This is a genomic window from Anaeromassilibacillus sp. SJQ-5, from assembly GCF_054108045.1.
In genome coordinates this window covers 2,248,237-2,305,907 of sequence record NZ_JBPJWQ010000001.1, presented here as the reverse complement: position 1 = coordinate 2,305,907, position 57,671 = coordinate 2,248,237, and the positions used below count along the sequence as shown (strand labels likewise).

Annotated in this window: 46 protein-coding genes and 1 tRNA gene (2 of these 47 only partly in view); 34 read left to right on the top strand and 13 right to left on the bottom strand. The window is 61.0% G+C overall.

Going from position 1 to position 57,671, the window contains the following annotated elements:
* The 14 genes from ACSAMM_RS09845 to mltG form a co-directional block, all read left to right on the top strand.
* On the top strand, positions 1-902 hold the 3' portion of the coding sequence (locus ACSAMM_RS09845) for a 1-deoxy-D-xylulose-5-phosphate reductoisomerase (protein WP_457791218.1). Its footprint begins 250 nt before the window's first position; the window shows 902 of its 1,152 coding nt (coding positions 251-1,152); its start codon lies off the left edge, out of view; its stop codon occupies positions 900-902.
* 54 nt (positions 903-956) lie between these two features.
* A complete protein-coding gene (locus ACSAMM_RS09840) occupies positions 957-2,144 on the top strand; it encodes a M50 family metallopeptidase (RefSeq protein ID WP_457791217.1) in 1,188 nt (395 codons plus the stop codon).
* A gap of 47 nt (positions 2,145-2,191) precedes the next feature.
* Entirely contained in the window at positions 2,192-2,764 is a 573-nt protein-coding gene (locus ACSAMM_RS09835) for a hypothetical protein (protein ID WP_178722692.1), read from the top strand.
* Positions 2,765-2,801: 37 nt separating this feature from the next.
* Positions 2,802-3,851 (top strand): flavodoxin-dependent (E)-4-hydroxy-3-methylbut-2-enyl-diphosphate synthase, encoded by a 1,050-nt coding sequence (gene ispG, locus ACSAMM_RS09830; protein WP_457791216.1) that lies wholly within the window; start codon positions 2,802-2,804, stop codon positions 3,849-3,851.
* Between the two features lie 22 nt (positions 3,852-3,873).
* Positions 3,874-4,290, top strand: a complete 417-nt coding sequence (locus tag ACSAMM_RS09825) for a J domain-containing protein (RefSeq protein ID WP_457791215.1) — start codon at positions 3,874-3,876, stop codon at positions 4,288-4,290.
* A gap of 40 nt (positions 4,291-4,330) precedes the next feature.
* Entirely contained in the window at positions 4,331-8,710 is a 4,380-nt protein-coding gene (locus ACSAMM_RS09820; protein ID WP_457791214.1) for a PolC-type DNA polymerase III, read from the top strand.
* Between the two features lie 152 nt (positions 8,711-8,862).
* Positions 8,863-10,059, top strand: coding sequence for an ATP phosphoribosyltransferase regulatory subunit (hisZ, locus tag ACSAMM_RS09815; protein ID WP_457791213.1), 1,197 nt, complete (start codon positions 8,863-8,865; stop codon positions 10,057-10,059).
* 30 nt (positions 10,060-10,089) lie between these two features.
* Positions 10,090-10,716, top strand: coding sequence for an ATP phosphoribosyltransferase (gene hisG / locus ACSAMM_RS09810; RefSeq protein ID WP_178722682.1), 627 nt, complete (start codon positions 10,090-10,092; stop codon positions 10,714-10,716).
* Between the two features lie 39 nt (positions 10,717-10,755).
* Positions 10,756-12,039, top strand: coding sequence for a histidinol dehydrogenase (gene hisD, locus ACSAMM_RS09805; protein WP_457792174.1), 1,284 nt, complete (start codon positions 10,756-10,758; stop codon positions 12,037-12,039).
* Between the two features lie 13 nt (positions 12,040-12,052).
* Positions 12,053-13,129 (top strand): pyridoxal phosphate-dependent aminotransferase, encoded by a 1,077-nt coding sequence (locus ACSAMM_RS09800; RefSeq protein ID WP_457791212.1) that lies wholly within the window; start codon positions 12,053-12,055, stop codon positions 13,127-13,129.
* Between the two features lie 125 nt (positions 13,130-13,254).
* Positions 13,255-13,830: an imidazoleglycerol-phosphate dehydratase HisB gene (hisB, locus tag ACSAMM_RS09795; protein ID WP_178725508.1), complete on the top strand. Its 576-nt coding sequence runs from the start codon at positions 13,255-13,257 to the stop codon at positions 13,828-13,830.
* Positions 13,831-13,872: 42 nt separating this feature from the next.
* Positions 13,873-14,913, top strand: a complete 1,041-nt coding sequence (gene hisA, locus ACSAMM_RS09790; protein WP_178725506.1) for a 1-(5-phosphoribosyl)-5-[(5-phosphoribosylamino)methylideneamino]imidazole-4-carboxamide isomerase — start codon at positions 13,873-13,875, stop codon at positions 14,911-14,913.
* A gap of 15 nt (positions 14,914-14,928) precedes the next feature.
* Complete coding sequence (gene hisE / locus ACSAMM_RS09785) at positions 14,929-15,255, top strand: phosphoribosyl-ATP diphosphatase (RefSeq protein ID WP_457791211.1); 327 nt, start codon at positions 14,929-14,931, stop codon at positions 15,253-15,255.
* A 183-nt stretch (positions 15,256-15,438) separates the two neighbouring features.
* Positions 15,439-16,419: an endolytic transglycosylase MltG gene (gene mltG, locus ACSAMM_RS09780; protein WP_178725502.1), complete on the top strand. Its 981-nt coding sequence runs from the start codon at positions 15,439-15,441 to the stop codon at positions 16,417-16,419.
* Positions 16,420-16,466: 47 nt separating this feature from the next.
* Here the strand turns inward: mltG and ACSAMM_RS09775 are convergent, their stop codons facing one another.
* On the bottom strand, positions 16,467-16,895 hold the full coding sequence (locus ACSAMM_RS09775; RefSeq protein WP_457791210.1) for an RbsD/FucU family protein: 429 nt from the start codon (positions 16,893-16,895) through the stop codon (positions 16,467-16,469).
* Between the two features lie 21 nt (positions 16,896-16,916).
* The gene (locus tag ACSAMM_RS09770; protein WP_457791209.1) at positions 16,917-18,686 is read right to left on the bottom strand and encodes an L-fucose isomerase; all 1,770 of its coding nucleotides are present in this window, start codon (positions 18,684-18,686) and stop codon (positions 16,917-16,919) included.
* Between the two features lie 145 nt (positions 18,687-18,831).
* Between ACSAMM_RS09770 and ACSAMM_RS09765 the strand changes: the two genes are divergently transcribed.
* Positions 18,832-19,710 (top strand): PocR ligand-binding domain-containing protein, encoded by an 879-nt coding sequence (locus tag ACSAMM_RS09765; protein ID WP_457791208.1) that lies wholly within the window; start codon positions 18,832-18,834, stop codon positions 19,708-19,710.
* 88 nt (positions 19,711-19,798) lie between these two features.
* The gene (locus ACSAMM_RS09760; protein ID WP_178725495.1) at positions 19,799-20,056 is read left to right on the top strand and encodes a sporulation transcriptional regulator SpoIIID; all 258 of its coding nucleotides are present in this window, start codon (positions 19,799-19,801) and stop codon (positions 20,054-20,056) included.
* Positions 20,057-20,266: 210 nt separating this feature from the next.
* Here the strand turns inward: ACSAMM_RS09760 and ACSAMM_RS09755 are convergent, their stop codons facing one another.
* The 3 genes from ACSAMM_RS09755 to ACSAMM_RS09745 are packed head-to-tail and all read right to left on the bottom strand — an operon-like array spanning position 20,267 to position 24,393.
* Positions 20,267-21,406, bottom strand: coding sequence for a patatin-like phospholipase family protein (locus ACSAMM_RS09755; protein ID WP_457791207.1), 1,140 nt, complete (start codon positions 21,404-21,406; stop codon positions 20,267-20,269).
* 57 nt (positions 21,407-21,463) lie between these two features.
* Entirely contained in the window at positions 21,464-23,098 is a 1,635-nt protein-coding gene (locus tag ACSAMM_RS09750) for an FAD-dependent protein (RefSeq protein ID WP_457791206.1), read from the bottom strand.
* Positions 23,095-24,393, bottom strand: a complete 1,299-nt coding sequence (locus ACSAMM_RS09745) for an aminoacetone oxidase family FAD-binding enzyme (protein ID WP_457791205.1) — start codon at positions 24,391-24,393, stop codon at positions 23,095-23,097. Before ACSAMM_RS09745 ends, ACSAMM_RS09750 begins: the two co-directional genes overlap by 4 nt.
* A 130-nt stretch (positions 24,394-24,523) precedes the next feature.
* Between ACSAMM_RS09745 and ACSAMM_RS09740 the strand changes: the two genes are divergently transcribed.
* On the top strand, positions 24,524-25,546 hold the full coding sequence (locus ACSAMM_RS09740) for a WCX domain-containing protein (RefSeq protein ID WP_178725539.1): 1,023 nt from the start codon (positions 24,524-24,526) through the stop codon (positions 25,544-25,546).
* A gap of 147 nt (positions 25,547-25,693) precedes the next feature.
* Here ACSAMM_RS09740 and ACSAMM_RS09735 read toward each other — a convergent pair whose 3' ends face one another.
* The 3 genes from ACSAMM_RS09735 to vanR form a co-directional block, all read right to left on the bottom strand.
* Entirely contained in the window at positions 25,694-26,998 is a 1,305-nt protein-coding gene (locus ACSAMM_RS09735) for a 5-bromo-4-chloroindolyl phosphate hydrolysis family protein (protein ID WP_457791204.1), read from the bottom strand.
* A 107-nt stretch (positions 26,999-27,105) separates the two neighbouring features.
* Entirely contained in the window at positions 27,106-28,245 is a 1,140-nt protein-coding gene (locus tag ACSAMM_RS09730; RefSeq protein ID WP_457791203.1) for a sensor histidine kinase, read from the bottom strand.
* Positions 28,235-28,918, bottom strand: coding sequence for a VanR-ABDEGLN family response regulator transcription factor (vanR, locus tag ACSAMM_RS09725; RefSeq protein WP_457791202.1), 684 nt, complete (start codon positions 28,916-28,918; stop codon positions 28,235-28,237). The genes ACSAMM_RS09730 and vanR overlap by 11 nt, the downstream gene beginning before the upstream one ends.
* Before the next feature lie 292 nt (positions 28,919-29,210).
* On the opposite strand from vanR, the gene ilvB reads away from it, so the two are divergent.
* The 3 genes from ilvB to ilvC are packed head-to-tail and all read left to right on the top strand — an operon-like array spanning position 29,211 to position 32,461.
* Positions 29,211-30,833: a biosynthetic-type acetolactate synthase large subunit gene (gene ilvB / locus ACSAMM_RS09720; RefSeq protein WP_178724790.1), complete on the top strand. Its 1,623-nt coding sequence runs from the start codon at positions 29,211-29,213 to the stop codon at positions 30,831-30,833.
* Between the two features lie 46 nt (positions 30,834-30,879).
* Positions 30,880-31,380, top strand: coding sequence for an acetolactate synthase small subunit (gene ilvN / locus ACSAMM_RS09715; protein ID WP_178724788.1), 501 nt, complete (start codon positions 30,880-30,882; stop codon positions 31,378-31,380).
* 13 nt (positions 31,381-31,393) lie between these two features.
* The gene (ilvC, locus tag ACSAMM_RS09710; protein WP_457791201.1) at positions 31,394-32,461 is read left to right on the top strand and encodes a ketol-acid reductoisomerase; all 1,068 of its coding nucleotides are present in this window, start codon (positions 31,394-31,396) and stop codon (positions 32,459-32,461) included.
* 59 nt (positions 32,462-32,520) lie between these two features.
* On the opposite strand, the gene ACSAMM_RS09705 is transcribed toward ilvC, so the two are convergent.
* Positions 32,521-33,846 carry a replication-associated recombination protein A gene (locus tag ACSAMM_RS09705; protein ID WP_457791200.1) on the bottom strand — a complete coding sequence of 442 codons (1,326 nt, stop codon included), beginning with the start codon at positions 33,844-33,846 and terminating at the stop codon, positions 32,521-32,523.
* A gap of 12 nt (positions 33,847-33,858) precedes the next feature.
* Positions 33,859-34,959 carry a radical SAM protein gene (locus ACSAMM_RS09700; protein ID WP_457791199.1) on the bottom strand — a complete coding sequence of 367 codons (1,101 nt, stop codon included), beginning with the start codon at positions 34,957-34,959 and terminating at the stop codon, positions 33,859-33,861.
* A 266-nt stretch (positions 34,960-35,225) separates the two neighbouring features.
* On the opposite strand from ACSAMM_RS09700, the gene ACSAMM_RS09695 reads away from it, so the two are divergent.
* From ACSAMM_RS09695 to ACSAMM_RS09685, 3 genes are all read left to right on the top strand, one after another.
* Positions 35,226-36,476: an MFS transporter gene (locus ACSAMM_RS09695; protein WP_457791198.1), complete on the top strand. Its 1,251-nt coding sequence runs from the start codon at positions 35,226-35,228 to the stop codon at positions 36,474-36,476.
* 75 nt (positions 36,477-36,551) lie between these two features.
* Entirely contained in the window at positions 36,552-36,962 is a 411-nt protein-coding gene (locus ACSAMM_RS09690) for an ACT domain-containing protein (protein WP_457792173.1), read from the top strand.
* Positions 36,947-38,002: an alcohol dehydrogenase gene (locus ACSAMM_RS09685; protein ID WP_457791197.1), complete on the top strand. Its 1,056-nt coding sequence runs from the start codon at positions 36,947-36,949 to the stop codon at positions 38,000-38,002. Before ACSAMM_RS09690 ends, ACSAMM_RS09685 begins: the two co-directional genes overlap by 16 nt.
* Positions 38,003-38,095: 93 nt before the next feature.
* Here the strand turns inward: ACSAMM_RS09685 and ACSAMM_RS09680 are convergent, their stop codons facing one another.
* Both ACSAMM_RS09680 and ACSAMM_RS09675 read right to left on the bottom strand, forming a co-directional pair.
* Positions 38,096-39,721, bottom strand: coding sequence for a hypothetical protein (locus ACSAMM_RS09680; protein WP_457791196.1), 1,626 nt, complete (start codon positions 39,719-39,721; stop codon positions 38,096-38,098).
* Positions 39,718-40,251, bottom strand: a complete 534-nt coding sequence (locus ACSAMM_RS09675; protein ID WP_178725868.1) for a sigma-70 family RNA polymerase sigma factor — start codon at positions 40,249-40,251, stop codon at positions 39,718-39,720. Before ACSAMM_RS09675 ends, ACSAMM_RS09680 begins: the two co-directional genes overlap by 4 nt.
* A gap of 230 nt (positions 40,252-40,481) precedes the next feature.
* Here ACSAMM_RS09675 and ACSAMM_RS09670 point away from each other — a divergent pair, with 230 nt between their 5' ends.
* From ACSAMM_RS09670 to ACSAMM_RS09660, 3 genes are read left to right on the top strand one after another with little or no spacing between them, the layout of a single operon-like run.
* Complete coding sequence (locus ACSAMM_RS09670) at positions 40,482-42,014, top strand: N-6 DNA methylase (protein ID WP_457791195.1); 1,533 nt, start codon at positions 40,482-40,484, stop codon at positions 42,012-42,014.
* A complete protein-coding gene (locus tag ACSAMM_RS09665) occupies positions 42,011-43,123 on the top strand; it encodes a restriction endonuclease subunit S (protein ID WP_457791194.1) in 1,113 nt (370 codons plus the stop codon). Before ACSAMM_RS09670 ends, ACSAMM_RS09665 begins: the two co-directional genes overlap by 4 nt.
* A 36-nt stretch (positions 43,124-43,159) precedes the next feature.
* Positions 43,160-46,537 carry a DEAD/DEAH box helicase family protein gene (locus tag ACSAMM_RS09660; protein WP_457791193.1) on the top strand — a complete coding sequence of 1,126 codons (3,378 nt, stop codon included), beginning with the start codon at positions 43,160-43,162 and terminating at the stop codon, positions 46,535-46,537.
* A gap of 520 nt (positions 46,538-47,057) precedes the next feature.
* Here ACSAMM_RS09660 and ACSAMM_RS09655 read toward each other — a convergent pair.
* Positions 47,058-47,133 (bottom strand) — tRNA-Val (locus ACSAMM_RS09655).
* A 265-nt stretch (positions 47,134-47,398) separates the two neighbouring features.
* Here ACSAMM_RS09655 and ACSAMM_RS09650 point away from each other — a divergent pair.
* From ACSAMM_RS09650 to mnmA, 8 genes are all read left to right on the top strand, one after another.
* Positions 47,399-48,676 (top strand): aminotransferase class I/II-fold pyridoxal phosphate-dependent enzyme, encoded by a 1,278-nt coding sequence (locus ACSAMM_RS09650; RefSeq protein ID WP_457791192.1) that lies wholly within the window; start codon positions 47,399-47,401, stop codon positions 48,674-48,676.
* 232 nt (positions 48,677-48,908) lie between these two features.
* A complete protein-coding gene (locus tag ACSAMM_RS09645) occupies positions 48,909-50,324 on the top strand; it encodes a preprotein translocase subunit SecD (protein WP_457791191.1) in 1,416 nt (471 codons plus the stop codon).
* Positions 50,321-51,274 (top strand): protein translocase subunit SecF, encoded by a 954-nt coding sequence (gene secF, locus ACSAMM_RS09640; protein WP_178725856.1) that lies wholly within the window; start codon positions 50,321-50,323, stop codon positions 51,272-51,274. Before ACSAMM_RS09645 ends, secF begins: the two co-directional genes overlap by 4 nt.
* A 341-nt stretch (positions 51,275-51,615) precedes the next feature.
* A complete protein-coding gene (locus ACSAMM_RS09635; RefSeq protein WP_457791190.1) occupies positions 51,616-53,133 on the top strand; it encodes an ATP-binding cassette domain-containing protein in 1,518 nt (505 codons plus the stop codon).
* Between the two features lie 253 nt (positions 53,134-53,386).
* Entirely contained in the window at positions 53,387-54,547 is a 1,161-nt protein-coding gene (locus ACSAMM_RS09630) for a Gfo/Idh/MocA family protein (RefSeq protein WP_457791189.1), read from the top strand.
* A 109-nt stretch (positions 54,548-54,656) separates the two neighbouring features.
* Positions 54,657-56,030: a TIGR00341 family protein gene (locus tag ACSAMM_RS09625; RefSeq protein ID WP_457791188.1), complete on the top strand. Its 1,374-nt coding sequence runs from the start codon at positions 54,657-54,659 to the stop codon at positions 56,028-56,030.
* A 124-nt stretch (positions 56,031-56,154) separates the two neighbouring features.
* Positions 56,155-56,427 carry a hypothetical protein gene (locus ACSAMM_RS09620; RefSeq protein WP_178725848.1) on the top strand — a complete coding sequence of 91 codons (273 nt, stop codon included), beginning with the start codon at positions 56,155-56,157 and terminating at the stop codon, positions 56,425-56,427.
* A 1,117-nt stretch (positions 56,428-57,544) separates the two neighbouring features.
* On the top strand, positions 57,545-57,671 hold the start of the coding sequence (gene mnmA, locus ACSAMM_RS09615) for a tRNA 2-thiouridine(34) synthase MnmA (protein WP_457791187.1). It continues 947 nt past the right edge of the window; the window shows 127 of its 1,074 coding nt (coding positions 1-127); the start codon lies at positions 57,545-57,547; its stop codon lies off the right edge, out of view.

The window sequence follows — 57,671 nt, the reverse complement described above, 5'->3', positions numbered from 1 at the left end:
TGTGCGAGCTGGCGGCCTTGCCGGAGGCTGACATGGTGCTCAACGCGGTGGTGGGCATGGTGGGGCTGCTGCCCACCCTGGCCGCCGTACGGGCGGGGCACGACGTCGCCCTGGCCAATAAGGAAACCTTGGTGGCCGGCGGCGCGCTGGTCATGGACGCCGTCGCCCGCCGAGGAGTGAAGCTTCTGCCGGTGGACAGCGAACATTCCGCCATATTCCAATGCCTGCAGGGCCGGCCGCCCCGGGAACGGGCCCTGAAGCGCCTGATCCTTACCGCCTCCGGCGGCCCCTTTTTCGGCAAAAGCGCCGCCGAACTGGAACGGGTGACGGTGCAGGACGCTCTGCGGCATCCCAACTGGAGTATGGGGGCGAAAATCACCATCGATTCCGCCACCATGATGAACAAGGGGCTGGAGCTCATCGAGGCCCGGTGGCTGTTCGACGTGGACCCTAAGGACATCGACATCGTGGTGCACCGGGAGAGCGTGGTGCATTCCCTGATTGAATACACCGATCATTCGGTCATCGCCCAGTTGGGGGTGCCGGATATGCGCATCCCCATCCAGTACGCGCTGACCTGGCCGGAACGGCTTCCCTCGCCGGTGCCCCGGCTGGATTTGGCCGCGTACCAGAAGCTGACCTTCTTTGCGCCGGACTACGAGACCTTCCCTTGCATGACCTACTGCCGGGAAGCTATCACCCGGGGCGGGCTGTATCCGGCGGCGGTCAACGCCGCCAACGAGGAGGCGGTGGCCCTGTTCCTGACCGGGCGGATAGGCTTTACCGCCATTCCCCGGCTGGTGGCCTCCGCCCTCGATCTCACGCTGCCGGCGGGGGACACGGCCGAGGCTGTGCTGGAGGCCGATCGCCATGTGCGGGAGATTGTCCGGGCCGCGGTATAAACCGGGAAACAGGCGGCGGACAGTTCCCTCATCGAACGAAATGGAGCGGATATTTTGGGCGTATTGATGATGATTTTCAAGATACTGGCCGCGATTTTCGTGTTCGGTATCATCATTCTGGTGCACGAGCTGGGGCATTTTCTCATGTGCAAGCTGATGGGCGTGCGGGTCAACGAATTCGCCATCGGCATGGGTCCCAAGCTGCTGTCCTTCGGCAAGAAGGAGACGGCGTATACCCTGCGGCTGTTCCCCATCGGCGGCTTCTGCGCCATGGAAGGGGAGGACGAGGGCGCGCCCACCCCCAGCGCTATCGGCGGCAACGCCGACCGGGCGGAGGACGACGGCGGCGAACCAGCCCTTCCGGACGAGGAGGAAGTCCCCGCCGAGCCGGATCCCCGCGCCTTTCCCAACAAAAAGGTGTGGCGGCGCATCCTCATCGTGGTGGCGGGCGCGGCCATGAACCTGGTGCTGGGCTATGTGCTGCTGGTGGCGTATTACGGCATCTTCACGGTGCCGGACGCATCGGGGAAGGCACGTTTTTCCAGCACCATCATCGCCTCCCTGCCCGAGACGGCGGTCAGCTATCAGACCGGCCTGCGTCCGGGGGATGAGATCGTCAAAATCGACGGCAAACGCACCGTCACCGATTCCGACATCGTCATGATCATGCAGAGCGACGAGGACGGCATCATGGACATGACCGTCCGGCGTGCGGTGGACGGGAAGAAGAAAACCGTGCTGCTCAAGGGCGTCCAGTTCCAGCTGGAGGTGGGGGAGAACGGAAAAAACCGGCTGATATACGACTTTAAGGTGCTGGGCATCGAGAAGACGGTATGGTCTACCCTCGTCCAGGCTGGAAAAATGGAGTATTCGGTGGCCACCATGATATGGCGCAGCCTGGGGGATCTCATCACCGGCAAGTACGGCATCAACGACCTATCCGGCCCGGTGGGAACCATGGACATCATCGGGGACGCGGTGGCCGGGGCCAACACCAGCGAGGGGATGATGACCCTCATCATGCTGGTGGTGATGATCACGGTCAACGTCGGCATATTCAACCTGCTGCCCCTGCCCGCTCTGGACGGCGGCCGCCTGATTTTCCTGCTGTTTGAAGGGATATTCCGCCGGCCGGTGCCCGCGAAGTATGAGGGCATGGTGCATTTTATCGGCCTGATGCTGCTGTTGCTGCTGATGGTGGTGGTCACCTTCAGCGACATCTGGAAAATCGTCGCCGGGTAATGCCGCGCCGGGCGCGGCGCACTCGTGAAAAGAAATGGGGCAGGATTATGAACGCGATCTCGCCAAAAGCCCTGGAGGAATTGGAACACAACCTGGCCCTGCTGGCCCAGGCCGGCGTCCGGCCGGCGCAGGAGGATTTCCCCACCCGGTATCTGGGCAAGTGGGGGGAGGACGCGGCTGGCAACCTGCACGCGCTGCTCATGGAGCTGGGGGACAGCGATGAAACGCCGGATGGTCCGCGGCCTGTCGGCCGGGGGATCTACTGGCTGGACGCGGAGTGCGTGGACAACGAGATGGCCTATGTCGACATTGTGTCGCGGCTGGGCGCGCTGGTGGCCGACAGGGCGCAGGTGACGGACATCGCGGCCCGGTACGAGGACGGCTATGTCACCCTGTCCTTCCAGTTCAACGGCAAGCCCTACCGCCTGCGCATGGAGCAGCAGAACGACTGGATTAACCCGGCGCTGCTGCTGTTCTTCGCCTCCTGCCTGAAGGAAAATTTTATTTTCGGCCATCTGTTCATCGCTGTGCCCGACCAATGCTTTTTCCTCTTTTTCGGCGCGGATAAACAGGCGGAGCGGCTCGGCGAGCTGACCGGGCTGGTGTTTGAAAAACTGTAAACCGCCGCGGGGCTGCGGCGGAGAAATGAGGCTGCCGATGAAACGGCGCGTGTGTAAAACCGTATATGTGGGACAGGTGCCGGTAGGCGGCGGCGCGCCGGTTACCGTCCAGTCCATGCTGAACACCCCGGCCCACGACATTCCGGCCAGTGTGGAGCAGGCCCGGCGGCTGCAGGCCGCGGGCTGCGATATCATCCGTGCCGCTGTGCCGGATAGGGAGGCGGTGCCTCTCATCGCCGCCCTCAAGGAGGCGGTGAGCATCCCGGTGGTAGCGGATATCCACTTCGACTATCGCCTGGCGCTGGAAGCGGCGGCGGCGGGGGTGGACAAGATCCGCATCAACCCGGGCAACATCGGGGACGAGAGCCGGGTCAAGGCGGTGGCCGATGCCTGCCGGCAGCGGCGGATTCCCATCCGTATCGGGGTGAACGCCGGCTCTCTGGAGAAGGAGATACTGGCAAAGTACGGCCATCCCACGGCCGAGGCCATGCGGGACAGCGCGCTGTATCACGCGTCCCTGCTGGAAAAATTCGATTTCGACGATATTATCCTGTCCATCAAATCCTCCGACGTGCCCACCATGGTGCGTGCCTACCAGCTGACGGCGGAGGCCTGCCCCTATCCCCTGCATGTGGGGGTCACGGAGGCGGGCACCGAACGGATGGGACTGATAAAATCGGCGGCCGGTATCGGCGCACTGCTGCTCCAGGGAATTGGAGACACCATCCGGGTTTCCCTGACCGCCGACCCGGCGCGGGAGGTGGAGGCGGGCGTCGACCTGCTGCGGGGGATCGGGCTGCGGAAAAACGAGCCCATGCTGGTGTCCTGCCCCACCTGCGGGCGCACGAGCATCGACCTTATCGGCATCGCCGGACAGGTGGAGGAGCGGCTGCGCGCCGTCCACAAGCCGATTACCGTGGCGGTGATGGGCTGCGTGGTCAACGGGCCGGGAGAGGCCCGGGAGGCCGACGTGGGCCTGGCGGGCGGAAAGGGCAAGGCCGTCCTGTTCAAAAAGGGCGAAATCATCCGCACCGTGTCCGAGGAGGACGCGGTGGAGGAGCTGATGAAGGAAATCGAGCGGCTGTAAGCGGGCCGGGGAGGGAAGCCGGATGGACTTTACGGATTATTACGAAATACTGGAGGTCAGCCGGAACTCCTCCGATGAAATCATCAAGGCGGCTTACCGCACCATGTGCAAGAAATACCACCCGGACACCTTCACCGGTCCCCGGGCGGTAGCGGAGGAGCGCATCCGCAAAATCAACGAGGCCTATCAGGTGCTGGGCCATCCGGCGGACAAGCGCCGGTACGACGCCCTGTATGATCAGCGGCGCAAGACGGTGGCCCGGCTATCCTCCGCGTCGCCCAGGCGGGAGGCGCCGAAGGGCGGTCATTCAGCCGGGAACTCCAGGGGAAAGAGGGACAAACACACCCGGCGGATTTTTCTCACCACCTTTTTCATCACGCTGGGAGTGGCCGGCGTCGGGCTGCTGCTGTTGCTGGCGGTCACCCGGCTGCTGGGATAGACGGACATACGCCGCTTGCGGAAAGGACTAGGAACGCACCATGTCAAGCCCTTTGTTTGAAAACATATTCGGAACCTATCTGACCGACCGGCAGCTGCTGGCGGAGTTCACCGGCGCGCAGGTGGAGAGCCTGCAGCTCAGCCGCGCGAGCCGCTTCATGAGCGCTACCCTGGTGTGCGGCCGGTTTATCGAAATCGAGAAAATTGACGCCGCCGAAAAAGCTCTTTCGGCGGCTTTGTCGCTGCGTGGGGTGGAGCTGACCCCCCGGTACCCGGCGGACAGCCTGTCGGTGGCCTGCTTCCCCACTATCGTCGCCTTTCTGCGCCGGCGGAGCGCGGCGGTCAACGGCACCTTTGACGACGCCGTGTGCCGCATCGAGGGCGATCGCCTGACCGTCAGCCTGAGGCATGGATGCCTCAACATCCTGCGGGCCACCAAAACCGACGCCCTGCTCGCCGAGATGCTGCGCACCCTCTTCTCCCGGCGGATGGAGCTGCAGTTTGAGGGGGACGAAGGGGTTGACACCGCCGACGAGCATTATCAGCAGATGATGGCCAAGGCGGAGGAGGAAGCGGCGGCCAGCGCCCGGGCCCAGGCGGAAGCGTTCCGGCAGGCGGAGGTTCCCGCCCCCACGGCAGCCCCCAAAGGAGAGGCGCCGAGGCCCCGCAAGCCGGTGGACCCCGCCCGCCCGCCGGTCAGCGGCCTGCCCATTTATCTGGAGACCGCGCAGATGGTGTTCGGCCCTCCCATCCGAGAAAAAACCGCGCCGCTGAACACCCTGGAGGCCGACGGCAGCTGGGTGACGGTCTGGGGCGAGGTGTTTTCCTACGAAACCCGGGACAACCGGGACGGCACCAAGACCCGGCACACCTTCAACATCACGGACAACACCAGCTCCATCACCATCAGCATCTGGGCGGACAACAAGCGGGATAAGGACAAGCTGGCCGCCCTGGAAGCGGTCAAGCCCGGGGTATGCGTGCTGGTGAGCGGCAAATACGATTACGACGAATACGCCAAGAACAACATTCTGCGGCCCAAGTCCATCGCCGTGGTGGCCAAATACGTCAAGCAGGACAATGAGCCGGAGAAGCGGGTCGAGCTGCACCTGCACACCAAGATGTCGGCCATGGACGGCGTTTCGGAGGCGGGGGATCTGGTGGCGCGGGCCGCCTCCTGGGGACACAAGGCGATCGCCATCACCGACCACGGGGTGGCCCAGGCCTTTCCCGACGCCATGAACGCCGCCGCCAAGTGCAAAAAGAAGGGCCAGGATATCAAGGTCATCTACGGGGTGGAGGCCTATTACGTCAACGACAGCATCCCCGTGGTTTCCGGCAGCGCCGCGGAGAGTCTGGACGGGGAGTTCATCGTTTTCGACATCGAGACCACCGGCCTGTCCGCCGCCAAGGAGCGGATCACCGAAATCGGCGCGGTGCGCATGAAGAACGGCGAGGTGCTGGACAGCTTCGACACCTTCGTCAATCCCGGCATGCCCATCCCGGCCAAGATCACCGAGCTGACCGGGATCACCGACGAGATGGTGAAGGACGCCCCGGGGGAGAAGGAGGGGCTGCAGAGATTCTACGATTTCTGTGGGGAATCGACGGTGCTGGTGGCCCATAACGCCGGCTTCGACACCGGGTTCATCAAGGTGGCGGCCGCCCGCTGCGGCATGCCGTACCCCTTTACCTCCATCGACACGGTGCCCATCTGCCGGGCGTTGTACCCCCATCTGAAGAACCATAAGCTGGACACGGTGGCGAATTATCTCAAGCTGCCGCCCTTCAACCATCATCGGGCCTGCGACGATGCCAAGGTGCTGGCTGACATCTTCATCCACCTGATCAAGGACATGAAGGAAACCAAGGGCATCGAGGCGGTGGACGGCATCAACACCCTGCTGTCCGGCGTGGATCTCAAAAAGGTCAAGCCCTATCACCTGATTATTCTGGCCAAGAACCTGGCGGGGCTGAAAAACCTCTACCGCTTGATTTCCTGGTCCCATCTACATAATTTCTACCGCAAGCCCCGCATCACCAAGACCAAGCTGAACGAGCTGCGGGAAGGCTTAATCATCGGCAGCGCCTGTGAGCAGGGGGAACTGTTCCGGGCCATCCTGGACGGCAAGCCATGGGGCGAGTTGTGCGACATCGCCAGGTTCTACGATTTTCTGGAGATCCAACCGCTTGGCAACAACGCCTTTATGGTGCGGGAGGGGATTGCCAAGGATGAGCAGCAGCTGCAGGAGTTCAACCGCACCATCGTCCGCCTGGGCGAGAAGCTGAACATCCCGGTGTGCGCCACCTGCGACGTCCACTTCATGGATCCGGAGGACGAGATGTATCGCCGGATCCTTATGGCGGGGCAGGGGTTCACCGACGCGGACAACCAGGCGCCGCTGTACCTGCGCACCACCGGCGAGATGCTGGCGGAGTTCCAGTATCTCGGCAAGGAGAAGGCCTATGAGGTGGTGGTGACCAACACCAACGCCATTGCCGACCGGGTGGAAAACATCCGCCCGATCCCCCTGGGCACCTTCCCGCCCCATATCGACGGGGCGGATCAGCAGCTGCAGGACATCACCTGGGGCCGGGCCAAGGAGCTTTACGGCGATCCGGTGCCGGAAATTGTGGCCAGCCGTCTGGACAGGGAGCTGACCTCCATCATCAAGCACGGGTTCGCCGTGCTGTACATGATTGCCCAGAAGCTGGTGCACAACTCGGTGGAGAACGGGTACCTGGTGGGCTCCCGAGGCTCCGTCGGCTCCTCCTTCGTCGCGCATATGGCGGGAATTTCGGAGGTCAACCCTCTGGCCCCCCATTACGTGTGCAAGAAATGCAAGTATTCCGAGTTTTTCACCGACGGCTCGGTAGGCTCCGGCTTCGATTTGCCGGACAAGCTCTGCCCGAACTGCGGCGAACCGCTGGGACGGGACGGCCATGAAATCCCCTTCGAGACCTTCCTGGGTTTCGACGGCGACAAGGCCCCCGATATCGATTTGAACTTTGCGAGCGAATACCAGTTCTACGCCCATCGGTACACCGAGACCCTGTTCGGCACCGATCACGTGTTCAAGGCCGGCACCATCTCCACCGTGGCGGACAAGACGGCCTTCGGCTATGTGAAAAAATACGCGGAGGAGCGAGGGATCACCTACGGCAACGCGGAGCTGACCCGGCTGTCCATCGGCTGCACCGGCATCAAGCGCACCACCGGGCAGCATCCCGGCGGCATGGTGGTCGTGCCCAACGATTACGAGGCGGAGGATTTCTGCCCGGTGCAGCACCCGGCCGACGATCCCAACTCGGAAATCATCACCACCCACTTCGACTTCCATTCCATCCACGATACCATCCTGAAGCTGGACAACCTGGGGCACGTCATCCCCACCATCTACAAGTATCTGGAGGAATACACTGGCATCAGCGTCATGGACGTCAACATGTCCGATCCGGAGGTGTACAAGCTGTTCACCTCCCCCGAACCGCTGGGCGTTACCCGGGAGGACATCGAATGCGACACCGGCACCCTGTCCATCCCGGAAATGGGCACCCCCTTTGTGCGTCAGATGCTGCTGGACTGTAATCCCAAGACCTTCGCCGACCTGCTGCAAATTTCCGGCCTCTCCCACGGCACCGACGTGTGGCTGGGCAACGCCCAGGAGCTGATTAAGGCGGGCACCTGCACCATCTCCAACGTTATCGGTACCCGGGATAGCATCATGACCTACCTGATGCATAAGGGCCTGCCGCCGAAAATGGCGTTTAAAATCATGGAAATCGTCCGGAAGGGCAACGCCACCAAGCTGCTGAACGAGGAGCATTTCGCCGCCATGAAGGAGCACGGCGTGCCCCAGTGGTACGTGGACTCCTGCATGAAAATCAAATACATGTTCCCCAAGGCCCACGCCGCCGCCTACATCATCGCGGCCCTGCGGGTCGCCTGGTACAAGGTGCATAGGCCCGCGGAATATTACGCGGCCTACTTCACCGGCCGGGGCGAAGATTTCGACGCCGAGCCGGTAACGGGAGGAAAGGCCACGGTCAAGCGGCTGATGGACGACATCCGCATGCGGGGCAAGGAAGCCTCCGCCAAGGAGCAGTCCCAGGCGGAAACGCTTCACGTCATTTACGAGGCCATGCAGCGGGGAATCGAGTTCCTGCCGGTGGACCTGTACAAGTCCCATTCCTACAAATTCCTGATGGAGGACGGAAAAATCCGCCTGCCCTTCAGCGCCGTGAAGGGCTTAGGCGGCGCGGCCGCCCAAGGCCTGATGGACGCGAGGGAGGAAGGCCCCTTCATTTCCTGCGACGATCTGCAGGCCCGCAGCGGCATCACCAAGGCGGTGGTGCAGTCCCTGCGGGATTTGGGGGCCATCGACGGTCTGCCCGAAACCAGCCAGATGACCTTCTTCTGATGGGCCGTTTGCCCAATATTTTCGCGGCTGCGCGCGTCTTCTTGACGGCATAGACGGAAAATCGCCGCGCGTAAAAAAGGAATTGACAGCGGGATACGCGGCATGTTACTATAGTAGCACATTAGCACACTAAAGCGAAAGGGCGTCGGCCTATGAGACAGAACAGACGAATCACCCCGGAGGGCACCCGGGATCTGCTTTTTGAAGAAAGTCTGGCCCGCCGGGAAGCGGAAGGGATGCTGTCGGATCTTTTCGTGGGCCGCGGCTTTTCCGAGGTCATGACCCCCGGCATGGAGTTTTACGACGTGTTCCACGCCGACACCATGGCCATCCCGGCGGAGAGCATGTACAAGTTCGCCGACGCCAAGGGCCGGTTGCTGGTCATGCGCCCCGATTCCACCATGCCCATTGCCCGGTTGGTGGCCACCCGGATGCAGAACGCCCGGCTGCCTATCCGGCTGTATTACGCACAAGATGTGTACCGGTTCCATCACGGCCTGTCCGGCCACTACGACCAGATGTTTCAGGCCGGGGTGGAGCTGATCGGCGCGGCGGGGGAGCGGGCGGATCTCGAGGTGCTGTCCCTGGCGGCCGAGGCGCTGCGGCAAAGCGTGGGGGAGGGGTTCCGGCTGGAAATCGGCCATGTGGGCTTCTTCCAGTCCCTGATGCGGCAGCTGCCGGCGGATGGAGAGACCAAGGACGCCATCCGCACCCTGATTGAAAATAAAAACTACGCGGGGCTGTCCGACGAGCTGGACGCGTTGCCTCCCTCCCAGACGGTGGATGTGCTGCGCCGCCTGCCCCGGCTGTTCGGCGGAGAAGAGGTGCTGAGGGCTGCGGCTTCCCTCTGCCACGACGAGGATACCAAGGAAGCCCTGGCCTGCCTGGCCCGGCTGTACCTGGCGCTGCGCCGGCTGGGGCTGGGCGATCAGGTGATGATCGACCTGGGTCTGGTGCAGGAGAACGAGTATTATACCGGCGTGATTTTCCGGGGCTATATCGAGGGCAGCGGCGACACGGTGGTGTCCGGCGGTCGGTACGACACCCTGCTGCAGCAGTTCGGCTCCCCTCTGCCCGCCACCGGGTTCGGCGTCAACGTGGACTGCCTGACCAAGGCGATGCTGGACAGGGGCGAGGTGGATCCGCCCATGCCGCCGGAAATCCTGGTGCACGCCCGCCCGGGCCATGAGGTGGACGCGCTGCAGAAGGTCAACGAGCTGATCGAGCAGGGGATGCTCTGCGAGTTCAGCGTGTTTGAGGAGCTGCCCCAGTCGATGGATTACGCGCGGGCCAGGAATATCGGCCAGGTCTATGATGTGGGCGACGAGGTGGAAATCCTCGAGATTTAGCGGATGCCATCCGGAAAGGACTTACGATATATGAAACCACTGCGCATTGCGCTGACCAAAGGCCGCCTGGAAAAGGACACGGTGGCGCTGTTCGACCGCATGGGGCTGGACACCTCGGCGGTCAAGGATAAGGGCCGCCGCCTCATCCTCCCGGTGGGGGAGGGCGTGGAGGTGGTGCTCGCCAAGGCGGCGGACGTCATCACCTACGTCGAGCACGGCGTCTGCGACTTGGGGGTGGTGGGCAAGGACACCATCGCCGAAAGCGGCGGCAGCTTTTACGAGATTCTCGATTTGGGCTTCGGCCGCTGCCGGTTCGCTCTGGCCGCGCCGAAGGATAGCGACTTTTTCGCCGGCTACGCCGCCAAGACGGTGGCCTCCAAATATCCGAACGTGTCCCGCGCCTATTTCGGCCGCAAGGGCATGGACGTGCGCATCATCAAAATCGAAGGGTCGGTGGAGCTGGCCCCTCTGCTGGGGCTGGCCGACGGCATTGTCGATATTGTGGAAACCGGCTCCACCCTCCGAGAAAACGGGCTCGCCGTGGTGGAGGATGTGATGCCCATCTCCGCCCGCCTCATTGTCAACATGGCCTGTATGAAGCTGCGGAAAAAGGAAATCGAGGATTTGGTGGAGAAAATGGAGGAACACCTGCGGTAAGGGTGCTTTCCTTGGGAAGGATGGAAACGGATGATACAGATGCAACTGGTTAAGGCGGACGGCAAGGCTGAATATGCCCTGCTCGAGCAGCTGGCCGCCCGCAGCGGCGAGGTGGATCGGCAGGTCACGGCCGCCGTTACCGAGATTCTGGATACCGTCCGGAGGGACGGGGACGCAGCCGTGCGGGAGTATACCCGCCGGTTCGACGGGGTGGACGCCCCGCTGCGGCGCATTTCCCGGCAGGAGCTGGCCGAAATGGCCGCCGGGTGTGAGAAGAAGGTATACGCCGCGCTTCAAAGAGCGGCGGACAATATCCGGGATTTCCATCAGCGGCAGGTGCAGCAGAGCTGGCTGACCACCAAAGAGGACGGCACCATTCTGGGCCAGCGGATCCGGGGACTCTCCCGGGTGGGCGTTTACGTGCCCGGCGGCACGGCGGCGTATCCTTCCTCGGTGCTGATGAACGCCATCCCCGCCCGGATCGCCGGGGTGGAGGAAATCGTCATGGTCACCCCGCCGCCCAAAAACGGGGCTTTTAATGCCGACGTCATGGCCGCCGCGTACATCGCGGGGGTGGACGCGGTTTATCTGTGCGGCGGCGCCCAGGCGGTGGCCGCCCTGGCCTACGGCACGGAAACCATCCCGAAGGTGGACAAAATCGTGGGGCCGGGCAACATCTTCGTGGCCACGGCCAAGCGCCTGACCTATGGGCAGGTGGATATCGACATGATCGCCGGGCCCAGCGAAATCCTGGTGCTGGCCGACGACACCGCCGAGCCGGCCTACCTGGCGGCGGATCTCATGTCCCAGGCGGAGCATGATCGCCTGGCCTCCGCCATCCTGCTCACCCCGTCGGAGGACATCGCCCGCCGCACGCTGGAGGAGCTGGATAAGCAAATCGCCTCCCTTTCCCGGCAGGACATCATCCGCGCCTCCCTGGAAACCTACGGGGCGGTTATCGTCTGCCGGGACATGGACGAGGCGGTAGCCTTCGCCAACCGGCTGGCACCCGAGCACCTGGAAGTGATGTGCGATAACCCCATGGAATACGTGGGACGGCTGGACAACGCCGGTTCCGTATTCCTGGGTAAATATTCCCCCGAACCGCTGGGCGATTATTTCGCCGGGCCCAACCACGTGCTGCCCACCAGCGGCACCGCCCGGTTCTTCTCCCCCCTGTCGGTGGACAGCTTCATCAAGAAATCCAGCTTTATCTATTACAACCGGGCCGCTCTCACCGCGGCCCGGGAGGACATCACCGCCATTGCACGGGCCGAGGGGCTGGACGCCCACGCCCACTCCATCGACGTGCGCTTTGAATAAGGGGGAAACCACCATGGCTTATACGCTGGCGCCGAAAACGGAGGCGCTCACTCCCTACGATCCCGTCGAAGGGGAATACCGCGTCCGCCTGGATGCCAATGAGTCCTTCCTGCTGCCCACCGACGCCGACCGGGAGAAAATGGCCCAGGCGGCTGCCGAAACGGCGCTCAATCGTTATCCCGATCCCCTGGCCACTCGCCTGTGCGAGGCCTTCGCCGCCCGCTATCAGGTGAAGCCTGCGCTGGTCACGGCGGGGAACGGCTCCGACGAACTGATTTCCATCATCCTGTCCACCTTCCTGCAGAAGGGGGAAAAGGTGCTGACCTTGTCACCGGACTTCTCCATGTACGCCTTTTATACCTCCATCACCGAAACCCCCTGCATCACCCTGCCCAAGAAACCGGATATGACAGTGGACGTGACGGCGGTCATCGACACCATCCGACGGGAAGGGGTGCGGCTGCTGATTTTCTCCAACCCCTGCAATCCCACCTCGGTGGGCCTGCCCCGGGACGGCGTGCGCCGGATCCTGCGGGAAACCGACGCCCTGGTGGTGCTGGACGAGGCCTATATGGATTTCTGGGATCAGTCGATGCTGGGGGAAGTGGAGGCGTACGACAACCTGATACTCCTGCGCACCTGCTCCAAGGCCCTGGGGATGGCGGCCCTGCGGGTGGGCTTCGCGGTGGCGAACCCCACGCTGACCGGCGTCATCCGCGCGGCCAAATCCCCGTACAACGTCAACGCCGTCAGCCAGGCCATGGCCGCCGTCGTACTGGAGAACCCGGCCTATCATGAAATTTACCGGGAGCTGCTGCTGGCCTCCCGGGACATGCTGGTGACCGGCCTGAAAGCGCTGGAGGCCGACGGCCTGCTGCAGGTGTACGACAGTTGCACCAACTTCGCGTATCTGCAGGTGCCGGAAGCCAAAGCCCTGTTCGCCGGGCTGGCCGACCGGGGGATCATTGTCCGCCGGTTCGGGGAGGAGCATCTGCGGATTACCGCCGGTACCCAGGCCGAAAACCAGGAGGTGCTGGCCGTCCTGAACTTCCTGCTGCGGCATCCCGATGCTTTGGCAGAATACAAATAGACATAGTGTTTGTCGAATATACGTATCGTATTGTGGCGCATGGGATAATTATTTGTCGAAATGTATAATATAAAGAAGATTATACAAAACGGAATTATATTCTGGGCGGAAAGGGGCGCGGCGGTATGCGCACGGGAAAAGCGGAACGGCTAACCAAGGAGACCACCATTCAGGCAGCGATCTGTCTGGACGGCGGCGACGTGGAGGTTTCCACCGGCATCGGATTTTTTGATCATATGCTGGAGGCCTTCGCGGTGCACGGGGGCTTTGGGCTGAAGCTCCAGACGGTGGGCGACTTGTATGTGGACGGGCACCACACGGTGGAGGATACCGGTATCGTGCTCGGCCGCGCCATGGCGGAAGCCCTGGGCGGCAAAAGCGGCATCGCCCGCTTCGGCAGCTTTTTCGTCCCCATGGACGAGAGCCTGGCCTTCGCGGCCGTGGACGTCAGCGGCCGCCCCTTCCTGGTGTGCGACGCGGTCTTTCCGCAGGAGCGGGTGGGGGAGTTCGACGCCTGCCTGACGCCGGAATTTTTCCGCGCCTTCGCCCAGAATGCGGGGCTGACCCTCCATCTGCGCTGTGAATACGGCGCCAACTCCCATCACATCATCGAGGCCCTGTTCAAGGCGGCGGCCCACGCCCTCCGGCTGGCTGTGGCCCCCAAGGAAGGCACCTTGTCCACCAAGGGCAGCATCGATTAAAAAGGCGGCTCCCGCTACTGTGAGAAAGGACTGGTCACCACTATGCTGATTTTCCCCGCTATCGACATACAGAACCGCCAGTGCGTGCGGCTGGTTAAGGGGGATTTTGCCACCGCCCACCGGGTGGCGGAGGATCCCCTGGCTACCGCGCAAGCCTTCCGGCAGGCCGGGGCGGAGTGGATCCATATGGTGGATTTGGACGGCGCCAAAACCGGCGTGAAAACCAACGCCGATATTTTCAAAGCCGTGGCGAGGGACAGCGGCCTCAAGGTGGAGCTGGGCGGCGGGATCCGGGATATGGCCACCCTCGAGGAATATTTTGCCGCCGGCATCTCCCGCTGCATTCTGGGCTCCGCCGCTCTGAAAAATCCCGATCTGGTGCGGCAGGCCGTCTCCGCCTTCGGAGACAAGGTGGCCGTGGGGATCGACGCGGTGAACGGCATGGTGGCCACCGAGGGGTGGCTGGAGGTTTCCAAGGTACCCTATATCGAGCTGGCCCGCCGGATGGAGGACATGGGGGTGCGCACCCTGGTCTTCACCGACATTTCCAAGGACGGCACCCTGGCGGGGCCCAATCTCGGGCAGCTGGAGGCGCTGAGCCGGGCGGTATCCTGCAACGTCGTCGCCTCGGGCGGGATGCGGGAGCTGGCCGATATCACCGCCCTGAAGGCCATGGGCCTGTACGGCGCCATCTGCGGCAAATCCCTGTACAGCGGCACCCTGGACTTGGCCGCTGCCATCCGGGAAGGGGCCGTCCCGTCGGATCGAATGGGGCTGGAGCGGTTTTTTAAAAAATCCCCCCTCATCCCTTGCGTGGTGCAGGAGGCTTCCACCGGCGATGTCCTGATGCTGGCGTATATGAACCAAGGCGCTTTGGCCCGCACCATCGAGACGGGCACCACCTGGTTCTGGAGCCGATCCCGTCGGGAATATTGGAACAAAGGGGCCACCAGCGGCCATGTGCAGCGGGTGGTGGCCCTGGCCGGAGACTGCGACGACGACACCCTGCTGGTGAAGGTGGAGCAAACGGGGGCGGCCTGTCACACTGGCGCCCATTCCTGCTTTTTCAATTCGTTACTGTAAAGGAGCCGAACCGTTATGAGCGACTGTATCCGCGATGTATACGCCACCATTCTCGACCGGCGGGATAATCCGTCGGAGAACTCCTATACCCGGTATTTGTTTGACCAGGGGATCGATAAAATTCTGAAAAAAGTGGGGGAGGAGTGCGCAGAAACCCTGATTGCGGCGAAAAACGGCCGCAACGACGAAACCGCCGGGGAAATCTGCGATCTCACCTACCACGTGCTGGTGCTGATGGCCCTTCAGGGCATCACGCCGGAGGATCTGGAATCCATTCTCAACGAACGCCACGGCAAGGCGGGCAACCTGAAAACCTTCAAAAAGGTGGATCGCAACAGCTGAGATAACAAGCGGGGCCGGCTAACCGGTTCCGCTTGTTTTTGTAAGGATTTCCAATTGAATTCTTAAGAATCCGGTTCTAAATGAACAGATCCACAAAAACGCCTTGCATTTCGCAGGATTCTGCGTATAATGGGAAGCATACTAGTTAGATTGCTTCATCCCTTACCGAAGGAGGATTCCTCAATGATAAAACGCGTTTGCGCGGGCCTTTCGGCCCTGCTTGTTTTGTCCCTGTCTGCCTGCCGGCCCAAGGATGACACGCCCGCCTCCTCGGCGGCGCCCGCCGCCAGCGGAACCGGCTCCGCCGTCACAACGGCATCGACGACCGGGACCGCACCCGAGACGACGACCGCCGCGCGTCAGGAACCGACCGCCAGCCGGACGAAAACGCCTCTGAAGCCGACGACTGCCGCCACCACAACGGCCGCTACCACCACCGAGCCGCGGACTATAAAGGTCACCATTCCGGAGGGCTACACCCTGGCCAAGACCTTTTTGCTTCTGGAAAGCAAGGGCGTGGCTTCATTCAATGATCTGTTGAAAACGGCGGAAACCTATAATTTCGCCAAGGATTACCCTCTGGTGGCGCAAATCCCCTCGGATCCCAACCGCTGCTACAAGCTGGAGGGATACTTGTTCCCCAGCACCTATGAGTTCTATAAAAACGACAAGCCGGAGGACGCCATCGGCCGGATGCTGCGGGGCAGCAAGGAAAAATATACGGCGGCTATCCAGAATAAGGCCAAGGCCATGGGCCTGACCATGGATCAAATTGTGATCATCGCGTCCCTAATTGAGAAGGAGGGGGCGAAGCCTGCGGAAATGAACAACATCTCCGCCGTGATCCATAATCGTATGCAGAAAAATTGGAAACTGGAGCTGGATTCCACCATCACCTATCTGGAGGGGGCGGTCAAGGGCTTTACGGATCCGAACAAGTGGGACGCTTTCCGCAATAACAACAATACCTATAAATGCACGGGGCTGCCCGCCACCCCCATCTGCAATCCCGGCATGAACGCTATCCAGGCAGCCCTGTCTCCCACGGAGGCCAGCTACCTGTTTTTCTGCTCCGACAAGAAAACCGGCGTCTACTATTACGCCGACACCTACGAGGAACATCAGCAAAATGAGATAAAAGCCGGCCTGCGGGCCGCCTCTTAGATATACAAAAAGGAAGCAGACACCTCGGTGCCTGCTTCCTTTTTGCCTTATTTCACGACGCCCTTTTTCAGGATGATGTTGGCGTAAATGGCGCTTTCGCCGGTCGCCACAATGGCATAGGCCTTTTTGGCCCGTTCATAGAAAGCGAACCGTTCCATTTTTTCGAAGGCATAGTGATCCGGTTCGTACCGGGCGGCCGTGTCGGCGTATACCTGCCAGATCGGCGGAATTTCCGTGTCCCCGCCGGAGAGATCCATCAGGGCCAGCGGCTGTTCCACATAAGGGTCCAGCGGCATCAGCTGCAAAATCGCCTCCAGCACCTCCGGTACGCCGTGGCCGTCGCAGCGCACCAGCCGCTGCGCACAGGAGGCGGCCGGAAAATTGCCGTCGCCGATGACGATTTCATCCCCGTGCCCCATCTCCATCAGGATTTTCAGCAGCTCGGGGGACAGGAGAGAGGGAATACCCTTAAGCATAAGCGCGCTCCTCCCCGCCTGTCAGCGGTACAGCGGGCCGTAGGCCGCGCAGGCGCGATAATCGGCGCCCTCCTTGTCCATGGTGCCGAAGGCCGTCCAGCTGTGGGGCCGGTAAATTTTCTCCTCCGGCACGTTGTGCATGGAGACCGGGATACGCATCATGCTGGCCATGGTGATAAGATCCGCGCCCACGTGGCCGTAGGTCCAGGCCCCATGGTTGGCGCCCCAGTTGGCCATGACGGCATACACGTCGGTGAACGCGCCCTTTCCAGTGAGAATGGGAGCGAACCAGGTGGAGGGCCAGGTGGGATCCGTCCGATCCAGCAGCGTCTTGTTCACTTCGTCGGGCAGGTCGACGGTATAGCCTTCGGCGATTTGCAGCACTGGGCCGATGCCTTCCACCATGTTCAGGCGGGCCATGGTTACCGGCATGGCGCCGGTGGTGCTGAACTGGGAGGAGAACCCGCCGCCCCGGAAGTAGCCCAGATTGGCCGCCGCCCAGCGGGTAGCCTCCAGGCAGGCGTTCGCGTCCGCCTCGGTGATGTCCCAGAAGGGCTTCATGGCCGCCTTGCCGTCGGCGCCCGTTTCCCGGCCAGAGCCGTCCAGGGCCGACGCGCCCGAGTTGATGAGATGCATGAAGCCGTTTTCCGCGCCGTTTACCGGCGTCCAGCCGGTGACCCGCTTGACGGCCTCGGGGCTCCAGTAGGTACGCACGTCAGAGAACACGGTGGCCTGGTTGGTCAGCAGATGGAGGAACAGCATGGCCATGCCGTTGAGGGTGTCGTTTTCGGTGGCGAAGGTCATGGCCTCCCGGATGCCGTTCCAGTCGAAGCTGGAGTTGAGGATAGCCTCCATGAAGTCGCCGTTAGGCTTGTAGTCGGTCCACTGCCGCTGCCCCTGGAAGCCGCCCACGATGGCGTTGCGGCCCAGCGCCTCCTCGTGGAAGCCCATTTCGCCGAGCTTGGGGTTACCCTTCATAATGTCGCGGCAGATGATGGTCATCTTGCAGACGAATTCCCATTCCGCTTCCTTCTGCTCCGGCGTATGAGGCCGCTCGTTGTTGTCGTCCCCGGGCTTGCAGTTGGCCTTGGTCCAGGCCAGGGCCTTCTCGTATTCCTCGTGGTCGTAGATGCCCAGGTCGATGCGGCGGAGGATTTCGCTCATGTCCACCCACTCGGCGCGGATGCCGAAATACTTCTGCATCAAGTCCGGGTTGAGGAAGGAGCCGGCGATACCCATGGCCACCGAGCCGATGCCCACGTAGGCTTTGTTGCGCATGGAGGCCACCGCGACGGCCGCTTTGGCAAAGCGGAGAATTTTCTCCTGCACATCGGCGGGAATGGTGGTGTCGTTCATGTCCTGCACATCGTGGCCGTAGATGCTGAAGGCCGGCAGGCCGCGCTGGGCGTGGGCGGCCATGACGGCGGCCAGATACACCGCGCCGGGCCGTTCGGTGCCGTTGAAGCCCCAGACCGCCTTGATGGTCAGGGGGTCGAGATCCATGGTCTCGCTGCCGTAGCACCAGCAGGGGGTGACGCTCAGGGTCACCGCAACGTTGTTGTTCTTGAATTTCTCGGCGCAGGCCGCGGCTTCCTCACCGCCGCCGATGGTACCGTCGGCGATGACGCACTCCACCTTGTGGCCGTCGGGATGCCGCAGCCGGCTTTCGATAAGCTCCTTGGCGGCCAGGGCCATGCCCATGGTCTGCTCCTCCAGCCCTTCGCGGATGCCGCCCCAGCGGCCGTCAATGACGGGCCGAATGCCGATTTTGACCGTGGTTTTCAAATTCATCCGTCCTTTCTGTCATGTCGATTGCGGGAATACTGCCAACTGTCTGAATTATACTGGATTTATTCCGGGATTTATAGTAGAATACTAAAAGAAATTAGCATAATCTTATCATTTACTTTAGTATTTTGATGGTTGGAGGAATGGGATGAAACAGCCATGGCAGGGGGAGAACAACGAAAAGCTGCGTCGTCTTCTCATGGACTATTACGCGGTGACGGGACAGCGCATCGGGGTATTCGACGCCGATTTTCATATGCTGATGGCCTATCCGGAGCCGCATTGTGCCTTGTGCAGCTGGCTGCGCAGCAGCGAAAAGGGCGAGCGGCGGTGTCGGGAATGCGACAACCACGGCATGCGGGAGGCGAAGCGCACCGGCCGGCCGGTGGTCTATCGGTGCCACGCCGGGCTGCTGGAGGTATGCGTTCCCCTGCAGGAGGAGGGGGGGAGGCCGGCCGGATATCTGATGTATGGCCAGCTGCTGTACGACGAGGATTTGCCGGGACAATGGGAGGACACCCGCCGCCGATGCGCGGATTTATTTCCCGACACCGCCATGCTGCGCCAGGCGTTTCACCGGGTGCGGCGGATGTCTGCTGCCTATATCGAGGCCTCCTCTCACATCTTGGCGGCCTGCGTGGGCTACATCCGGCTCGAGCAGCTGATGAAGGGGCGGCAGGATTTGTGGGAAGGGATGCAGTCATATATTGCCCAGCATCTGACCGCGCCGTTCACGTTGCAGGATATGGCCGACGCGCTGTCGGTCAGCGTGGCCACTCTCTGCCGCACAGCCCGGGAGAACAGCGGTAAAACCGTGGGAGCGCTGGCGCTAGAGGGGCGGCTGACCCAGGCCAAGCGGCTGCTGGCCGGGACCGATCTGCCGGTGGCGGAGGTGGCTGCCCAGGTGGGGATCGCCGATTATAACTATTTCTCGCGGCTGTTCCGTCGGGAGACGCAGATGTCCCCCCGCCGGTACCGGGCCGCCGTGCGGGAGGGGACGCTCCCGTCGCCGGAAGGCGAAAAATAGACGCCTGAGAGGAATTCGGTTTTCGGGTCGGCATATTGCCCCGTTTTCCCGCATACTATCTACTATGATTTTCGGATGAGGTGATAGTGTGAAGGGAGCCGTTGAAGGTAGAGCCATCGAGTTGGGCGAATACATTATTGAAAATAACGCGACGGTGCGCGCCGCCGCCAAGAAGTTTCATATAAGCAAAAGTACGGTACATAAGGACGTTTCCGACCGCCTGCGGGTGGTTAATCCCCAACTTTATGTGCGGGTGCGCAGCGTACTGGACATCAATAAAGCGCAGCGGCATATCCGCGGCGGCCTGGCCACCCGAGAAAAATACCGGCACGACGAGGAAGAATAAAAGAGAAAACCGCCCTTTTCCGAAATGGAAGGGCGGCTTTTTTATGTCCGGGGCTGTTTAGACACGCGGTCGCAGGCGGGCGGGTGCTTTTTTCCTTCGTGATGGGCCCGGCATGCCCCGCAGTTTCCGAGGCGGGGGCATTTCGTCCGTTTGCAGGGGCAGGCATGGCCCGCGGCCGGCGCGTTATCGGGCGTCTTCTCCTCCTTCAAGCTAATCCTCCCCTTCCATATACCGCCGCAGGCGGGCCAGCGCGTCGGCGGCCCGGAGCGTATCCGGAAACAGCCGCTGCGCCAGGGGGCGGAACCGCAGATGGCCCTCATCGGCCTGCCGGCGGATGACCTGAAGCTGCAGCTCTGCGGGCTGGGAGAGAAGAAAGGGGAAGTCCGTCCGCCCGGCCTGATCCCGGAGGCGGAGAGCCGCCGCTTGATCCCGTTCCAGCAGTTCTCGCGCAAAGGGCAGGGCCAGCCGTTCCTCCAGCTGCTCCAAGCCGTAGAGACGGGCAGCAATTTCCAGGCCCTTCACCGTCTCCTCCCCCAGATTGTCCCGCAGCCGCCGGTACTCGTCCGGAAGAAAATACAGCCATTTTCCGGCCAGCCGGCCGAAGGCCTTGCGGCCGTCGAACCAGCCCAGCTTCATCTTCTTGGCGGCGTCTCCCGGCTGGTATGCGAAGGCCGTACCCAGCCGCTGCGCCGGCTTGATGTAGATCAAATCCAAATCCGACGGCAGGCCTCTCGGCAGACCGGTGTCCCCGATGTCCACCACCACGACGTGATCGGGATGGCGGCGCAGCAGCATCTTGACCGGCAAGTTGTCGATGAGACCGCCGTCCAGGAAGGTTTTGCCGCCGATGGCGGGACGCTGGATCCCCGGATAGGCCGAGGAAGCCATGATGTAGTCGATGAGCTGGCCCTTGGGAATCTGGTCGCGGTAGAGGTGCCGCCCCTGCCGCCTAGTCACCTCAAAGGTGACTAACCCGTATTCCACCGGGGAAGCCCGCAGCGCGTCCTCGGTCACCAGCTCCTCGAACCGGCGGCGCAGGGGGGACATGTCCAATCCCCGGCTGCGGAACAGCTCCTTGACCACAATGTCCGCGTTTTTCACATGGAACAGGTTGTCCGGCACCCGCAGGGGCTCGGGCAGGGCGAAGCCCTTTTCGATGCTCATGTCCAGCCACAGCGTCACCGCCTCGTCATAGCGATCCAGCGCCACCAGCGCGCCGTTCATCGCCCCTACCGAGGTGCCGACCACCGCCGTGATGGACACGCCCATCTCCCGCAGCGCCCGCCACACGCCGATTTGATACACGCCCTTGCAGCCGCCGCCCGCCAGTACCAGCCCGTAATTTTCCATGATGCCTCCTGTCGAATGCGTCTTTCCTTCTATTCTACAACAGGAAGAACGGCCGGTTCAACCGCAAGGATTTGGCAATTCCCCGCCCAGCAGGCTGCGCATCACCTGCTCCGCCGCCCTCACGCCGTCCACCGCGGCGGACACGATGCCTCCCGCATAGCCCGCGCCTTCCCCGCAGGGGAACAGGCCGTGCACCGCCGACTGGCCGCTGTCGTCCCGCAGCAGCCGCACCGGCGAGGAGGAGCGGGATTCCACACCGGTCAACACCGCGTCCGGCCGGTCGAAGCCCGCCAGCTGCCGCCCGAAAGCCGGCAGGGCCGCTTTGAGGGAGAGCGCTACCGGAGCCGGCAGGCAGTCCCGCAAATCCGCGAAGGTCACGCCCGGGCGGTAGCTGGGTTCCACCTCGCCGAGAGACGCCGACTTTTGATCGCGCAGAAAATCCGCCACCAGCTGAATGGGGGCGCGGTAGCCTCCGCCGCCCAGCGCAAAGGCTGCCTGCTCGATCTTCCGCTGAAAGGCCGCGCCCGCCAGGGGGTGGGCCGAGCCAAAGTCCTCCGGCCCCACCCCGACCAGCAGCGCGCTGTTGGAGTTGACGGCGTCGCGGGCGTGCTCGCTCATGCCGTTGACCACCAGGCCGCCCTCTTCGGAGGCGGCGGCCATCACCACCCCGCCGGGGCACATGCAGAAGGTATAGACGCCCCGCCCGCCCAAAGGCCGGCAGGACAGCTTGTAATCCGCCGCGCCCAGGGCCGGATGCCCGGCGAAACGGCCGTATTGGCTGCGATCGATGAGGGCGCGGGGATGCTCAATGCGCACCCCCACGGCAAAGGGCTTCTGCTCCATCGGCACGCCCCGCCGGCAGAGCATCTCCAGCGTGTCCCGGGCGCTGTGACCGATGGCCAGGATCAGGCGGTCGCAGTCGAGATCCTTCCGCCCATCCGGCGTATTGACCGCGATGCCCCGCAGCGCTCCGGCCTCGATATGCAGATCCACCGCCTGCCAGCCGAAGTGAACCGTGCCGCCCAGGCGCTCAATCTCCTGCCGCAGGCCCTTGACGGTGCGGCGCAGGCGATCGGTGCCGATGTGAGGTTTGGCCTGCCAGAGGATATCATCGGGATCGGCGGCGGGATCCCCCGCCCGGGCCAGCTCCTCCAGCACGAACCGGCAGCGGATATCCTTGATGCCGGTGCTTAGCTTGCCGTCCGAAAAGGTGCCCGCGCCCCCTTCGCCGAACTGGACGTTAGAAGCGGTGTCCAATACGCCTGTGGCGCGAAATCGCTCCACGTCCCGCTGCCGGGCGTCCACGTCTCGGCCCCGCTCCAGCAGCAGGGGGCGCAGCCCCGCCCGCGCCAGGGTCAGGGCGGCGAACAGGCCCGCCGGCCCGCTGCCCACCACCACAGGGCGCGGATCGGCCGCCCGAGGGAACCGGGAGGGCGCGTAGATAAGCGGCCGCACGACGCTAACGCGGCTGCTGCCCGCCCGGCTGACTACGGCGGCTTCTTCCTCCGCCACCGTCACGTCGACAGAGATGCTGAAATGCACATCCTCTTTTTGGCGGGCGTCCACCGCCCGTTTGGCCACCCGGAGGGTGCGCAGAGCGGCGGGCGAAATCTTCAAAACCGCGGCCGCCGCCCGCCGCAGCCGTTCGTCGGTGTAGGTCAGCGGCATCCGGATGCCGGTAATACGTATCATATACCCCGTCCCCTTTCTTTCACGCAGTCCCAAAGCCCCGCGGCCATTGCCCTGGCCGCCGCGAAGGCTGACGCCCAGGCCCATTGCAGGTTGAACCCGCCGCAGTCGCCGTCGATATCCAGCACCTCGCCCGCCGCGTACAGCCCCTTGATCCGGCGGGATTCCAGGGTGGCGGGATCGAAATCCTTGGTCAGAATACCGCCCGCCGTCACTTGGGCGGCGGCCAGACCCTGGGTGCCGGTGACCGCGATGCGCCACCCTTTGACGAGGGAGGCGAGCCGGCGGACGTCCTTGTCGGTCAGCGACGCCGCCGGATTCGTCAGCGGCCCGCAGCCGGCAGCCCGCAGCACCGTCTGGCCCAGCCGCTTTTGCAGCAGCCCGGTGAAATAATCCTCCAGCCGCCGCCCCGGCAGTTTCCGCCGCTGCGCAAGCCGGTCGGCCAGCGCTTCCCACGACAGAGTGGGGAGCAGATCCAGCTCGGCTTCCAGCCGGCCCGGCCGGCCCTCCTGCTCCCATGCCGCCGCGTGACGGGAAATCTGCATCACCGCCGGGCCGGACAAGCCGTATTCGGTGAAGAGGATTTCGCCGGCCTCCGCCGCCAGCCGCCGGCCGTCCAGCCGCAAGGCCGCCGTCCCGTCCACCCGCACACCCTTGAGCGCCTTGACAAAGGCGGTGTCGGTTCGTATTTGTACAATGGAAGGGAAAACCGGGGCCTTTCCATGTCCCAGCGCCGTCAACAGGCCGTAGCCGTCAGCGGAGCCGCCGAGGGAGGGGGAAGCCGCGCCGCCGCAGCAGACCAGCACCCGGCGGGCCCGTACCTGCCCATCCGGCAGGGTGAGAAGGAAGTCCCCGCCCTCCGGCCGAATATCCCGCACCGCCGCGCCGCAGCGCTCCTCCACGCCCAGCGCCGCTGCCTCCAGCCGCAGGCAGTCCAGCACCGCCGCCGCCTGGGCGGGCAGCGGATAGACTTTTCCGTCTTCCCGCGCCGCGCATTCCACCCCGATGGAGGCGAAAAACGCCATAGCGTCGGCGGGGGTACAGGCGGCCAGCGCCGGCCGGACAAAGGCCGGGTCCGCCCCATGGTACCGGCTCTCCTGCGTCCGCAGGTTGGAGAGGTTGCAGGTGCCGTTGCCGGTGGCCAGCAGCTTTTTCCCCACTCGGGGCCCTTTTTCAACGAGCAGGATGGCCGCGGTTTTCCGCCGCCGTCCCGCCTCCCGGGCAAGGCACACCGCCGCCGTCAGTCCGGCCGCGCCGCCGCCGACCACTATGGCATCGTACAGGGGTTCCACGCTCACCGCGCTCCCGCCTTTCCTTTATGGTTCCTCCAGTATACCAAGACCTGCCGGATTTGACAATCGGGTTTTTCTTTACAAGAATTGGAAATGGTGTATAATATGCAGTAACAACCTATAAGGAGGCAGCCGTATGCCCAAATCCCCCAATCAGAAGATGAAACCCCTTCTTCTGCAGCGCATCCTGCTGGAGCGCACCGATGAGGATCACGGTTTGACGGTGCCGGAGCTTATCGCCCTGCTGGAGGAGGAGGGCGTCGCCGCCGAACGCAAAAGCGTGTATTCCGATTTGCAGACGCTGGCCGACTTCGGCCTGGACATCGTCAAGCGCAAGGAAAGCGGGAAGGTGGTGTATTATGTGGGGGCCCGCACCTTCGAACTCCCCGAGCTCAAGCTGCTGGTGGACGCGGTGCAGTCCTCCCGCTTCATCACCCATAAAAAGTCCAACCAGCTTATTCAGAAGGTAGAGGGCTTCGCAAGCCGGTACCAGGCGCAGCAGCTGCAGCGGCAGGTGTTTGTCGCCAACCGGGTCAAGACCATGAACGAAAGCATCTACATCAACGTGGACAAAATCTACGAGGCCATCGCCGCCAACCGGTGCATCACCTATCGGTATCTCGATTGGGCCTTCCGGGACGGGGCAGCGGGCGGCTATGAAAAGCAGTTCCGCCGGCAGGGGAAAACCTACCGGGTCAGTCCCTGGTCCCTCTGCTGGGCGGACGAGCGGTATTATATGATCGGCTTCGATTCCGAGGCGGGGCTTATCAAGCATTACCGGGTGGATAAAATGCTGGGCATCGCCCTGACGGACGAACCCCGGGACGGCCAAGAGCACTTTGAGCATTTCGATATGGCCGTGTATACCCGCCAGGTTTTCGGTATGTTCGGCGGCAATGAGCAGACCGTGACCCTCCGGTTTGAGAACCGGCTGCTGGGCGTGGTGCTCGACCGCTTCGGAGAGGATGTACCCATCCGCCGGGAGGACGCGGATACCTTCCAGGTGCGGGTGAGGGTGGCCGTCAGCCCTCAGTTCCTGTCCTGGGTGTTCAGCTTCGGCGGCGGCGCCCGCATCGTTTCACCCGCCGCGGTGGCGGATACCATGCGGGAGCAGCTGGCCAGTGTGATGAAGCAATACACGGAAACCGAGGGCCGGTGACAAGCTGACGTACATAACGACTTTTCCCTGCTGCTTTCCTTGCAAGTGTTTCTTCTTCAACTGCCTTAATGTGTGTATACTTTCTTTTGGACACAGGAACACCCCCTGATGTAGTCTGTTTTCCTACATCAGGGGGTGTTTGCCAGTTTAGGAGCCGCTGCCCGGTTTGCTGCCGGTCAGACCTTCCTGCTCCATCATGGCTTTCATGACCGATATATCGGCGGACACGTCCATGCGTTCCTCCTGCATCAGGCTGTCCAGCAGGTTGACGAACGCTTTGTTGACAGTGTCCAGCGCGTCCTCGATTTCCTTCTTGGTTTCCTGCTGCTGCTCGGTGGGCATGGGCTGGTCGTTGAATTTCTTGTATGCCTCCAGCAGCTTGAGGGTGGTAGGCAGATAGTAGCTGAGGAACCGCCGGATTTCCGGCAGCTTATGAGGATGTTCGCCCACATAATGGAATATCGCGGCCGCTGTTTTTTCCATCTCGCTGATTTTCTGCGAAATGGCTTCTTCCGGAATGCCGTCGTTGCAGTCGCGGATTTGCTGGAGGATCCGGTTGGCCTCTTCCTCCAGGGCCTTGGCCTCGGCGGAGCGTTCCTGCTTGGGAGCCTGCTTTTTCAGCTCCTCCTGTTTCTGCTTGGCAGCCAGATAGGCCTGATAGGTTTCCTCGTCCAGTATGAAATATTTTCCCTCGTCGTCCACATGGGCGCCGGGCAGCATCCCATACTGAATCATCCGGCGCAGATCCTTGGCGACAAATTTGGGCGTGCCGCCGGTGATGTAAGCCAGCTCTTCGATGGGCCGGAAGGCTTCGCCCGCCATGGCCTCCTTGTACCGCCGGCAGCGGCGCACCCGCCCGCGCAGGCGGCTGCCGCAGCCCAGCAGGACGATACACAGCACCAGCAGGGGCAGGAACACGCCCAGCCCCAGGCCGGTGAACAGCTGGGCCCAGCCCAGCGCCAGGGAGAGGATCCCCATCACCAGCACGGCGGTGAATACGATGCCCAGGCCCAGTGCGCCGAACACGGTGAACAGCACGCCCGCCGCGCTGCCCGGCAGCTTATCCTTGCGCTTAATAACCGGCTGCGCCCGCATGGGAGGGGGCGGCGTGGCCGGCCGGGGCCGGGGCGGCTGCGGGGGGACGGGCCTCTGGGGCGGCACCGGCCGCTGCTGCGCCTGCGACGGCGCAGGTGGGTAGGGATCCGTGTAGGTATAGGTGTACGTGTAGCTTCCGTTACCACTCGTCTCGGTGTACCCCGCGGACGGCGGCACCGGCCCCGTCGGCGGCACGCCGGTCTTGAAAGCGGACTTGAGATCCTTCGACAAATCCTGGGTGGCGGCCTTGATGGTGGTTTTCAAATCGTTGAATTCCTGCATATTCACCACGGACATGACCGAATCCTTGATTTGCCGGCCCAAATCCTTGAATTCATTAAAATCGTTTTGGCTCATTGTCATTTCCCTCATTCAATCAGATGATGTGGCCTTTGGCTATAGTATAACGCAATCGGCAGGGATTCACAACAGCCAGCGAGGATTCTTAACCTTCTGTTAATGGATCATTTAGAACTTCCGCCGAATTGTCCCTCCGGCCGGCCATCCGGCGGTGCTGCCGGCAGCCGGACGGTGAAGATGGTGCGTTCGGCGCTGCTCGCGGCGGTGATGGTGCCGTGGTGCAGCTCCACGATCTGCTTGGCGATGGCCAGCCCCAGCCCCGCGCCGCCGGTGCGGCTCTGCCGGGCGGAATCCAGCCGGAAAAACTTTTCAAACAGCCGGCTGAGTTGGGCGTCAGAGATGGGATCCCCCGCGTTGCTCACCATGATGCGCACCGCGTCCCCTTCTCTGGCCGCCGTCAGCCGGATGTCGGTGGAGGGATAGCTGTAGTTGACCGCGTTGCGCAGCAGGTTGTCCATCACCCGGGCCAGCTTGTCGGCGTCGGCGTACAGGATGAGATTCTCCTCCAGCTCGGTGGAAAGGGTCAGATCCTTTTCCGCCAGCATGGGATAGAACTCGTCGGCGATTTGGTACAGCATAACCGTCAGGTGAATCTTGTTGGTTTCCAGGGTGATGCTCTGCAGGTTGAACCGGGTGATTTCAAAAAATTCGTTGATCAGCTGCTCGAGCCGGTAGGCCTTCTCTAGCGCGATGCCGGTGTATTTTGCCCGCTGGCTCGCGGGCATGTCGGGGGCCTCCTGCAGCAGGCTGACATACCCGATGACGGAGGTCAGCGGGGTCTTGAGGTCGTGGGCCAGATACACCACCAGGTCGTTCTTGCGCTGCTCTGCCTCCCGGGCCAGCCGTTCACTGTTCAGGGCGCTGTATTTGATGGAGTTGAGCTTGAACTGCACGTCCTCCAACTCCTTGGGCAGCAGGATGGGCGCGTCCTCCTTGTTGAACACCATGTCCACCGATTCCGCGATGGGGGTGACGTACCCGATGGTGCGGGAAATGGTGCGGTAGATGACCACCCCCATCACCACGACGTATCCAAAGGTCAGCCAGAACACCTTGGTGTCCATCAGGGAATAGTACATCTGCGTGCCCAGCAGCGGCAGCAGCAGATTGGACAGGAACGTCCGCAGGGCGGTGAAGGATAGGTACAGCAGCCCCAGATACAAGAGGGACACCAGGACGGCGGTCAGCAGAAAACGGAGCATGATGCTTTTTTTCAGCGCCCGTTCCAGGGTTTTACTTTTCAATTTTGTACCCCACCCCCCAGACCGTCTTAATAAACCGTGGGTTTTTGGGCGGCTCGTGCATTTTTTCCCGCAGCCGCCGGATGTGGACCATCACCGTGTTGTTGGAATTGAAGTATTTCTCGCCCCAGGCCTTTTCAAACAGCTCCTCGCTGGACAGCACCCGCCCCCGGTTTTCGCACAGCAGCCACAGCAGGTTGAATTCGATGGGGGTCAGTACCAGGGGCTGATCGTACAGGGTGCAGGTGTGGGTTTCCTTGTTGATGACCAGCCCGTTGAAATCGATGACCGTGGTTTCCTCCGCCCCCTCGTTGTACCGGGTGGCCCGGCGCAGCTGGGCCTTGACCCGCGCCACCACCTCCAGCGGGCTGAAGGGCTTGGTGATGTAGTCGTCGGCCCCGATGGACAGGCCGGTGATCTTATCCAGCTCCTCCACCTTGGCGGTCAGCATGATCACCGGAAACCGGTAGCCCTCCCGGATGCGCCGGCAGATGGAGAAGCCGTCCATGTCGGGCAGCATCACGTCCAGCAGCGCCAAATCGATTTTTTTCGCCTCCAGGGCCTTGAGCGCGTCCAGCCCCGTGTAGCAGGTGTACACCGTGAATCCCTCGTTGGTCAGGTACAGCTCCATCAAATCGGCGATTTCCTTCTCGTCGTCCACCACCAATATGTTCATGGCTCTCGCCTCCGCTTTTTCGGATTCCCGCCCCACGGCGGGACGGCTTCTTTTATTCTTTTACTATACATCATGGGCGCCCGGCCTGTCCAGCGCCGTAAGAGAATGTTAAGAAGTCCAGTTTCGGTCAACATACGCCCTGGCAGTTTTACGCTTTAGCAAGTAAAAATGGGGCTTGACTTGTTTGAAAAAGGCGCTTATAATGAAGAACAAAGCCGCCCCAAAGGGGGGCCCGGCAAGCGGGCTTGCCGGACTCCGGCGCGGCTAACCAACAGGTAAAGGACGGATTTGGATGACGACCGGCGCATTGGCCATGGTTCGCTGCCTGGAGCTGGAGGGCGTGAAGACCGCCTTCGGCTATCCCGGCGCGGCTATCTGCCCCTTTTACGACGCCCTGGCGGGCAGCCCGATTCACCATGTGCTGGTACGCACCGAGCAGAACGCGGCCCACGCCGCCAGCGGCTACGCCCGCATTTCCGGGGAGGTGGGGGTGTGCATCGCTACCTCCGGCCCCGGCGCGACCAATCTGCTCACCGGCATCGCCTCGGCCTATATGGACTCTATCCCCTTGGTGGTGATCACCGGCCAGGTGCGCAGCGACCTGCTGGGCCGCGACGTGTTCCAGGAGGCGGATATTACCGGCGCCGCCGAGCCGTTCACCAAGCACAGCTACATCGTGTCCCGGGCATCGGATATTCCCCGTATTTTCAAGGAGGCGTTTCATATCGCCTCCACCGGTCGGCCCGGCCCGGTGCTCATCGACGTGCCCATCGATATGCAGCAGAAGTCCATTCCCGACTTTGATTACAGCCGCCCGGTGGACATCATCGGCTATAAGCCCCGGGTGCAGGGCCATTCCCTCCAGATTAAAAAAGCGGTGGATGCCCTGCGAACCTGCAAGCGTCCGGTGATCTGCGTGGGCGGCGGGGTGTTCTCCGCCGGCGCGCAGAAGGAGCTGTGCGCTTTTATCGAAAAGCTGAATCTTCCCGCCATCTCCACCATGATGGGCATCGGCGCGCTGCCCACCGCCCATCCTCTCAACCTGGGGATGCTGGGCTCCCACGGCTGCGCCCCCGCCAATAAAGCCATCCGGGACGCGGATTTGGTCATTATGGCCGGCGCCCGGGTGGGGGACAGGGCCGTGGCCGCTCCCGGTCAGGTGGCCACCCGCGCCAAGGTCATCCACATCGACGTGGATCCCGCCGAGATCGGCAAGAATATGCCCGCCCATATCCCGATTGTGGGCGATTTGAAGCACGTGCTGGAGGAGCTGACCAAGCACGTCGACTGCCAGGCTCCCCAGGAGTGGGTGCAAGCGGTCACCGAACGCAAGAAACGCTACGCCGCCAAGGCCATCGAGCCGGTGGAGGGCTTTGTGGAACCCAAGACCTTCATGCATGCGCTGGCCCGCCGGATGGAGGCCGACGGCATCCTCTGCGCCGACGTGGGACAAAACCAGATTTGGTCGGCCAACCACTTTGAGATCCGGCAGGGCCGGTTCCTCACCTCCGGCGGCATGGGCACCATGGGGTATTCCGTCCCCTGCGCCGTGGGGGCCAAAAGCGCCGCCCCCGGCCGTCAGGTCTGCGCGGTATGCGGCGACGGCTCCTTCCAGATGAGTATGATGGAGCTGGGCACCATCTGCCAGGAGGGCCTGGGCGTCAAGATTATTATCATGCGCAACACCCGCCTGGGCATGGTGCGGGAGCTGCAGGATAATCTGTATAAGGGCGTGCATTCCGCCGTCTATCTGGACGGCAGCCCCGACTTTGCCAAAATCGCGGAGGCCTACGGCATCCGGTCCCGCACGGTTTCCTCCAACGAGGAGGCCGCCGGCGCCCTGGAGGAGATGTGGGCCGACGATAAGCCCTATCTCCTGGTCTGCCAGGTCAGCCCGGAGTACCCCTCCCTGTAAGCGGGCCGTTCATTCTCCGGTCTATGGAAAGGAGTCAGCCGTTTCTATGAAATACACCATGTCCGTGCTGGTGGAGAACCAGCCGGGCGTCCTGTCCAGGGTGTCCGGCCTGTTTTCCCGCCGCGGCTTCAATATCGACTCCCTGGCGGTGGGCGTCACCGAGGATCCCACCATTTCCCGCATGACCATTGTGGTGGACGGGGATGAATACGTGGTCGAGCAGCTGGAGAAGCAGCTCAACAAGGTCATTCCGGTCATCAAGGTCAAAACTCTGGAGACCGGCGCGTACATTCCCCGCACCCTTTCCCTCATCAAGGTAGCGGTGGGCGCCTCCCAACGGGCGGAAATCATGCGGGTTACCGAGCTGATGGGCGCTAAAATCGTGGACGCCACCCGCACCACCATGACGGTGGAATTCTCCGATACCGCCGAGCGCACCGAAACCCTGGAAACCCTGCTGCGTCCCTACGGCGTCAAGGAAATCGTGCGCACCGGCATCATCGCCATCGAAAAAGGCCCGGATCCCACCCGGACGGTGAAAAAATAAGTCCCCCGTGTATATGACGACCCTTTGCGAGACCGCCATATATAACATAAAATTTTGCCGCCAAGCGGCACAGGAGGAGTACATTATGGCAAAAATCTACTACCAGAACGACTGCAACCTCAGCGTGCTCAAGGACAAGACCGTGGCCATCATCGGCTATGGCTCCCAGGGCCATGCTCATGCCCTGAACCTGCATGAGAGCGGCGTCAACGTCATCGTCGGCCTGTACAACGGCTCCAAGAGCTGGGCCAAGGCCGAGGCCGCCGGCCTGAAGGTCGCCACCGCCGCCGAAGCCGCCAAGGCCGCCGACGTCATCATGATCCTCATCAACGACGAGAAGCAGGCCGATATGTACAAGAAGGATATCGAGCCCAACCTGACCGCTGGCAAGGCCCTGGCCTTTGCCCATGGCTTCAGCATCCACTTCGGCCAGATTCAGCCCCCCAAGGATGTGGACGTGTTCATGATTGCCCCCAAAGGCCCCGGCCACACTGTGCGCAGCGAGTATGTGGAGGGCAAGGGCGTGCCCTGCCTGGTGGCCATTCATCAGGATGCTTCCGGCCGCGCCCTGGACGTGGCTCTCGCCTATGCGGCGGGCATCGGCGGCGCCCGTGCCGGTGTGCTGGAAACCACCTTTAAGACCGAGACCGAAACCGACCTGTTCGGCGAGCAGGCCGTGCTCTGCGGCGGCGTGACCGCCCTGATGCAGGCGGGCTTCGAGACGCTGGTCGAGGCCGGCTACGATCCCCGCAACGCGTATTTCGAGTGCATCCACGAGATGAAGCTCATCGTCGACCTCATCTATAAGGGCGGCTTCTCCATGATGCGGTACTCCATCTCCGACACCGCCGAATTCGGCGATTACGAGACCGGCAAGCGCCTGGTCACCGAGGAGACCAAAAAAGAGATGAAGAAGATCCTGGAGGAAATCCAGGACGGTACCTTCGCCTCCAAGTGGATCAATGAGAACAAAGTGGGCCGTCCCCACTTCAACGCCTGCCGCCGCATGCATGCCGAGCATGAGCTCGAGAGCGTCGGCAAGGAGCTGCGCAAGCTCTACAGCTGGAACGAAGAAGAATAATCCGCGAACGAAAAAGCGCCCGGCCATGTTGCCGGGCGCTTTTTCGTCCTCCGCCGGTGTCACTCCCGGCCCTTTTCCTCCCGGGCGCGCCGGATGCCCTCCAGCCGCTCGCCGAACCCGGCTTCCTCCCCGAAGGGGCCCGGGTGGTAATACCGCCGTCCCGCCAGGCTGTCCGGCAGGCACTGCATGGCCGTGACGTTGTAGGCCGCCGTGGGGTCGAACTGGTATCCCTGCCCGTACCCCAGCTCCTTCATCAGGCCGGTGGGCGCGTTGCGGATTTGCATGGGCACCGGCTCCGCCAGGCTTTCCCTCGCGTCCCGCGCCGCCGCGGCATAGGCACTGTCCACCGCCCGGGACTTGGGGGCCAGGGCCAGATAGGTGACGGCGTGGGCCAGATGCACATTGCATTCCGGCATCCCGAGAAAATGGCAGGCCTGATAGGCCGCCACCGTGATTTCCAGCGCCCGGCTGTCCGCCATGCCGATGTCCTCGCTTGCGAACCGGATCAGGCGGCGGGCGATGTACAGGGGATCCTCCCCGGCTTCCAGCATCCGGGCCGTCCAGTACAGCGCCGCATCCGGATCGCTGTTGCGCAGGGATTTATGGATGGCCGAGATGATGTTGTAGTGCTCCTCCGCCCGCTTGTCGTACAGCAGCGCCTTTTTCCCCAGGCACTGCTCCACCACCGCCCGCGTGACGGTAATATCCCCCTGCCGGTCGACCTCGCCGTTGAGCACCACCATCTCCAGGGTGTTCAGCGCCACCCGGGCGTCCCCATTAGCAAACGCGGCCACGATGTCCACCAGTTCGTCCGCCATGGCCACCGCCTGCCCCCCGAAGCCCGCCGGGCTGGTCAGCGCCCGCCTCAGCAGCGCCGCCACATCCTCCTGGGACAGGGCGTTCAGCACGAACACCTTGCACCGGGAGAGCAGGGCCGCGTTGACCTCAAAGGAGGGATTTTCGGTGGTGGCGCCAATGAGGATGATGCTCCCCTGTTCCACGTAGGGGAGAAAGGCATCCTGCTGGGCCTTGTTGAACCGGTGGATTTCATCCACGAACACGATGGTGCGCGCGCCGGACAACCGCCGGCGCTCCGCCTCGCCCATGACCTCCTTGATCTCCTTGATGCCGCTGGACACCGCGCTGAAATTGATGAACTCCGAGCGGGTCTGGCTGGCGATGACCCGGGCCAGGGTGGTCTTGCCCACCCCCGGCGGCCCCCAGAATATCATGGAGGGGAGCCGGTCGGAGGCGATCATCCGCCGGAGGATTTTCCCCTCTCCCAGCAGATGCTGCTGTCCGGCGATGTCCTCCAGGCTTTCAGGCCGCATCCGGCTGGCCAGCGGCTCGAGCTCGTTCGTCGTGAACAGGGACTCCTGAAACATGCCCATCCCCTCCTATAAGCGGCGGGCCAGGGCCGCCAAATCGTCCGCGCACGCGTACAGAAAATCCTGATAGGGGCAGTACCCGTCCTCCGCGGCGAAAAACTCCCGGGTGCGCCGGCAGCCCCCGCCGCAAAGGGGGAAGGCCCTGCAGTCTCCGCACAGGGGATGGAGCGGCGTGGGCGCGGACAGAAACGCCTGCGCCGGCCCGCTCGCCTCCATGGCGGCGAAGCTGTCGGTAAGGACGCTGCCGCAGCGATATTCGTCCAGCACATAGAAATCGCAGGGATACACGCTCCCGTCCGCCTCCACCACCATCTGCATGGCGCAGCGGCCCAGCAGCCCGCACTGCCCCGGCGGATCCCCTCGCAGCATTCCCACCAGATTGTCGAACAGCCGCACGCTGACCGGCTGTCCCCGTTCCCAGTCCGCCTTCCACAAAACAAAGGTCTGTTTGAGAAACGCCGCATAATCCCGGGGCGTCAAATCGAAGGGCTGCCGATCCCCTCCTTCCAGCGGCCGCAGACAGGGGATGAACTGCAGATACCGGTAGCCCGCCCGGGTCAGGGCGGCGTAAACCTGCCGGGGGTGCCGGGCCATCTGCCGGGTCACTACCGCCAGAATGTTGTACGCCGCGCCGTGCGCGTCTAGTCGCCGGATTCCGCGGGTGACCGCCGCGTACGTCCCCCGGCCGTCCTTGTCCAGCCGCAGAAAATCGTGCACCTCCCGGCTGCCATCCAGGGATACCCCCACCAGGAAATCGTGCTCGCTGAGAAACGCCGCCCACTCGTCGGTGAGCAGGGTGCCGTTGGTCTGCAGGGCGTACCGCACCCGCACCCCTGCCGGCTGTTTCTCCCGGACATAGGCGGTGAAGGCCCGGAAAAAGTCGAGCCCCGCCACCGCCGGCTCCCCGCCCTGGAACCCGAAGGTGATTTCCGCCGGGCCAGCCCCCACGTGCTCGAAGGCCCGGTCGATGACCGCCTGGGCGGTGCGTTCCTTCATCACCCCGTGGCTGTAGGCCTCCCGGTGGCTGGCCACATCGTGGTAGAAGCAGTAGCGGCATCGCATATTGCACAGGGAGGAGGCGGGCTTTATTAACATGGAAAACTGGCGCATAGGCTGTCTCCTTTCGTTTCGCTCCTTTCAGTATACGGTCGTCCGCCTCGAAATGCAAGACCTGCGCGAAAATTTGTTCGCCAACCCACTGGCGCGGCATACTCGTTTTTCTTTATCTCCCCTTCATCAAATCCTAAGATTTGGCCCATTGACGTTGCCGCGCCAATTGGGTATGCTTTTTTACATACCGATCGGTTGTATATAAATGAAAACTGAGCCTGGACACCGCCGTCCGCCCCATGCCATCCCCACGGAAGGAGCCTGCTATGAAACCGAAAAAACTGTTCCATCGGAACTTCAGCCTGATGATCATCGGCCAGATCATTTCCCTGTTCGGTAACGCCATCCTGCGCTTCGCCCTGTCCATGTATGTGCTGGATCTCACCGGCTCCGCCGCCGCCTTCGGCACCATTCTGGCCGTCTCCATGATTCCCACCGTCCTGCTTTCGCCGGTGGGCGGCATCATCGCCGACCGGATAAACCGGCGGAACATCATGGTCGCTCTGGACTTCACCACCGCCGGCCTGATCGCCGTTTTTACCCTGTTGTTCACCGTCAGCGACAGCCTGTGGATCATCGGCCTGCTGATGGTGCTGCTGAGCGTTATCCAGTCGTTTTACCAGCCCTCCGTCCAGGCCAGCATCCCAGCCCTCACGGCGGACGAGAACCTGATGAAGGCCAACAGCGTGGTCATTCAGGTCAATGCCCTGGCGAATCTGGTGGGCCCCGTCCTGGGCGGCTTTTTGTACGGCTTCTTCGGCCTGATGCCCATCCTCATCGCCAGCGGCCTGTGCTTCTTCACCTCGGCGGTGATGGAAATCTTCCTGCACATCCCCTTTATCCGCCAGCAGAAAAACGGCGGCCTGCTGCGTACCGCCGGCGGGGACATCCAGGCCGCCTTTCACTTTATCTCGAAAGAGAACCCCCAGGTGTATCCTTTGATGTTCGTCATCACCGGTCTCAACCTCTTCCTGGCCGGCATGGTGACGGTGGGCCTGCCCTATATGGTGAAAATTTTTCTCGGCCTGACCTCCCAGCACCAGGGCTTTGCGGAAGGGTCCATGGGCGTGGGAGCCATCGCCGGCGGCCTGCTGGCCGGTGTGTTCGCCAAAAAGGTTCCTTTCAACCGGTCATACCGCTTCCTGCTGACCGCGGTGCTGCTGGTGCTTCCCGCCGCCGCCTCGGTGGTGTCCAACGCCCATCCCATGGTATCCTACGGCGTGCTGCTCGCGTCGGTGCTGGGCTGTATGGCCGGCGCCACCCTGTTCAATATCTCCGCCCAGACCTTTATCCAGCAGCAGACCCCCGACCATCTTATCGGCAAGGTGATGTCCTTCGTGTCGGTCATCGCCGTGTGTACCCTGCCCATCGGCCAGGCCATGTACGGCTTTTTGTTCGAGGCGTTTAAAGAGCGCATCTTCCTCGTGGTGCTGTTCGCCGCCGTCATGGGGCTGGTCATCGCCCTGGCCGTGCGGCATATCCTGCGCCGGGTGCCGTCGCCGCAGGCGATGGACTGAGCGCCTCCCGGCTTGCGCGCCGGTGGGTTTTATGCTACCATACGGGTAACACTTGCGAAAGGGGAGAGCGCCTTGGTGCTGGAAGCGCTGCCCATGTCCTTCGCCGTCTGCCAGACGGCCGATTTCTCCCAGGTGGATTTCGACGACGCCTATTGCTTTGCCGCCAGAACGCAGGACGAGTGGTCGCTCGTCTGCCGGGAAAGCCGGCTGCCCGCCAACTGCCTTCGGTGCGAGCGGGGCTGGCGCGGCCTTAGGATCCGGGGCACCCTCGATTTTTCCCTGGTGGGCGTCCTTTCCTCTCTTGCCGGCTTGCTGGCCGCCCGCGGGGTGAGCCTGTTCGCCGTCTCCACCTATAACACCGATTACCTGTTTGTCCGCCGGGCTCAGTATCCGGCCGCTCTGTCCGCCCTGCGGGAGGGTGGGTACCCGGTGGAGGAACCCGCCCGCTATGAGGAAGAGGAGGCGCCGATATGTCCGCAACCATGATGGCGCTGGTGCGCCGGGGAAACCAGGCCCGCTTGGAGGAACGCCCCGTCCCCGCCCTGCTGGATGGGCGGGACGCCTTGGTGCGGGTCACGTTGTCCACCATCTGCACCAGCGATCTGCATATTCTGCACGGCGCGGTGCCCAGTGCGCGGGACGGCGTCGTCCTGGGCCATGAGTTCGTCGGGGAGGTCGTCGCCGTCGGGGAGCGGGTGAACGGCCTGCGCCCCGGCCAGCGGGTGGCCGCCAACTGCATCACCTTCTGCGGGGACTGCTGGTTCTGCCGCCAGGGGTATATCAACAACTGCGAACGCGGCGGCTGGGAACTGGGCTGCCGCATCGACGGCTGCCAGGCGGAATATGTCCGTGTCCCCTTCGCCGACAGCGGCCTGACCCCCATTCCCGACGGCGTGTCCGATGAAAAGGCGCTGCTGCTTGGGGATATCCTGGCCAGCGGCTATTTTGGGGCGGAACTGTGCGCCATTCGGCCGGGGGATACCGTGGCGGTCATTGGCGCGGGACCGGTCGGTCTGTGCGCCATGCTCTGCGCCCGCCTGTTCGGCGCCGCCGAGGTCATCGCCCTGGATACCGATGAGACCCGCCTGCGCGTCGCCCGGGAGCGGGGTCTCTGCCGGCTGGCCCTCAACCCCCGGCATCTGGGGGAGACCGAAGCCCTGGTGCGCGGGCAGACGGCTGGCCGGGGCGCCGACGCCGTTATCGAAGCCGCCGGGGGAGAGACCAGCTTCGAGCTGGCCTGGCGGCTGGCCCGGCCCAACGCGGTGGTGGCCCTGGTCGCCATGTATGAGCGGGAGCAGGTTCTGCCCCTGCCCGCCATGTACGGGAAAAACCTGATTTTCAAGACCGGCGGCGTGGACGCCGTCCATGGGGAGCGCCTGATGAAGCTCATTGAGGCCGGCGCGCTGGATACCTCCTTCCTGCTGACCCACCGTGCCCCCCTCAACGATATCCTGGAGGGCTACCGGGTTTTTGGGCAAAAGGCGGCCGGTTGCCTGAAATGGGCCGTCACGCCGTATGAACGGTAGCGTGTCTAATCAGGCTCTGTATCATAAAAATGGGCTGTTGCAAAATGTAAAATTTTGCAACAGCCCATTTTTCAACGGCTCCCTTTGGCCGCGTTAGTTCCAATTTTTCAGCTTCAGCATCCGGAGCCGGCCGGGCAGCGTGTTTTCCAGGCATAGCACGCGCAAAGAGCCGTCCTCCTGCCGGATCAGCCCGTCCAGCCCGTCGTATACCCCGGTCAGCAGCTTGGAGGACGAGGTATACAAACGGGATAGCTTCCCCTGCGCATTGATCCGATACAGGTACACCTGGCTTTCAGGCCGGGTTTTCATGGAAAGCGGATCGATGAATTTGCCCATGTCATGCACCTGCACCAGCGCTTCCCCGCTGTCCAGCGGGAGCAGATAGCGGGCGAATCCCATATCATCCAGCCCGACGATCATGTCGCCTCCGACCAGCTTTCCATCGGCGCTCATTTTCCAGAACGCCACGCCGGTGCTTTTTTTGCTCTGGTACTGGGTCGGCGGCTTGAGCCCCGTCTGCTGCAGATTGCCGGCGCTCGTCCGGTGGGAAAATTGCCCCACAAGCAGGAATTGCCCGTCGTCGAGCGGGAGCATCCCCCCGAACTCTATGGCCGGGAATTCCACCTGGAACGCCAGGCTGCCGTCGGCGTTGCTATGAAAATACACGCCCGATTTCTTGGATGCGCCTCCGCCTCCGCCAGCCCCCGTCAGGCTGCCGTCCTCCTCGATCCATACGTCCCGGATATACCCCACCGGCACGTTCACCGGCTCGTATTCCCGCTGTGTCAGCGGCTTCCCGTCCGCGTCCCAGTGGAAGCGGTAATGTGTGATCCCCTCTCCGCCCGGGCCGTATGCCTCCACCATGCCGACAAGATGGCCGTCCGCCGTCTCCCGCAGGCTGTTCGCCCCGTAGCCGGAGATGTTGTCCGCCCCGACGGAAGCGCCCGAGCGGGCCCACAAAACCTGCCCGTGAGCGTCAAATTTTACCACCAGGGTGGAGCCGCCCTCGGCCCCGGTGATCCCGTAGAGGTCGAAGTCGCCGCCCGCCCGGCTGCCGGTGTTGCCACAGGCGACAAACCCGCCGTCCCTCGTGGCGATGACCTTGTAGAACGATTCGGAGACGTCCCCGCCGAACAGACGGATAAATTGCAGCTGGCCCGCCTCGTCATATCGCGCCGCGAAAGCGGAGCGCCCGACGTTGCCCGGTGTACGCTTGTCGGCGTATTCGTCGGTGCACCCGACCAGCACATAGCCGCCGTCCGCCATTTGGACATAGGCGGACGGTTCCGCGCGGATGGAATCCGTCGTGAACCCCAGCTCCAAAGACAGCTCGGTGACTGTCATAGGGGCCGTCGAAGCGGCGGTCGTGGTCTCCCGGCTTTGGACGGTGGTTTGGACAACGGTTGTTTGAGTCGTCGTGGCGGCTGTCGTTTCCTCCGCCGACGGCGCGGACGCGGCATAGGATATGCCGCCGGATTCCAACGGTATCCCCGTTTCCCGCAGCCCGCTGCGGTGAATCAGCACCCCCGCGCCGGCGAGGAGCACCAGGGCCGCCGCTGTGGCCGCCCCATATTGCGCGATCGTCCGCGGCTGGATTTTCCGGGGCAGGAACTGCGCGGAATCCGGCTGCCGGTAGGGCTCGTTCCCATTCTTTTCGTGATCCGGAAAGCGCAGCTCCGCGTCTTCCCGCAGCTTCTTTTTCCACCATTCCTGTTTCATGTGTCAGCACTCCCTTCGTAATATGCTACCAGCTTCCCGCGCGCCTTGTGGTACCGCCAAAGGACGGTGCCGTAAGGGGTGTCCGTGTGGACGGCGATCTCCTTGAGGCTGTAGCCGCCGAACACATGTAAGACAATGGTTTTATACTCGTTGACGTTCAGCGCCGCCATGGCCTTGGCGATGACAATGTCCTCAAGTACGCAGGTTTCAAATTCCGCCCCGTCGTCTATGCTCCGGATTTTATGCTCCTCCGCCCGGGCGGTTCGCAGCAGATAGCGGGACACGTTGCGGGTGATGGAAAAAATCCAGGCCCGGCCGCTGCTTCCCGGCGTGTACCGCGCCGCCTGCCTGCGAAGGGTGAGAAACACCTCGTGCGCTGCGTCCTCCGCCATGGCCGTGTCGTTCGTGATGGACGCGGCGAGCAGAAAGACCGGCCGGTACATCTCCTGATACAGCTTTTCCAGCGCCTGCCCGGCCTGCTCGCCCTCTCCTTGCAGATCGACCAGCCACTCGTCGATATAACCGCCCATGCAATCCCTCCCCCTATATATGAATAGCACGGCCCCTCCGGATCATTGGCGGGGCGGAAAATTTTGAACAAAAAGCTGCCTAGGCTCCTTTTGAATCACCCAAAGAGCGGACTCCTCTGTTTTGCAGATTTCCCCACTTTCCATCACAATTTGGTGGATTTTGTTTGTCATCTCGGACAAGGTGTATTATACTGGTATATGGAATGGAAAGCAACTGGAGGAGAAGACGCATGATTACAGGCGCCATCAAAAATAAAGTGGATAAAATCTGGACGGACATCTGGGCGGGCGGTATCACCAACCCCTTGACGGTCATTGAACAGCTGACCTACCTGATGTTCATCCGTTCGTTAGATGAAAAGGAACTGGAAACCGAAGAGCTTGAAAACATGACCGGCGAGAAGATGAACAAGATTTTCCCCCCGTCCGCTGTGGGACAGTCCATGCGCTGGAGCAAATTCAAGGATAACGATCCCCGCGACATTTACGCTGTGATGTCCCAGCGGGTATTCCCGGCGATTAAAAACATGAAACGCGGTCATCTGCCGGATTTCACCGAACAGGGCGAGCTGATCGAGATTCCGGACGATTTCGGCAGCGGCGAGCCGAACAACACCGCCTTTGCCCGGTATATGAGTGACGCTATGTTCCTGATCCCCACGCCCCAGGTGCTGCAGAAAATCATCACCGGACTGGACGATTTGTATGAGCATGACATTGCCGATCGGGACATGCAGGGCGATCTGTACGAGTATATGCTGGGCAAGCTGGCAACTGCGGGCCAAAACGGCCAGTTCCGCACCCCCAAGCACATCCGGGAAATGATGGTGGAGCTGCTGCGGCCCACCCCGGACGACACCATCTGCGACCCGGCCTGTGGCACGGCGGGCTTTCTGGTATCCGCTTCGGAGTATATCCGGCGGCACTATGAGGACACCATGACCAACGAACAGTGGGAGCACTTTGTCGGCGACGCCTTTACCGGCTTTGATACCGACCGCACCATGCTGCGCATTTCCGCCATGAACCTGATGCTGCACTCCATCAGCCATCCGGAAATCGATTACAAGGACAGCGTTTCCAAACAAAATCAAATCAGCGACAAGTTTACCATCTGTCTGGCCAACCCGCCCTTTAAGGGGACGGTGGACGCGGAAAGCATCCACGACAACCTGAAAGCCGTGACCAACACCAAAAAGACCGAGCTGCTGTTTCTGGCGCTGTTCCTGCGGATGATGAAAAAGGGCGGCCAGTGCGCCTGCATCGTGCCGGACGGCGTGCTGTTCGGCTCTTCAAAAGCGCATCAGGCCATCCGCAGGGAGCTGGTGGAGAACCACCAGCTGCGGGCGGTGATCTCCATGCCCTCCGGCGTGTTCAAGCCCTATGCGGGCGTTTCCACAGCGGTGTTGGTATTCACCAAAACCGGCGCGGGCGGCACCGAAAATGTTTGGTTTTATGACATGAAGGCCGACGGCTTTTCTCTGGACGACAAGCGCAGCGAAATCGCGGAGAACGACATTCCCGACATTATCGAGCGGTTTCACCATCTGGAGCAGGAAACCGCCCGCCAGCGCACCGAGCAGAGCTTTTTTGTGCCCAAGCAGGAGATTGCCGACAACGATTATGACCTGTCCATCAATAAATATAAAAAGGTGGAGTATGTGCCGGTGGAGTATCCCTCAACCGCCGAAATCATGGCCGATCTGCACGAACTGGAAATGGAGATCACCGCAGGACTGGCAGAATTGGGGGGGATGCTGTGATAGCGAGATTGGGGGATGTTTGTGAGATTCAATCCGGTGGTACACCAGCACGTTCTAATTTAAGTTATTGGGAAGGTGGAACAATCCCATGGGTAAAGATAAGCGATATTAAGGGAGAGTACTTACAAATCACAGAAGAATTTATAACTGAAGAAGGACTTCAAAACTCTTCTGCAAAAATATTCCCAAAAGGAACTATTCTTTACACTATTTTCGCAACCCTTGGAGAAACTTGCATACTTGATATTGATGCAGCAACAAACCAAGCAATCGCAGGAATAACTATAAAGAGCGATAATGTTTATCGTGAGTACCTCTATTACTATCTAGTTTCATTAAAATCGGCAGTAAATCGCTTGGGACGTGGCGTTGCTCAAAATAATATTAACATGGGTATTTTAAGAAATCTCCCCATCCCCCTCCCGCCCCTTGACGAACAGCGCAAAATCGCGGTGGTGCTGGACAAGGTCAGCGATCTGATTGCCAAACGCCGCCAGCAGCTGGACAAGCTGGATAAGCTGGTGAAATCCCGATTTATCGAACTGTTCGGTGACCCGATTCTAAATCAATACGGTTGGAGCAAAGTGCCGTTGGAAGAAAATGCAACGCTTTTGAACGGCAGAGCATATAAGCAAGACGAACTGCTGGATAGCGGAAAATACCCAGTGCTTCGCGTTGGAAATTTCTTCTCTAATCGAGGATGGTACTATTCCGATTTGGAACTCGACGAAGACAAGTACTGCGAGAACGGAGATTTGCTATATGCTTGGTCAGCTTCATTCGGCCCACAAATTTGGAATGGCGACAAGGTAATATACCATTACCACATATGGAAAGTGCTTGTGGGCAGTGCATATAACAAGCAATTCCTCTGCAAATTGCTCGAATACGCCACCGAATCGCTTATGGGAGATACCCATGGCATAGCTATGATGCATCTAACCAAAAGCGGTATGGAAAAAACTGAGTTTATTGTACCGCCGATTGACCTGCAGGAGCAGTTTGCAGCCTTCGTAGAACAGACCGACAAATCAAAATTGGCAGTTCAGCAAGGGCTGCAAGAACTAGAGATTTTGAAAAAATCCCTGATGCAGGAGTATTTTGAATAAGGTAAACCTCATTTTTCCAGAATGGGTGGTGTCTTTATGATGAACTTCTCATTTCTCTCGTCCAAGCCGGACTACGCCCTCTTTTCCTCCGCCTGCATCGAAGCGGAGAAAATCTACGCCACCGCTCCCGCCATGTGCGCCGTGGGCTGCCGCAAGGCGCTGGAATTGGCGGTCAAGTGGGTCTATTCCGCGGACAAGACCATGAAAATGCCCTACAAGGACAATCTCCAGTCCCTCATCCATGAGCCCACCTTTCGCTTTGCCGTGGATGCCAACACCTGGGGCAAGCTTCCCTTTATCATCAAGTTGGGCAATCTGGCGGTACATACGGAGCGCAGCGTGCAGCCCAGCGACGCCCTGGCCTCCCTGCGGGGTCTGTTCGAGTTTATCCAGTGGATCGATTACTGCTACGGCGCCGATTATGAAGAACGCACCTTTGACGAAAGCCTGATTCCCACCCAAAGGATGGTTGTGGACACCAAAAAAATCAAGGAACAGGAAAGCCTGCTGGATGAAAAAAAGGCGGAAATCGAGGCGCTTCGTAAACAAATCGAGCAGCTGGCCGCCCGGTATACCGCCGAAAAGGAACAGCATAAGCAGGAGCGCACCTTCCAGCCGGAAGATCTCTCCGAGTTTCAGACGCGAAAAGTTTATATCGATGTGGATCTGAAGCTCATGGGATGGAAATTTTCCGGTCCGGATGCGGATGTGCAGGAGGAATACCCGGTGGAGGGCATGGCCGGTGTGGTTGGCCAGATGGGGTATTGCGACTATGTCCTCTTTGGTAAAGACGGCCTGCCCCTGGCGGTGGTGGAAGCCAAGCGCACCAGCAAAGACCCCAACATTGGACGAAAGCAAGCGGTTTTATACGCGGATTGCCTGGAACGGAAATTTGGCCGCCGCCCCATGATATTCACCACCAACGGCTTTGAAACATATTTCTGGGACGATCAGACTGGCCCCCAGCGAAAAGTCAGCGGCATTTTCAGCAAAGACGATCTGCAAAGGCTGATGAACCGCCGCACGGAGCGGCTGGATTTGATGAGCATTCCCATCGACGACAAAATCACCGACCGGTATTATCAAAAAGAAGCCATCCGGGCGGTCTGCGGCCAGATCGATCAGGGCTTCCGCAAGCATCTGCTGGTTATGGCCACCGGCACCGGCAAAACGAGAACCGCCTCCAGTCTGACGGACGTGCTCAGCCGTGGAAAATGGGTGACAAACATCCTGTTTCTGGCCGACCGCACGGCGCTGGTGAAGCAGGCAAAGGACGACTTTAAGAACTATCTGCCGGATATGTCCCTGTGTAATCTGTGTTCCAACAAGGATGATCGGAATGCCCGCATCGTGTTTTCCACCTACCCGACTATCCTGAACGCTATTGACGACACCAAATCCGGGGATGGGCGGCAGCTGTTTACCCCGGCGCATTTTGATTTAATCATTATCGACGAGAGCCACCGGAGCATTTTCAAAAAGTACCGGGCGATCTTTGAGTATTTCGACGCCCTGATGGTGGGGCTGACGGCCACGCCGAAAACGGACGTTGACCGCAATACCTACGACTTTTTTGAAATGGAGCACGGCGTCCCCACGTATGCCTACGATTATGAGACGGCGGTTGACCAGGATCATGTGCTGGTGCCTTATTATAACTATGAGGTCAAGACTAAATTCCTCGAAGAAGGCATTGTCTATGAGGAACTGTCGGACGAGGATAAGGAACGGTATGAGGATGATTTCATCGAAGACGATGTTTTACCGGAAGTCATCCCATCGGAAAAGCTCAACAAGTTTGTGTTCAATGAAACCACAGTGGACATTGTGCTGCAGGATTTGATGGAGCGGGGCATTCAAGTGGCGGGCGGAGACCGCTTGGGGAAAACCATCATCTTTGCCCAGAACAAGCGTCATGCAGAGTTTATTCTGGAGCGGTTCAACAAGCTGTACCCGCAGTATCACGGCACGTTTGCCCAGCGGGTTGTCTGTGACGATGCCTATGCCCAGACGATTATCGACGACTTTAAGCAGCCGGAAAAAGAGCCGCATATCGCAGTATCGGTGGATATGATGGATACCGGCATCGACGTACCGCACGCGGTCAATCTGGTGTTCTTCAAAAAAGTACGCTCGAAAGCAAAATTTTGGCAGATGATTGGACGGGGCACAAGACTGTGTAGTGGCCTTGCCTGTATCGACCAAATCGATGGAGAGTATACGGACAAGCGCCGGTTCCTGATTTTTGATTACTGCGGCAATTTTGAATATTTCCGGGAGCACAAGGAAGGGTACGAAAGCCAGGAAACCAAAACATTATCCGAAAGTATTTTCGGCAAGCAAATACGGCTTGCTATGACTTTGCAGGGAAGTGCTTTTGCGCAGGAGCGCTATCAGGCCTGGCGAAGCGAAATCGTCGACGTTTGCCGTAAGCAGGTTTTGGAGCTGAACCCGGAGCTGATCGCCGTAAAACTGAAGCTGCAGTATGTGGAAAAGTATAAAAAGCGGGAATCCTTTCTTTCTCTCGGGGAGGGGGACAAGGGAGAACTGCTGACACACATGGCCCCTCTTGTCCGGCTGAATGATCCCGATGAGTTTGCAAAACGGTTTGATAATTTTATGTATGGCCTGATGCTGGCCCATGTGGAACATATGCCGGCGTTCCCATATGCAAAAAAGCAGCTGTGCGAAATGGCCGCGCTGTTAGAGCACAAGGTAAGCATTCCGCAGATCAGGGAAAAGCTGCCGGTGCTGCGGGAGATCCAAACAGACGCTTTTTGGAATGCCAACGACCTTCTGCTGTTTGAGCGGGTGCGAAAAGACCTACGGGAACTCATTAAGTTCTTGGATGAAGACGGCTCAGAGCAAAAACGCATCGTGACCAAACTGAAGGATCCGATTATTGACCGGCAGGAAGGCCTCCAGTTGGGGGCTGCCTATGATTTTGAGGACTATCGCGCCAAGGTAAACCGCTATGTGAATGAGAACGGCAATACGCTTGCCATTCACAAGCTGACGCATAATATTCCGCTTTCCATGGGCGATTATCAGGAATTGGAACAGGTGCTGACGAGCGAGCTCGGAAGCAAAGAGGATTATGCGCGTGAATTCGGAGATACGCCCTTTGGTTTGCTGATCCGCAAAATTGCCAAGTTGGATCATGAAGCGGCGATGCAGGCGTTTTCTGCCTTTATCAATGACCAGTCACTCAACCAAAAGCAGATAGCTTTTGTATATAAGATTATCAACCACATGGAATTGAACGGGTATATGGACAATATCGCAGAGCTTGCGAATCCGCCGTTTGATAAACCGATCGGGTTTGTCAAGCTGTTTGATGCGAAGACCAGAGCTGCCATAATGGAGACCATCAACCAAGTTCGGGACAATGCCATTCAAATCGCTGTATCCTAATAGGAATTGGAAAGCAGAGGGGCAGGTGGAAACGTCCGCTCCTCTGCTTTTTCTTAGTGGAAATGAACGTCCTTGAACCGCTTGGACCCTGGCGTCTCGCTGCGCGAGCCGCTGTGAAAAGCCTACGGCTTTTCGGAAGGGCACCGCCATAAGTGCGTTTTCGTCAACGAACAAAAAGCAGCCCACCCTGACGGGTGAACTGCTTTTTCTTGGTGGACGTGAACGTCCTTGAACCGCTTGACCCCGGCGTCTTGCTAAAGCAAGCCGCTGTGAAAAGCCTTCGGCTTTTCGGAAAGACATCGCCATAAGTCCATTATCGCCCATAAAAAATCACGGCCCGCCCTAAAGGGCGAACCGTGCTTTTTGGTGGACGTTAACGGACTTGAACCGCTTGGACCCTGGCGTCTCGCTGCGCGAGCCGCTGTGAAAAGCCCCCGGCTTTTCGGAAGGGCATCACCATAAGTCCGATACCGCATACCAACAAAAAACAGCCCACCCTGACGGGCGGACTGTTTTCTGTTGGTGGACGTTAACGGACTTGAACCGCTGACCCTTCGCACGTCAAGCGAATGCTCTACCAGCTGAGCTAAACGTCCTCGTTTTTTGGAACGAAGACGATTATATAGGAAATTCGCCGGCTTGTCAAGGGGAATTTCTAAATTTCCCGCCGCCGTCCCTTTTCGCTCTCCGCGCCTCCCTTTTTCGGCAGGGCGCAGACGAAACGCCCCTTTCTTCGACAGATTCCAGCGAAAACGCCAAACTTTGCAGGATTGATAAAATTAACTTGCAAATTTTTTCCGCATATACTAAAATGAAGGATAGTTTTGAAATGACGATGCAATCTGAGAGGAGCATGTTCTCATGAAAGCGCTGAAAGAATTGACCAAGGCCCAGCTGAGCGCCCGGGCGGCGGAGCTGCAGGAACAGTATGACGCCTATAAGGCCCGGGGCCTGAAGCTGGATATGTCCCGCGGCAAGCCCGGCCCCGAGCAGCTGGATCTCACCCTGGACATGCTGGAATGCGTCAATGAGCGGGAAGGGTATAAAACCGCCGACGGGGTGGATACCCGCAACTATGGTCTGCTCGACGGGATTCCCGAGGTCAAATCCCTGTTCGGCGACATTCTGGGGATGGAACCCGCCAACATCATCGTGGGCGGCAATTCCAGCCTCAATCTCATGTTCGATTATATCGCCGGCGCTTATGCCAAGGGCGTCTGCGGCCATCAGCCCTGGATTCTCCAGGGCGCGGTGAAATTCCTCTGCCCGGCTCCCGGTTATGACCGGCACTTTGCCGTGACGGAGTATTTTGGCCTGGAGCTCATCCCCGTGGAGATGACCGAAACCGGCCCCGACATGGACGCGGTGGAACGCCTGGTACAGGATCCGCTGGTCAAGGGCATCTGGTGCGTACCCATGTACTCCAATCCCGACGGCATCACCTATTCCGACGACACGGTGCGCCGCCTGGCCGCCCTGCGCCCGGCAGCGGAGGATTTCCGCATCATGTGGGACAACGCCTATTGCCTGCACCATCTGAGCGACGAGGGCGACACCCTTTTAAACATATATAAGGAGGCCGAAGCCCGCGGCAACGAGGACATTGTCATGATGTTCGCCTCCACCTCCAAAATCAGCTTCCCCGGCTCCGGCGTGGCCGCCATGGCGGGCAGCCCCCGCAACATCGCGGATGTCAAATCCCGCATGACGATTCAGACCATCGGCCACGACAAGCTGAATATGCTCCGCCACGTCCGGTATTTCAAGAACATTGACGGCGTGAAAGCTCATATGAAAAAGCACGCCGCCATTCTGCGGCCCAAATTCGAGGTCGTGCTGACCACCCTGGAGAAGGAGCTGGGCGACAAGGACATCGCCCGCTGGCACAATCCACGCGGCGGCTACTTTGTCAGCGTCAACCTGATGGACGGCTGCGCCAAGGAGACGGTGCGTCTGCTCAAGGAGGCCGGCGTCGTCATGACCGGCGCGGGCGCCACCTATCCCTACGGCAAGGATCCCAAGGACTCCAACATCCGCATCGCGCCCACCTACCCGCCCCTGGACGAGCTGAAGGTGGCCATGGAGTTGTTCTGCATCTGCGCCGAGCTGGCGGCGGTTAGGAAGCTGCTGGCGGAATAAGCACCCGATAAGCGGCGGCTTGAAAGGCCGTCGCTTTTTTCTTCCCCGAAAGGCGGAACCGCCGGGAAACTGGAGACTGTGTAGAAAAAACGCCCGTGGCTTCGTGGCAATTTAGAAAAATGTCATCCCCGCGGGACATTCGCATTGACTTTTTTGCCCGATCCTAATATAATTAATGACATTGGTGCGGCGGCGGATGCCGGCGCAATAGTAAGCATTGGAGGACAAGCCGATGAAGCGCACATCCAAATCCGTATTCTTCATCGTGGCACTGTTGATTTTAGCATTGACTTACACGACGTTTTTTGGCGTGTACAGCCACTATGGCGACAGGCGCGATACCATCATTCGCGGTGCCAGCGATATCCGCTGGGGCATCGATATCCGGGGCGGCATCGACGCCACCTTCGGGCCCAGCGATGATGTCAAGGAAGTGACCGACGAGAACATGAACGGCGTCAAGGACGTCATCGCCCAGCGTCTGGTCGCGCAGAATATCACCGACTACGAGCTGTATTCCGATACCGCCAACCGGCAGGTTATCGTCCGTTTCCCCTGGAAAGAGGACGAGCAGGACTTCGACCCTAAGGCGGCCATCGAGGAATTGGGCAAAACCGCCGTGCTGGAATTCCGCAAGGGCGACGAAACCAAGACCGAAAAAGACGCCGACGGTAACGAAATCCAGGTGCCCACTGGGGCTCTGGTGCTCAGCGGCAAGGACGTGGAGTCCGCCAAGGCCGGTTTCAGCGCCGAGGACGGCACCACCCCGGTCGTGTCCCTCAAGCTTAAGGACAGCGGCACCAAGGCCTTCGCCGAAGCCACCTCCGAGTTGGCCGGCAAGGGCAAGATTTCCATCTGGCTGGATAACGAGCAGCTTTCCGCCCCCAATGTCAACGAGGCCATCACCTCGGGCGAGGCGCAGATTTCCGGCGGCTTCTCGGATTATTCCGAGGCGGTTAAGCTGGCCAACCTCATCAACTCCGGCGCCCTGCCCTTCGCCGTGGAGGTCAAGAGCTACGGCACCATCGAGCCCACCATGGGTATGAAGGCCCTGGATGTCATGGTCTGGGCCGGCCTCATCGCCTTTATCCTGATTTCCATTTACCTGCTGATTTACTATCGCCTGCCCGGCTTTGTCGCCATCCTCTCCCTGCTGGGTCAGGTGGCCGGCTCCCTGGCCTGCGTTTCCGGCTACTTCGGCTTCCTCAACAGCTTCACCCTGACCCTGCCCGGCATCGCGGGCGTCATATTGTCCATCGGCATGGGCGTGGACGCCAACATCATCACGGCCGAGCGGATTAAAGAAGAGGTGCGCGCCGGCCGCACCATCGACGGCGCCATTCAAATCGGCTCCAAGAACTCCTTCTGGGCCATTTTTGACGGCAATATCACCGTCATCATCGTGGCCGTCGTCCTGATGGGCGTCTTTGGCCCGCCCGATGGCTTCTGGGGCACCATCCTCAAGCCCGTGCTGATGTGGTTCCCGGCGGCTACCACCGGATCCATCTACTCCTTCGGCTATACCCTCTTTGTGGGAATTATCTTCAACTTCGTCATGGGCGTGACCGCGTCCCGGCTGATGCTGAAATCCATTTCCCGCTTCAAATTCTTGCGCAAACCCTGGCTGTTGGGAGGTAAGCGGGCATGAAAAAGGAACTGAACATTGTCGGGAACCGTAAAATTTTCTTCTCCGTCTCCATCGCGCTGATCCTCATCGGCATTGTGTGCAACATCTTCCTCGGCGTGCAGCTGGATATCTCCTTCAAAGGCGGCACCCTGCTAAAATACAGCTATACCGGCGATATCGACGAGCCCAAGCTGGACGCCTTCATCACCGACACCCTGAAAAAGGACGTGGACACCACCCTGTCCACCGACGGTGACGTCAACCTCATCAACGTCTCCCTGGTGGAGGAGCTGAGCCTGGACGAGACCACCGCCCTGACCACCGCCCTGACCAAGGAGTATCCGAAGAGCGAGCTCAAGCTCATTAACTCCAACTCCCTGGATCCCACCATGGGCACCATGTTCTTCGTCAAGTGCCTGGTGGCCATCGCGCTGGCCTGCGTATTCCTGCTGATTTACGTGGCCCTCCGTTTCCGGAAAATCGGCGGCCTGTCCGCCGCCGTCATGGCGATTATCGCCCTGCTCAACGACATTCTCATCGCCTACTTCGCCTTTATCATCTTCCGTATCCCGCTCAACGACAACTTCGTGGCCGTGGTGCTCACCATTCTGGGCTATTCCCTCAACGGCACCATCGTTATCTTTGACCGTATCCGGGAAAACCGCCAGCTGATGGACAGCAAAACCCCCATCGATCAGCTGGTCAATACCAGCATCAACCAGTCCCTGTTCCGCTCTTTTAACACCAGCCTGTGCACCTTCGCGGCTATCGCCATCGTGGCGATTATGGCCCTGGCCACCGGCATGGACGCCATCATCAGCTTCGCCATCCCCATGATGTTCGGCATCCTCTCCGGCTTCTACACCTCCACCTTCCTCTGCTGCCCCCTGTGGGTCACTTGGATCCAGCATAAGCAGAAGAAGGCCCTGCTGGCCAAGGAAGCGGCCAAGGCGCAGCCCAAAAAGAAATAAGACCAAAGCTCATAAAGGGCGGGGACAGCTGTGTCCCCGCCCTTTTTCACAGCCCCCCTTGACAACGACCGCCGCTTATGCTACCATATTCCTCAAGATTATAACGAGGAGGCGGACAATTTGCGTTTTTTGATGCACTTTCATCAGAAGATGCCGGTTGTCCGTACCTATATCGCATAAGATCCCTCCGCGCGTAAGCGGGCGGTTCCCTGCGCCTATATCGGTTGGCCGAACACTTCTGATGCTGCATCAGAAGTGTTTTTTTGTTGCCCGGAACCGCCCCGCGCGGCGGCACTGGGCTGGGAAGCCGGCCATATCGCGCCGGAGAATCAGGAGGCTATATGCTGGAAATTCAACACCTGTCCCTAACATTGAAAAAGGAGAACCGCCCCCTCTTGCGGGATTTCAGCTTCGTGCTGGGCCCTCGGGACAAAGCCGCCCTCATTGGGGAGGAGGGCAACGGCAAAAGCACCCTGCTCCAGGCCCTCTGCCGCCGGGAGCAGGTGGAGGCCTACTGCGACGTGGAGGGCCGCGTCTTCACCGGGAACAGCCGCCTGGGCTACCTCGCCCAGGAAATGCCGGAAGAGGAGCGCCGCCTGCCCCTGCGCGCCTTCTTCGACGGGGTGGACCTCTATGAAAACGGCCTGCTGTGGGAGCTGGAGCTGTCCCCCGACTGGCTGGAAAGCGACCGCCCCGCGGGCAGTCTGTCGGGCGGCGAAAAGGTCAAGGCCCGCCTGGCCCGTCTGCTGGCCGGAGCCCCCGACATCCTGCTGCTGGACGAGCCCACCAATGACCTGGACATCCCCGCCCTGGAATGGCTGGAGGGCTTTATCCGCCAATCCTCTCGCCCCATTCTCTTCATTTCTCACGACGAAACCCTGCTGGAAAACACCGCCACCGTCATTCTTCACCTCGAGCAGGTGCGGCGGAAAACCGTCCCCCGCCATACCGTCGCCGCCCTGGGCTATGCCGACTATGTCCGCGCTCGCCGCCTCGGCCTGGATAAGCAGGAGCAGGTGGCCCGCAAGCAGCGGGCTGAGTACGAGGCCCAAATGAAACGCTGGCGGCAGATTTACGACCGGGTGGATCACGAGCAGTCCGCCATTTCCCGTCAGGATCCCGGCGGCGGCCGCCTGCTCAAGAAGAAAATGAAAGGCCTCCTGTCGCAGGAAAAGCGCATCGAACGGCAGGCCGGAACCTTTGAGGAAATCCCCGATGTGGAGGACGCCATCGACTGCCGCTTTTCCGCCGCCATCACCCTGCCCCAGGGCAAAACCGTCCTGGATTTTCAGCTGGACTGCCTGCGGGCAGGCGACCGCCCCCTGGCCCGGGATGTGCGCCTGCACGTCGCCGGCCCCCGCCGAGTGGCCATTCTCGGGGAAAACGGCCGGGGCAAAACCACCCTCCTGCGCCTGATTTGGGAAGAGCTGCGCCTGAGGCGGGACATCCGCGCCGGCTATATGCCCCAGAACTACGGCGACGTCCTGGACGATCGGCAAACCCCTGTGGATTATCTCGCCCCTTCCGGGGACAAGGAGCGGCGCACCAAAGCCTGCACCCTCCTGGGCAGCCTGAAATTCACCCCCGATGAGATGCGCCGTCCCATTGCCGCGCTCAGCGGCGGCCAAAAGGCCAAGCTCCTCCTCGCTGGCCTGCTGCTGGACGGCTGCGACGTCCTGGTGCTCGACGAACCCACCCGCAATCTCAGCCCCCTGTCCTGTCCCGTCATCCGGGAGGCCCTGTCCGCCTACGGCGGCGCGATTCTCAGCGTCACCCACGACCGCAAATTTATGCGCGAGGTCTGCACCGACTGGTATGAGCTGACCGAAACCGGCCTGCGCCCCCTGGAACGCCTGTGAGGTCTTTCCCCCTTTTCTCTTGACGCGCCGCCGCGGTGCTGACCGCCCTCACCGTGACGGCGATCGGGATCGCCATGGTTTTCGGCTCCCTCTGGGCCTTGCGGAACTCCGGCGGCCTGATTCAGAATTTGACTGTCACAAAAAAGGCCGCCAACTTCACAAAAAAGGCGAACCTTTTCCTAAAATCCCGCAAGCCCGCCGCCCCTCGCCGTGCTATGCTGATCTCATATGCTGACGAAAGGAGACGAAGTCCATGCCATCCATTCGGACAGTGGCCCTGTCGGGCATCGGCGGCTATGGCGAGGTCTACGGAAAAGCCCTTCTGGAGGAAGGGGAGAGCCATGGCCTGACCCTGACGGGCTGCATCGATCCCTATCCCGCCTCCTGCTCCTATCTCGGGGAGCTGCGCGCCCGCCATATTCCGGTCTACGCGTCGCTGGACGCCTTTTATCGGGAGCAGGCGGCGGATCTCCTCTGCATTTCCGCCCCCATCCACCTCCATGCGGAGCAAACCTGCCAGGCCCTGGCCCACGGCAGCCATGTGCTCTGCGAAAAGCCCCTGTGCGCCACCCTGGCGGAGGCCGGAAGCATGGAGGAGGCCCGCCGCGCCGCCGGTCGGGAGGTGGCCATCGGGTTTCAGTTCGCCTTCAACCCGGCCATCCTTGCTTTGCGGGAGGCCATTTGGCGGGGGACGTACGGCGCGCCCCGGCTGTTCAAGGCCATGTCCCTGCCGCCTCGGGACAGCGCCTATTACCGGCGGGGCTGGGCGGGCCGTGTCCAGGTGGGCGGCCATATCGTCTGCGACAGCGTGGCCAATAACGCCTGTGCCCACTATCTGCATCTCCTGTTTTTCCTGGCGAGCCCACCCGGCCATCCCGCCCAGCCCCTCGCGCACCAGACCGAGCTCTACCGGGCCAACGCCATCGAAACCTTCGATACCATCACCGCCCGCATCCAGACAGACAGCGGCGTGCCCCTCTATTTCGCCGCCTCCCACGCCGTCGATCGGACCCGCCTGCCCGGCTTCGTGCTGGAACTGGAGAACGCCCGGATCACCTGCCGGCTGGTCGAGCGCACCCTGCTCGTCGAAACTCCGGGCCGCACCTTCGAGGAACGCCTCGCCCCCGATCCGCTGGAGCGGGACAAAATCTGGGCCGTGGCCGAGTCCCTTCGCCGGGGCGAGCCGCCTGCCTGCGGCCTGCCGGACGCCCTCGCCCATACCCGGTATATCCACGACATTCAGCGTTCCTGCGCCGTGACCCCCTTCGCTCCCGCCCTCCTCACCCAAATTCCCAGCCGTATGCCCGGCGAAACCATTACCTGCGCCCGCGGCCTGTTCGCGGCCATGGAAACCGCCTACGATGCCGCCCGCCTGCTCAGCGAAACCGGGTATCTGTCCGCCGCCCGCCGCTGAGCCGTCGAAAACCGCCAGCCGAGGCCCCCGTTGAAAACGGGGGCCTCGGCTGGTATAATGGAGAAAATGGGCCGATTGGCCCGGCAACAACCGGAAAGGTCGTGTCCGTATGAGCGTTCGCCAAGCCATCCGTTCCGCCTTCAGCCTGGAGGAGGGCAGCGCCTCGCCGGAGGAAATCCGGCAGTCCATTCTCAGCGGCGCCCACGTCAAGGGCACCAACCTGTGTATCCTGGTGCTGGCCATCCTCATCGCTTCCATCGGGCTGAACATGAACTCTACCGCCGTCATCATCGGCGCTATGCTGATTTCCCCCCTGATGGGCGGGATTATGGCGGTGGGCTACGGCTTCGCCCTCGGCGACCTCCGCCTGTCCCGCCGTGCCTTCATCGGCCTTTTGTTTCAGGTGATCGTCTGCATCGTGGCCTCCACCCTCTATTTTTCCCTTTCGCCCATCTCCACCGCCCATTCCGAACTGCTGGCCCGCACCATGCCCACCGTCTGGGACGTGCTCATCGCCGTGTGCGGCGGCCTGGCGGGCATCATCGGCGTCACCCGGAAGGAGAAAACCAACGTCATCCCCGGCGTGGCCATCGCCACCGCCCTCATGCCGCCCCTGTGCACCGCCGGCTACGGCCTGGCCACCCGGTCGCTCTCCTTTTTCCTGGGGGCCATGTACCTGTTCTTCATCAACGGCTTCTTCATCTGCGTGAGCACCTTTGTGGTGGTGCGCCTCATGCGCCTTCCCCGGCAGGAATTTGAGAACGCCCGGGCCCGCCGCAAAATGCGCATTACCTTGACCGTCGTGGCCATTATTACCGTGCTGCCCAGCATTTATCTCGCCTACCGTATCGTGGGGGACAGCCTCACTGAAAGCAGCGTGCAGAAATATATTGCCTCCGAGTTCAGCTTTGACGACACCCAGGTGGTGCGCTCCTCCGCCGATACCAAGGCGAAGGAGATCCGTGTGGCCCTCCTGGGCAAACGGCTGAGCGAGGAGCGCATCCAGGAGCTGCGCAGCGCCCTGCCCGGCTATGGCCTGGAGGGCATGACCCTGAAGGTCACGCAGACCGAGCTGGAGCAGGGGATGACCCAGGAGGATATCCAGGCCATCATCGAGAAGGAGTTGGATCAAAACAGCCAGGAGAACGCCGCCCTGTCCCAAAAGCAGGAGCTGGAGAACCTGAAGGCCGAGCTGGTGGGCGCCAAGGCCAAGCTGCTCGATTACCAGGCGTTTGATTTCGATATGCAGGCCATCACCAGGGAGCTGCAAGCCCTGTATCCCCAGGTGCAATCCTGCTCCATGGGCCGGCACCGGATTTGGAGCGAAACCACCCAGCAGGTGGAGAATCGGGTGATGGCTACCCTGGATCTGCCTGCCCCTCTGAGCGCCGAGGAGAAAACGCGGGTGGAGACCTGGCTGGCCGCCCGGGCCGGGGTGCAGGCGGTGACGGTGTACGAGAACATCGCCCCCGCCGGGGAGTAGGACGTTCGTTACTTTTCATGAAATTCGCGTGGAAAATTTGGATATGCCATTTTGGAATAAATTTCTGCCGCTCTTTCAACCAGTATGCTATAACCGTATCATCAAGCAGAAAGGATGATACGGTGTGCATTTACTGGACGAGTTTTCCCCGTTCCGCCTGGAAGCGGTGGAGGATGCCGTTTGGAAACGGCTGATGGAAAACGGAGAGTTTCGGGAGATACAGAAACGATTCGACGCTATGCTGGAAGCGATCGGCAAAGCCGATGAACAAAAGGCGTTTACCTTCGACTTAGAGGAAACTATCGGCCTAAAGGAATACCATGCACAATGGGAGTATTATCACCAAGGCATGCTGGACTGCGCCGCGCTGCTGAAATGGATGGGCGTTTTGGCCTAAAAGCCCTATCGGGGTTGCGTTGGTATGCGGGGTAGTACCCCGCGTCCCTTTCGCGCCAATGTGGCGCCCGCACCCCGTCTTTCTTTTTCGTGCGTGAAAAAGAAAGACGGGGGAGAAAGAAAAAGCCTTATAGAACCATCCGGCGGGGGGAGGCCGACGTTGTGCCTCGCGGCAATCGCTGTGTCGCTGCGGGCTTCGATCTCCTGCAAGGGAAATAGAAACTTTTAGCGCTCGTGTCGCCGCCGGTACGCCCGCTAATAATCATGCGGCAGCCCGTTCTGCTTGCTGCCAGCCCCGCCTCGCGCCTGCGTGACCACACGGTTCGAAAAGTCGGGCGACCAACTCCCCAGGGGCTCCGCTGCACAAGGAGAACAAAGAGACAAAGGGGGACGCTCTGCCCTTGCCGGTCTCGCCGGCTTAGGCCGCCGAGCCCATACGGGGATCCGTAGGAGATAGCCGCAAGCGGGAGTTTATCCCAATCCGATTGATAGGGCTCGCCGTCCTAAGACGGGGAGACCCCAACGGATTGTACAACTTGGGTGATCACTCAAGTATACTACGCGCGTCAGCGCGCTCGTAGCGCGGGGAAAGGACACGCTTCTCGGCAGATAGGCGCTGTTGCGCACTACAGCGCCTTTAGGCGCGAGCGCACACTTAGGTGGATAGAACGCTTTTATGCGACGTGTTCTTTTTCTGCGCGTCTGTTGGTTAAGGCTTTTTCTTTTCTCCCCCCTCTTTTCTTTTTCTAGAAAAGGAAAAGAGGGGGTGCGGGCGGCTCACAGCCGCGAGAGGAGTACGGGGTTCTGCCCCGCATACCTACGCTGTACTAGATAGGGCATAACAGCACAAAGGCTATCTCCCCACGGCGGGCGGCTCACAGGCGTAATCAGCCCGCGAGGTTGTGCTAGGTTTTCCGTACGGAAAACCGGCATACCAACGCAACCCCGATAGAGCACAAAGAACGCGCTGCCTCGAGATCCAGGCAAAGATCCACCCCCTCCCTCTTGCCAATCCCGCCCCAACCGTGCTATACTGTCCCCAAACGGACGGGACAACACCCCCGCCGATGTGTGCCCTCCACACATCGGCTTTTTTACGTAAGATAGGATGGAACGCTATGGAACATATTCTGGTGGGCATGAGCGGCGGCGTGGACAGCTCGGTGGCCGCCCTGATCCTGCAGCGGCAGGGCTGCGCCGTCACCGGCGTCACCCTGCGCCTGCGCGGCGGCCGCCTGGCCGCCT

Excerpts from the sequence above, each read along its gene's own strand:
- ilvB (WP_178724790.1), top strand. The coding sequence starts at position 29,211 with ATGACGACCGGCGCATTGGCCATGGTTCGCTGCCTGGAGCTGGAGGGC.
- ACSAMM_RS09630 (WP_457791189.1), top strand. The coding sequence starts at position 53,387 with ATGCCATCCATTCGGACAGTGGCCCTGTCGGGCATCGGCGGCTATGGC.
- secF (WP_178725856.1), top strand. The coding sequence starts at position 50,321 with ATGAAAAAGGAACTGAACATTGTCGGGAACCGTAAAATTTTCTTCTCC.
- ACSAMM_RS09670 (WP_457791195.1), top strand. The coding sequence starts at position 40,482 with ATGATTACAGGCGCCATCAAAAATAAAGTGGATAAAATCTGGACGGAC.
- ilvN (WP_178724788.1), top strand. The coding sequence starts at position 30,880 with ATGAAATACACCATGTCCGTGCTGGTGGAGAACCAGCCGGGCGTCCTG.
- ACSAMM_RS09835 (WP_178722692.1), top strand. The coding sequence starts at position 2,192 with ATGAACGCGATCTCGCCAAAAGCCCTGGAGGAATTGGAACACAACCTG.
- ispG (WP_457791216.1), top strand. The coding sequence starts at position 2,802 with ATGAAACGGCGCGTGTGTAAAACCGTATATGTGGGACAGGTGCCGGTA.
- ACSAMM_RS09675 (WP_178725868.1), bottom strand. The coding sequence starts at position 40,251 with ATGGGCGGTTATATCGACGAGTGGCTGGTCGATCTGCAAGGAGAGGGC.
- hisD (WP_457792174.1), top strand. The coding sequence starts at position 10,756 with ATGCAACTGGTTAAGGCGGACGGCAAGGCTGAATATGCCCTGCTCGAG.
- vanR (WP_457791202.1), bottom strand. The coding sequence starts at position 28,918 with ATGAACATATTGGTGGTGGACGACGAGAAGGAAATCGCCGATTTGATG.
- hisZ (WP_457791213.1), top strand. The coding sequence starts at position 8,863 with ATGAGACAGAACAGACGAATCACCCCGGAGGGCACCCGGGATCTGCTT.
- ACSAMM_RS09765 (WP_457791208.1), top strand. The coding sequence starts at position 18,832 with ATGAAACAGCCATGGCAGGGGGAGAACAACGAAAAGCTGCGTCGTCTT.
- ACSAMM_RS09705 (WP_457791200.1), bottom strand. The coding sequence starts at position 33,846 with ATGTTTCAGGAGTCCCTGTTCACGACGAACGAGCTCGAGCCGCTGGCC.
- ACSAMM_RS09750 (WP_457791206.1), bottom strand. The coding sequence starts at position 23,098 with ATGATACGTATTACCGGCATCCGGATGCCGCTGACCTACACCGACGAA.
- ACSAMM_RS09825 (WP_457791215.1), top strand. The coding sequence starts at position 3,874 with ATGGACTTTACGGATTATTACGAAATACTGGAGGTCAGCCGGAACTCC.
- ACSAMM_RS09800 (WP_457791212.1), top strand. The coding sequence starts at position 12,053 with ATGGCTTATACGCTGGCGCCGAAAACGGAGGCGCTCACTCCCTACGAT.
- hisE (WP_457791211.1), top strand. The coding sequence starts at position 14,929 with ATGAGCGACTGTATCCGCGATGTATACGCCACCATTCTCGACCGGCGG.
- ACSAMM_RS09740 (WP_178725539.1), top strand. The coding sequence starts at position 24,524 with ATGCCCAAATCCCCCAATCAGAAGATGAAACCCCTTCTTCTGCAGCGC.
- ACSAMM_RS09685 (WP_457791197.1), top strand. The coding sequence starts at position 36,947 with ATGTCCGCAACCATGATGGCGCTGGTGCGCCGGGGAAACCAGGCCCGC.
- ACSAMM_RS09625 (WP_457791188.1), top strand. The coding sequence starts at position 54,657 with ATGAGCGTTCGCCAAGCCATCCGTTCCGCCTTCAGCCTGGAGGAGGGC.
- ACSAMM_RS09680 (WP_457791196.1), bottom strand. The coding sequence starts at position 39,721 with ATGAAACAGGAATGGTGGAAAAAGAAGCTGCGGGAAGACGCGGAGCTG.
- ACSAMM_RS09650 (WP_457791192.1), top strand. The coding sequence starts at position 47,399 with ATGAAAGCGCTGAAAGAATTGACCAAGGCCCAGCTGAGCGCCCGGGCG.
- ACSAMM_RS09755 (WP_457791207.1), bottom strand. The coding sequence starts at position 21,406 with ATGGAAAATTACGGGCTGGTACTGGCGGGCGGCGGCTGCAAGGGCGTG.
- ACSAMM_RS09645 (WP_457791191.1), top strand. The coding sequence starts at position 48,909 with ATGAAGCGCACATCCAAATCCGTATTCTTCATCGTGGCACTGTTGATT.
- ACSAMM_RS09660 (WP_457791193.1), top strand. The coding sequence starts at position 43,160 with ATGATGAACTTCTCATTTCTCTCGTCCAAGCCGGACTACGCCCTCTTT.
- ACSAMM_RS09770 (WP_457791209.1), bottom strand. The coding sequence starts at position 18,686 with ATGAATTTGAAAACCACGGTCAAAATCGGCATTCGGCCCGTCATTGAC.
- ACSAMM_RS09735 (WP_457791204.1), bottom strand. The coding sequence starts at position 26,998 with ATGAGCCAAAACGATTTTAATGAATTCAAGGATTTGGGCCGGCAAATC.
- hisG (WP_178722682.1), top strand. The coding sequence starts at position 10,090 with ATGAAACCACTGCGCATTGCGCTGACCAAAGGCCGCCTGGAAAAGGAC.
- hisA (WP_178725506.1), top strand. The coding sequence starts at position 13,873 with ATGCTGATTTTCCCCGCTATCGACATACAGAACCGCCAGTGCGTGCGG.
- mltG (WP_178725502.1), top strand. The coding sequence starts at position 15,439 with ATGATAAAACGCGTTTGCGCGGGCCTTTCGGCCCTGCTTGTTTTGTCC.
- ACSAMM_RS09775 (WP_457791210.1), bottom strand. The coding sequence starts at position 16,895 with ATGCTTAAGGGTATTCCCTCTCTCCTGTCCCCCGAGCTGCTGAAAATC.
- ACSAMM_RS09635 (WP_457791190.1), top strand. The coding sequence starts at position 51,616 with ATGCTGGAAATTCAACACCTGTCCCTAACATTGAAAAAGGAGAACCGC.
- ACSAMM_RS09695 (WP_457791198.1), top strand. The coding sequence starts at position 35,226 with ATGAAACCGAAAAAACTGTTCCATCGGAACTTCAGCCTGATGATCATC.
- ACSAMM_RS09700 (WP_457791199.1), bottom strand. The coding sequence starts at position 34,959 with ATGCGCCAGTTTTCCATGTTAATAAAGCCCGCCTCCTCCCTGTGCAAT.
- ilvC (WP_457791201.1), top strand. The coding sequence starts at position 31,394 with ATGACGACCCTTTGCGAGACCGCCATATATAACATAAAATTTTGCCGC.
- ACSAMM_RS09820 (WP_457791214.1), top strand. The coding sequence starts at position 4,331 with ATGTCAAGCCCTTTGTTTGAAAACATATTCGGAACCTATCTGACCGAC.
- hisB (WP_178725508.1), top strand. The coding sequence starts at position 13,255 with ATGCGCACGGGAAAAGCGGAACGGCTAACCAAGGAGACCACCATTCAG.